Origin of the sequence: Nonomuraea angiospora (genome assembly GCF_014873145.1) — a bacterium.
GTDB classification, from domain to species: Bacteria; Actinomycetota; Actinomycetes; order Streptosporangiales; family Streptosporangiaceae; genus Nonomuraea; species Nonomuraea angiospora.
In genome coordinates, this window is the sequence record NZ_JADBEK010000001.1 from 509,642 (window position 1) to 564,669 (window position 55,028).

Annotated in this window: 60 protein-coding genes and 2 pseudogenes (2 of these 62 running past the window's edge); 28 read left to right on the top strand and 34 right to left on the bottom strand. The window is 67.3% G+C overall.

Annotated elements, in window-relative coordinates; genetic code table 11:
- The 4 genes from H4W80_RS02270 to H4W80_RS02280 all read right to left on the bottom strand — a co-directional run.
- Window positions 1–1,048: the 5' portion of a serine hydrolase domain-containing protein gene (locus tag H4W80_RS02270; protein WP_192783529.1), read on the bottom strand. Its footprint begins 92 nt before the window's first position; 1,048 of the gene's 1,140 nt are visible here — the first part of the coding sequence; the start codon lies at window positions 1,046–1,048; its stop codon lies beyond the left edge, outside the window.
- A 183-nt stretch (window positions 1,049–1,231) separates the two neighbouring features.
- Complete coding sequence (locus tag H4W80_RS02275; protein WP_318786667.1) at window positions 1,232–2,197, bottom strand: transposase; 966 nt, start codon at window positions 2,195–2,197, stop codon at window positions 1,232–1,234.
- Entirely contained in the window at window positions 2,178–2,507 is a 330-nt protein-coding gene (locus tag H4W80_RS60030; RefSeq protein WP_318786668.1) for a transposase, read from the bottom strand. Before H4W80_RS60030 ends, H4W80_RS02275 begins: the two co-directional genes overlap by 20 nt.
- A gap of 151 nt (window positions 2,508–2,658) precedes the next feature.
- On the bottom strand, window positions 2,659–3,516 hold the full coding sequence (locus tag H4W80_RS02280; RefSeq protein WP_225964403.1) for a LysR family transcriptional regulator: 858 nt from the start codon (window positions 3,514–3,516) through the stop codon (window positions 2,659–2,661).
- Window positions 3,517–3,595: 79 nt separating this feature from the next.
- On the opposite strand from H4W80_RS02280, the gene H4W80_RS02285 reads away from it, so the two are divergent.
- The 4 genes from H4W80_RS02285 to H4W80_RS60035 all read left to right on the top strand — a co-directional run bounded on the left by H4W80_RS02285 (window position 3,596) and on the right by H4W80_RS60035 (window position 5,410).
- Window positions 3,596–4,168, top strand: coding sequence for a cysteine dioxygenase family protein (locus tag H4W80_RS02285; protein WP_225963193.1), 573 nt, complete (start codon window positions 3,596–3,598; stop codon window positions 4,166–4,168).
- 142 nt (window positions 4,169–4,310) lie between these two features.
- Complete coding sequence (locus H4W80_RS02290; protein ID WP_465263732.1) at window positions 4,311–4,505, top strand: VOC family protein; 195 nt, start codon at window positions 4,311–4,313, stop codon at window positions 4,503–4,505.
- A 73-nt stretch (window positions 4,506–4,578) separates the two neighbouring features.
- Window positions 4,579–5,085: a pyridoxamine 5'-phosphate oxidase family protein gene (locus H4W80_RS02295; RefSeq protein ID WP_225963194.1), complete on the top strand. Its 507-nt coding sequence runs from the start codon at window positions 4,579–4,581 to the stop codon at window positions 5,083–5,085.
- A gap of 91 nt (window positions 5,086–5,176) precedes the next feature.
- On the top strand, window positions 5,177–5,410 hold the full coding sequence (locus H4W80_RS60035; protein ID WP_225963195.1) for a dihydrofolate reductase family protein: 234 nt from the start codon (window positions 5,177–5,179) through the stop codon (window positions 5,408–5,410).
- 146 nt (window positions 5,411–5,556) lie between these two features.
- Here the strand turns inward: H4W80_RS60035 and H4W80_RS02305 are convergent, their stop codons facing one another.
- Together H4W80_RS02305 and H4W80_RS60040 are read right to left on the bottom strand one after the other, a co-directional pair.
- Window positions 5,557–6,639: an IS110 family RNA-guided transposase gene (locus tag H4W80_RS02305; RefSeq protein WP_192783531.1), complete on the bottom strand. Its 1,083-nt coding sequence runs from the start codon at window positions 6,637–6,639 to the stop codon at window positions 5,557–5,559.
- A 479-nt stretch (window positions 6,640–7,118) separates the two neighbouring features.
- Window positions 7,119–7,415, bottom strand: coding sequence for a hypothetical protein (locus tag H4W80_RS60040; RefSeq protein WP_225963196.1), 297 nt, complete (start codon window positions 7,413–7,415; stop codon window positions 7,119–7,121).
- Window positions 7,416–7,519: 104 nt separating this feature from the next.
- On the opposite strand from H4W80_RS60040, the gene H4W80_RS60045 reads away from it, so the two are divergent.
- The 6 genes from H4W80_RS60045 to H4W80_RS02335 all read left to right on the top strand — a co-directional run bounded on the left by H4W80_RS60045 (window position 7,520) and on the right by H4W80_RS02335 (window position 11,096).
- Window positions 7,520–7,888, top strand: coding sequence for a transposase (locus H4W80_RS60045; RefSeq protein ID WP_225963197.1), 369 nt, complete (start codon window positions 7,520–7,522; stop codon window positions 7,886–7,888).
- Between the two features lie 143 nt (window positions 7,889–8,031).
- Entirely contained in the window at window positions 8,032–8,961 is a 930-nt protein-coding gene (locus tag H4W80_RS02315) for an alpha/beta hydrolase (RefSeq protein ID WP_192783532.1), read from the top strand.
- 34 nt (window positions 8,962–8,995) lie between these two features.
- Window positions 8,996–9,451: a GbsR/MarR family transcriptional regulator gene (locus tag H4W80_RS02320; protein ID WP_192783533.1), complete on the top strand. Its 456-nt coding sequence runs from the start codon at window positions 8,996–8,998 to the stop codon at window positions 9,449–9,451.
- A 10-nt stretch (window positions 9,452–9,461) separates the two neighbouring features.
- Window positions 9,462–10,274 carry a class I SAM-dependent methyltransferase gene (locus tag H4W80_RS02325; RefSeq protein ID WP_192783534.1) on the top strand — a complete coding sequence of 271 codons (813 nt, stop codon included), beginning with the start codon at window positions 9,462–9,464 and terminating at the stop codon, window positions 10,272–10,274.
- A 122-nt stretch (window positions 10,275–10,396) separates the two neighbouring features.
- Entirely contained in the window at window positions 10,397–10,669 is a 273-nt protein-coding gene (locus H4W80_RS02330; protein WP_192783535.1) for a hypothetical protein, read from the top strand.
- 88 nt (window positions 10,670–10,757) lie between these two features.
- Complete coding sequence (locus H4W80_RS02335) at window positions 10,758–11,096, top strand: TetR/AcrR family transcriptional regulator (protein ID WP_318787599.1); 339 nt, start codon at window positions 10,758–10,760, stop codon at window positions 11,094–11,096.
- Between the two features lie 13 nt (window positions 11,097–11,109).
- Here the strand turns inward: H4W80_RS02335 and H4W80_RS02340 are convergent, their stop codons facing one another.
- Genes H4W80_RS02340 through H4W80_RS02350 form a run of 3 tightly spaced genes read right to left on the bottom strand, consistent with a single transcriptional unit; the run spans window position 11,110 to window position 13,812 of the window.
- A complete protein-coding gene (locus H4W80_RS02340) occupies window positions 11,110–11,541 on the bottom strand; it encodes a RidA family protein (RefSeq protein ID WP_192783536.1) in 432 nt (143 codons plus the stop codon).
- A gap of 31 nt (window positions 11,542–11,572) precedes the next feature.
- Window positions 11,573–12,694 (bottom strand): M24 family metallopeptidase, encoded by a 1,122-nt coding sequence (locus H4W80_RS02345; protein ID WP_192783537.1) that lies wholly within the window; start codon window positions 12,692–12,694, stop codon window positions 11,573–11,575.
- Window positions 12,691–13,812, bottom strand: a complete 1,122-nt coding sequence (locus tag H4W80_RS02350) for an aminotransferase class V-fold PLP-dependent enzyme (protein ID WP_192783538.1) — start codon at window positions 13,810–13,812, stop codon at window positions 12,691–12,693. Before H4W80_RS02350 ends, H4W80_RS02345 begins: the two co-directional genes overlap by 4 nt.
- Before the next feature lie 225 nt (window positions 13,813–14,037).
- Between H4W80_RS02350 and H4W80_RS02355 the strand changes: the two genes are divergently transcribed.
- On the top strand, window positions 14,038–14,859 hold the full coding sequence (locus H4W80_RS02355) for an IclR family transcriptional regulator (RefSeq protein ID WP_192783539.1): 822 nt from the start codon (window positions 14,038–14,040) through the stop codon (window positions 14,857–14,859).
- Between the two features lie 4 nt (window positions 14,860–14,863).
- Here H4W80_RS02355 and H4W80_RS02360 read toward each other — a convergent pair whose 3' ends face one another.
- Genes H4W80_RS02360 through H4W80_RS64330 form a run of 4 tightly spaced genes read right to left on the bottom strand, consistent with a single transcriptional unit; the run spans window position 14,864 to window position 17,764 of the window.
- Entirely contained in the window at window positions 14,864–15,649 is a 786-nt protein-coding gene (locus H4W80_RS02360; protein WP_225963198.1) for an SDR family NAD(P)-dependent oxidoreductase, read from the bottom strand.
- Window positions 15,646–16,632, bottom strand: coding sequence for an alpha-ketoacid dehydrogenase subunit beta (locus H4W80_RS02365; protein WP_192783540.1), 987 nt, complete (start codon window positions 16,630–16,632; stop codon window positions 15,646–15,648). The genes H4W80_RS02360 and H4W80_RS02365 overlap by 4 nt, the downstream gene beginning before the upstream one ends.
- A complete protein-coding gene (locus H4W80_RS02370; RefSeq protein ID WP_192783541.1) occupies window positions 16,625–17,587 on the bottom strand; it encodes a thiamine pyrophosphate-dependent dehydrogenase E1 component subunit alpha in 963 nt (320 codons plus the stop codon). Before H4W80_RS02370 ends, H4W80_RS02365 begins: the two co-directional genes overlap by 8 nt.
- 39 nt (window positions 17,588–17,626) lie before the next feature.
- Entirely contained in the window at window positions 17,627–17,764 is a 138-nt protein-coding gene (locus tag H4W80_RS64330) for a pentapeptide repeat-containing protein (protein WP_420540601.1), read from the bottom strand.
- Between H4W80_RS64330 and H4W80_RS64335 the strand changes: the two are divergent.
- A pseudogene (locus H4W80_RS64335) lies at window positions 17,733–17,813 on the top strand (hypothetical protein); the annotation flags it as partial. The gene H4W80_RS64330 and the pseudogene H4W80_RS64335 overlap by 32 nt on opposite strands.
- Here the strand turns inward: H4W80_RS64335 and H4W80_RS63320 are convergent.
- A complete protein-coding gene (locus H4W80_RS63320; protein ID WP_192783543.1) occupies window positions 17,776–18,447 on the bottom strand; it encodes an ABC transporter ATP-binding protein in 672 nt (223 codons plus the stop codon). The pseudogene H4W80_RS64335 and the gene H4W80_RS63320 sit on opposite strands and share 38 nt — an antisense overlap.
- A 9-nt stretch (window positions 18,448–18,456) precedes the next feature.
- Here H4W80_RS63320 and H4W80_RS60065 point away from each other — a divergent pair, with 9 nt between their 5' ends.
- Together H4W80_RS60065 and H4W80_RS02390 are read left to right on the top strand one after the other, a co-directional pair.
- Entirely contained in the window at window positions 18,457–18,963 is a 507-nt protein-coding gene (locus tag H4W80_RS60065) for a hypothetical protein (RefSeq protein WP_225966521.1), read from the top strand.
- 209 nt (window positions 18,964–19,172) lie between these two features.
- On the top strand, window positions 19,173–21,011 hold the full coding sequence (locus tag H4W80_RS02390; protein WP_192783544.1) for a cellulose binding domain-containing protein: 1,839 nt from the start codon (window positions 19,173–19,175) through the stop codon (window positions 21,009–21,011).
- Between the two features lie 183 nt (window positions 21,012–21,194).
- Here H4W80_RS02390 and H4W80_RS02395 read toward each other — a convergent pair whose 3' ends face one another.
- Entirely contained in the window at window positions 21,195–21,680 is a 486-nt protein-coding gene (locus H4W80_RS02395; protein WP_192783545.1) for a hypothetical protein, read from the bottom strand.
- 797 nt (window positions 21,681–22,477) lie between these two features.
- Here H4W80_RS02395 and H4W80_RS02400 point away from each other — a divergent pair.
- Window positions 22,478–23,416 (top strand): hypothetical protein, encoded by a 939-nt coding sequence (locus tag H4W80_RS02400; protein WP_225963200.1) that lies wholly within the window; start codon window positions 22,478–22,480, stop codon window positions 23,414–23,416.
- 27 nt (window positions 23,417–23,443) lie between these two features.
- On the opposite strand, the gene H4W80_RS02405 is transcribed toward H4W80_RS02400, so the two are convergent.
- From H4W80_RS02405 to H4W80_RS02415, 3 genes are all read right to left on the bottom strand, one after another.
- Window positions 23,444–24,265, bottom strand: a complete 822-nt coding sequence (locus H4W80_RS02405) for an alpha/beta fold hydrolase (RefSeq protein ID WP_192783546.1) — start codon at window positions 24,263–24,265, stop codon at window positions 23,444–23,446.
- A 19-nt stretch (window positions 24,266–24,284) separates the two neighbouring features.
- The gene (locus tag H4W80_RS02410) at window positions 24,285–24,854 is read right to left on the bottom strand and encodes a DJ-1/PfpI family protein (RefSeq protein ID WP_185074998.1); all 570 of its coding nucleotides are present in this window, start codon (window positions 24,852–24,854) and stop codon (window positions 24,285–24,287) included.
- A gap of 87 nt (window positions 24,855–24,941) precedes the next feature.
- On the bottom strand, window positions 24,942–25,685 hold the full coding sequence (locus H4W80_RS02415) for a GntR family transcriptional regulator (RefSeq protein WP_192783547.1): 744 nt from the start codon (window positions 25,683–25,685) through the stop codon (window positions 24,942–24,944).
- Window positions 25,686–26,144: 459 nt separating this feature from the next.
- On the opposite strand from H4W80_RS02415, the gene H4W80_RS02420 reads away from it, so the two are divergent.
- The 8 genes from H4W80_RS02420 to H4W80_RS02455 all read left to right on the top strand — a co-directional run bounded on the left by H4W80_RS02420 (window position 26,145) and on the right by H4W80_RS02455 (window position 34,682).
- A complete protein-coding gene (locus tag H4W80_RS02420; protein ID WP_225963201.1) occupies window positions 26,145–27,491 on the top strand; it encodes an extracellular solute-binding protein in 1,347 nt (448 codons plus the stop codon).
- Entirely contained in the window at window positions 27,488–28,438 is a 951-nt protein-coding gene (locus tag H4W80_RS02425) for a carbohydrate ABC transporter permease (RefSeq protein WP_318786669.1), read from the top strand. Before H4W80_RS02420 ends, H4W80_RS02425 begins: the two co-directional genes overlap by 4 nt.
- Window positions 28,438–29,349 carry a carbohydrate ABC transporter permease gene (locus tag H4W80_RS02430; RefSeq protein WP_192783549.1) on the top strand — a complete coding sequence of 304 codons (912 nt, stop codon included), beginning with the start codon at window positions 28,438–28,440 and terminating at the stop codon, window positions 29,347–29,349. The genes H4W80_RS02425 and H4W80_RS02430 overlap by 1 nt, the downstream gene beginning before the upstream one ends.
- On the top strand, window positions 29,349–30,416 hold the full coding sequence (locus H4W80_RS02435; protein WP_192783550.1) for an ABC transporter ATP-binding protein: 1,068 nt from the start codon (window positions 29,349–29,351) through the stop codon (window positions 30,414–30,416). Before H4W80_RS02430 ends, H4W80_RS02435 begins: the two co-directional genes overlap by 1 nt.
- Window positions 30,416–31,492 carry an ABC transporter ATP-binding protein gene (locus tag H4W80_RS02440; RefSeq protein ID WP_192783551.1) on the top strand — a complete coding sequence of 359 codons (1,077 nt, stop codon included), beginning with the start codon at window positions 30,416–30,418 and terminating at the stop codon, window positions 31,490–31,492. Before H4W80_RS02435 ends, H4W80_RS02440 begins: the two co-directional genes overlap by 1 nt.
- 239 nt (window positions 31,493–31,731) lie before the next feature.
- Window positions 31,732–33,192 (top strand): NAD-dependent succinate-semialdehyde dehydrogenase, encoded by a 1,461-nt coding sequence (locus H4W80_RS02445; RefSeq protein WP_192793224.1) that lies wholly within the window; start codon window positions 31,732–31,734, stop codon window positions 33,190–33,192.
- Window positions 33,189–33,395 (top strand): hypothetical protein, encoded by a 207-nt coding sequence (locus tag H4W80_RS02450; protein WP_192783552.1) that lies wholly within the window; start codon window positions 33,189–33,191, stop codon window positions 33,393–33,395. Before H4W80_RS02445 ends, H4W80_RS02450 begins: the two co-directional genes overlap by 4 nt.
- A 51-nt stretch (window positions 33,396–33,446) precedes the next feature.
- The gene (locus tag H4W80_RS02455; protein ID WP_192783553.1) at window positions 33,447–34,682 is read left to right on the top strand and encodes an iron-containing alcohol dehydrogenase; all 1,236 of its coding nucleotides are present in this window, start codon (window positions 33,447–33,449) and stop codon (window positions 34,680–34,682) included.
- Between the two features lie 39 nt (window positions 34,683–34,721).
- Here H4W80_RS02455 and H4W80_RS02460 read toward each other — a convergent pair.
- Window positions 34,722–35,156, bottom strand: a pseudogene (locus tag H4W80_RS02460) (transposase); the annotation flags it as partial.
- A gap of 215 nt (window positions 35,157–35,371) precedes the next feature.
- Here H4W80_RS02460 and H4W80_RS60070 point away from each other — a divergent pair.
- Window positions 35,372–35,776, top strand: a complete 405-nt coding sequence (locus H4W80_RS60070; RefSeq protein ID WP_225966522.1) for a hypothetical protein — start codon at window positions 35,372–35,374, stop codon at window positions 35,774–35,776.
- Window positions 35,680–35,991: a hypothetical protein gene (locus H4W80_RS64340; protein WP_420540604.1), complete on the top strand. Its 312-nt coding sequence runs from the start codon at window positions 35,680–35,682 to the stop codon at window positions 35,989–35,991. Before H4W80_RS60070 ends, H4W80_RS64340 begins: the two co-directional genes overlap by 97 nt.
- A 165-nt stretch (window positions 35,992–36,156) precedes the next feature.
- Here the strand turns inward: H4W80_RS64340 and H4W80_RS02470 are convergent, their stop codons facing one another.
- The 3 genes from H4W80_RS02470 to H4W80_RS02480 all read right to left on the bottom strand — a co-directional run bounded on the left by H4W80_RS02470 (window position 36,157) and on the right by H4W80_RS02480 (window position 39,677).
- The gene (locus tag H4W80_RS02470; RefSeq protein WP_192783554.1) at window positions 36,157–37,056 is read right to left on the bottom strand and encodes a hypothetical protein; all 900 of its coding nucleotides are present in this window, start codon (window positions 37,054–37,056) and stop codon (window positions 36,157–36,159) included.
- Between the two features lie 343 nt (window positions 37,057–37,399).
- Entirely contained in the window at window positions 37,400–37,813 is a 414-nt protein-coding gene (locus H4W80_RS02475) for a hypothetical protein (RefSeq protein ID WP_192783555.1), read from the bottom strand.
- A 586-nt stretch (window positions 37,814–38,399) separates the two neighbouring features.
- On the bottom strand, window positions 38,400–39,677 hold the full coding sequence (locus H4W80_RS02480; protein ID WP_192783556.1) for an FAD-dependent monooxygenase: 1,278 nt from the start codon (window positions 39,675–39,677) through the stop codon (window positions 38,400–38,402).
- Between the two features lie 923 nt (window positions 39,678–40,600).
- Here H4W80_RS02480 and H4W80_RS02485 point away from each other — a divergent pair.
- Window positions 40,601–41,869, top strand: coding sequence for an IS110 family RNA-guided transposase (locus H4W80_RS02485; protein WP_192783557.1), 1,269 nt, complete (start codon window positions 40,601–40,603; stop codon window positions 41,867–41,869).
- Here H4W80_RS02485 and H4W80_RS64345 read toward each other — a convergent pair.
- The 3 genes from H4W80_RS64345 to H4W80_RS02495 form a co-directional block, all read right to left on the bottom strand.
- Window positions 41,847–42,068, bottom strand: coding sequence for a transposase family protein (locus tag H4W80_RS64345; protein WP_378526394.1), 222 nt, complete (start codon window positions 42,066–42,068; stop codon window positions 41,847–41,849). The genes H4W80_RS02485 and H4W80_RS64345 overlap by 23 nt on opposite strands.
- 250 nt (window positions 42,069–42,318) lie before the next feature.
- Window positions 42,319–43,569: a methylaspartate mutase gene (locus tag H4W80_RS02490; protein WP_192793225.1), complete on the bottom strand. Its 1,251-nt coding sequence runs from the start codon at window positions 43,567–43,569 to the stop codon at window positions 42,319–42,321.
- Between the two features lie 2 nt (window positions 43,570–43,571).
- Complete coding sequence (locus tag H4W80_RS02495) at window positions 43,572–45,359, bottom strand: cobalamin B12-binding domain-containing protein (RefSeq protein WP_192783558.1); 1,788 nt, start codon at window positions 45,357–45,359, stop codon at window positions 43,572–43,574.
- A 1,272-nt stretch (window positions 45,360–46,631) separates the two neighbouring features.
- Between H4W80_RS02495 and H4W80_RS62390 the strand changes: the two genes are divergently transcribed.
- Together H4W80_RS62390 and H4W80_RS60080 are read left to right on the top strand one after the other, a co-directional pair.
- Window positions 46,632–46,754: a hypothetical protein gene (locus H4W80_RS62390; RefSeq protein ID WP_264085957.1), complete on the top strand. Its 123-nt coding sequence runs from the start codon at window positions 46,632–46,634 to the stop codon at window positions 46,752–46,754.
- 124 nt (window positions 46,755–46,878) lie between these two features.
- Entirely contained in the window at window positions 46,879–47,079 is a 201-nt protein-coding gene (locus H4W80_RS60080) for a hypothetical protein (RefSeq protein ID WP_225963202.1), read from the top strand.
- Window positions 47,080–47,292: 213 nt separating this feature from the next.
- On the opposite strand, the gene H4W80_RS02505 is transcribed toward H4W80_RS60080, so the two are convergent.
- The 9 genes from H4W80_RS02505 to H4W80_RS02545 form a co-directional block, all read right to left on the bottom strand.
- On the bottom strand, window positions 47,293–47,487 hold the full coding sequence (locus H4W80_RS02505) for a hypothetical protein (RefSeq protein WP_192783559.1): 195 nt from the start codon (window positions 47,485–47,487) through the stop codon (window positions 47,293–47,295).
- A gap of 53 nt (window positions 47,488–47,540) precedes the next feature.
- Window positions 47,541–47,810: a hypothetical protein gene (locus H4W80_RS02510; protein WP_192783560.1), complete on the bottom strand. Its 270-nt coding sequence runs from the start codon at window positions 47,808–47,810 to the stop codon at window positions 47,541–47,543.
- Window positions 47,811–48,388: 578 nt separating this feature from the next.
- The gene (locus tag H4W80_RS02515; RefSeq protein ID WP_192783561.1) at window positions 48,389–49,063 is read right to left on the bottom strand and encodes a ribonuclease FAU-1 family protein; all 675 of its coding nucleotides are present in this window, start codon (window positions 49,061–49,063) and stop codon (window positions 48,389–48,391) included.
- 12 nt (window positions 49,064–49,075) lie between these two features.
- On the bottom strand, window positions 49,076–49,939 hold the full coding sequence (locus tag H4W80_RS02520) for a class I SAM-dependent methyltransferase (protein WP_192783562.1): 864 nt from the start codon (window positions 49,937–49,939) through the stop codon (window positions 49,076–49,078).
- Between the two features lie 19 nt (window positions 49,940–49,958).
- Window positions 49,959–51,212 (bottom strand): MFS transporter, encoded by a 1,254-nt coding sequence (locus H4W80_RS02525; RefSeq protein WP_192783563.1) that lies wholly within the window; start codon window positions 51,210–51,212, stop codon window positions 49,959–49,961.
- Window positions 51,209–51,850, bottom strand: a complete 642-nt coding sequence (locus tag H4W80_RS02530; protein ID WP_192783564.1) for an HAD family hydrolase — start codon at window positions 51,848–51,850, stop codon at window positions 51,209–51,211. Before H4W80_RS02530 ends, H4W80_RS02525 begins: the two co-directional genes overlap by 4 nt.
- A gap of 9 nt (window positions 51,851–51,859) precedes the next feature.
- On the bottom strand, window positions 51,860–52,927 hold the full coding sequence (locus tag H4W80_RS02535) for a UDP-N-acetylmuramate dehydrogenase (RefSeq protein ID WP_192783565.1): 1,068 nt from the start codon (window positions 52,925–52,927) through the stop codon (window positions 51,860–51,862).
- Window positions 52,924–53,943: a serine hydrolase domain-containing protein gene (locus H4W80_RS02540; protein WP_192783566.1), complete on the bottom strand. Its 1,020-nt coding sequence runs from the start codon at window positions 53,941–53,943 to the stop codon at window positions 52,924–52,926. Before H4W80_RS02540 ends, H4W80_RS02535 begins: the two co-directional genes overlap by 4 nt.
- Window positions 53,944–53,957: 14 nt before the next feature.
- Window positions 53,958–55,028 carry the 3' portion of a UDP-N-acetylglucosamine 1-carboxyvinyltransferase gene (locus H4W80_RS02545; RefSeq protein WP_192783567.1) on the bottom strand. 201 nt of this gene lie beyond the right edge of the window, so the window shows 1,071 of its 1,272 coding nt (coding positions 202–1,272); its start codon lies off the right edge, out of view; its stop codon occupies window positions 53,958–53,960.

The following is a 55,028-nucleotide window of genomic DNA, read 5'->3' on the forward strand; positions in this document are numbered from 1 at the left end:
AAACGGAGATCACAACACTGCGTTTCCCGTCAGCGGTGACACCCGTTCTGGTCATGAAGCCGAGGATGTCCCCCCCGTGCCCCAAATACGTGCCGCCACAAGGCAGTGGGCGTTGCACCAGGCCGAGTCCGTAGCGGGCACCTGGCCAGATTCGCTGCAACTCCCTGGCAACGGGGACGGTTTTGCGCATCTCGGCAAGCTCCACGGGCCGCAGGAGTTTGCCGCCGAGCAGGGCCGTGAAGAAGCGATCGAGGTCTGCTGTGGTGGAGATGAACCCGCCCGAGGCGTCCGCGTCGCGATGCCGGGTGGTGTCGACGAATCCCTCGCTGGTCTTGAACACGCTGTACCCACGCGCATGGGGCCGCGGCAGCTCGGCCGATCCCGCAGGCCAACGCGTATGCTTCAGGCCCAGCGGCTCGATGACGCGCCGCTTCACCTCCTCATGCCAGGGGCGGCTGGTCGCCTGCTTAACGATCAGGCCGAGAGCGGCGTACCCGGTATTGGAGTAAAGCCAGCCCTTGCCGGGTGCGAAGGCCGGCTTGTGGCGCATCGCCCTGGAGATGACCTGCTGCGGGGTGTAGGTGTCGTGCCAGTGGCGGCGGTATTGGTGGGAGGACGCGATGGCGGTCGGGTACGGGTAGTCATCGATGATCCCGCTGGTGTGCTGGAGCAGGTCGCGGACGGAGATCTTCCGCCCGTCGTTGCCGCGCCCTTTGATCAGCCCGGGTAGCCACCTGTCCACAGTGTCGTCGAGTGACAGCTTCCCCTCGCCGGCCAGTTGCAGCACCACGGTGGCGACGAAAGCCTTGTTGCTGGAGCCGATCCGGAAATATCCGTTCAGCGGCACCGGGCTCTTCGTCCGGAGATCGGCGACGCCAGCCATCGCGACCATGCTCCTGCCCTCGCCCGTGACACGCGCCTGCACCCCGGCGACTCCGCTGGCGACGATCCTCTCAACATCCCGCCGTAGGTCCGGCTGGCCGTATTGGGGTGCGACATTGATCGCGGTGATCAGCGCGGCGACCATTGCCAAATGTGTGACGAACATGATCTTTTCTTTCCGTCGGCATACGTGATCGGGCGCGTTCCACGATCGCGGCAGGCACGCATGTCGACATCGGCCATTCGACTGATCCGGGCTGGACGATCGGCCGATCAACTACGAGAAGTACTGCGATGGAGATCGTTTCGAGTCGGCCCGGGGTTCAGAGACACCTTCTTAGCTTGTTCTTTATCCTCCGGATTGTTGTAGTGCTGCGAGGGTGCGGCCGCGTTTGACGGTCTTGCCCACGTCGTAGCGGGGTGCGGGTCGGCGATTGGGGATCCCGGGTGGACGTCCTGGGCCGGGTCTGGAGGGTTTGGGTGCACCGGCCGGTTGGGTGAGTGCGGTGCGCAGGTTCCGAAACCCGCGCCGGACCCGGGCGGGCGTGAGTTGACCCCGCGAAGCCGGTGTCTCCCATGGGTGACGAAGGTCCTCGGTCAGACGGCGAGCCAGGCGCAGCTGGGTGTGAACGATGATGAGCAGCCACGTCCAGCGGTCGGCGGATTGGGCGGCGCGCAGCTCGGGCCGGGTCCAGCCGAGAGTCTGCTTCCAGAAGCGGTAGGTGTGCTCCAGGTCGAACCTGCGCAGGAACGCCTGCCAGCAGCGGTCCACGTCCGCGCTGGTGGCGCCGGTCTTGGAGGACCACAGCCAGACCGGTGGGGCGTCCCGGTCGCCGGGCAGGTGCTCGACCTTCAGCCGGATCAAGGTGCCCTCGATGAGGGGCAACTCGCCTTCGTGATCGAGCCAGGCCGCGCGATGCGTCAGCCGGGGATGCAGCCGGTCCCAGGCTGTGGTCTCGGCCTTGCCGTAGTGCGTGGTGTCCGTCGCGGTGGTCACCACCGGTTCGGGCCAGGTGGCGGGATCGGCCAGGGCGAACTCGCCGCCGTGCTTGGGCGGCCGGCCGCCCTTGGGGTGATAGCGGCGCGGTGGGGCGGGCAGGCGCAGCACTCGGTCGGAGCGGATGCGGCCGAGCAGTTCGACGGGCAGGTCGCGCAGGACGTAGGCCAGGCGGGTGATGTCGTAGCCGGCGTCGGCCACGATGAGCACGTCCGGATCCCCGCTGCGCCACTGGCCGGAGGCGATCAGCCGTTCGATGACGCCGCGCAGTTGGGCGGCGGTGACGGCGGTGGCGTCGTCAGCCGGTCCCAGTCGCACCACATCCAGCGGCGCCGTCCAGGACGTGCGGCCAGCGCGGTAACGGCAGCGAGGCCAGCACTTCACGGAGCTGTTGCACGTTGATCCGACCGTGGTTCAGGCTGCCGTACAAGGCACCGTGCCCGCGCCGGTACTCCGGCGACAAGGTCGGATTCACCGGCGAATGCACCGGCCCCCACTCGCACAACAGCGCGTCGGCCAGCTCGAACAACGCATCGGCCCGTGCCCTGAGGCAGGCGTAGACGTTGTTCCGGAACCGAGACAGCACTCTGGAGGACTCGACACCGGCGGCATCACTCAGCAGACTCACCCTCACGGCCTGGCGGCCTTCGAAGGTGATGGCGAAGGCGTTCAGGGCGGCTTTCCAGCGGGGCCGGTCGCCCTGGGGGTTGGGCCGCGGCCTTGAGGTAGGCGCGGATCGCGGAGGAAGAGTGCGGCCGGGGGGAGTTCGTCGTCATGCTCTATGTGGTCGTCCTGAGGATCTTGAGCAGGGCGGTGGTCGCGGGCGGGTCCGGCGGCTCGCCGTAGGTGACGGCGAAGATGTGCCGGGCGTTGCCCGGGATCTCGGTGGCGTGCACCCCCGGCGTGCGGTGCGCCTGGAGTGCGAGCCCAGGCAGGGTGGCGACCCCCATGCCGGCCGCCACGAGCGTCTGGACCACGACCATGTCGTCACTGCTGTACGCGATCCGCGGCGTGAAGCCCGCTTGCCGGCAGGCGGCGACCATCGTCGCGCGGCACCGCTCGCACCCGCCGACCCAGGCTGAGTCGCGGTGGTCTTCCAGACGCTGGCCTGGCTCGCGGCTGATCAGGTAGAGCGGGTCGTCCAGCAGGTGGGTCAGCCGGAAACCCTCCTCCTCGTCCGGGGTGTCGGCGTGCCGGAACACCAGGGCGAGGTCGACGTGCCCGGCGCGCAACATCCGCAGCCCCTCGACCGGGTGCACGTCGACCAGGTTCAGCTCGATGCCTGGGTACGACGCGGACAGTTCGGCCGCCGCCTTGGGGACGATCGTACTGAGGACCGTCTGGAAACCGGCGACCCGGACCCGCCCGGCCCGGAGCCCGACGTGGGCGGCCATCTCGGCGGAGGCCGCCTCCACCCGCCCGACGATCTCCCTGGCCCGTTGTGCCAAAACCTCGCCTTCGGGGGTGAGCCGGATGCCGCGGCCCACGCGCTGGATGAGCCGGGCCCCGATCGAGGACTCCAGCCGCCCGAGGTGGTGGCTGATCGAGGGCTGGGAGTAGTGCAGCTCCCTGGCCGCCTCGGTCACCGACCCGTGACGGGCGACGGCCTCGAGAACCCGCAGGTGCGTCAGGTTCATCACGTATCAAGTTTATCTATAGGACGCGGGCGTCTTTGGCATTAGACGTCATGACCGCCGAGGGGCCAGCATCGTTGCCATGACCGAGCAGATGACCGCCCCCGCCGACACTTCCCCCGCAGACACCACCTCCACCGACTCGCCGCCCAGGCCCGGCCTGGCCGAGCTGGTCGCACGCATCCGGTCGCGCGCCCGCCGGCAGGCGGACCCGCGCACCATCGCCGAACAGGTGGCCGAAGTCCTGGCAGAGACCGAACCGGACGTGGACCTCCTCACCGTGGCCGAACGGGCCGGCTCGCCCGACGGCTACACCCGGCACACCCTGCACACCGAGGCGGCGTTCTCGGTGTCCGCGGTGGTGTGGCGGCCGGGCCAGGTGACGGAGATCCACGACCACCTGGTGTGGTGCTCGTTCATGGTGCTCCAGGGCGCCGAGACCGAGACCCTCTACGACATCGACGGCGACCGCCTGGTCGAGATCGGCGAACGGCACCGGGCCGCCGGCTCGGTCAGCGGCGTCGCCCCGCCCGACGACATCCACCGGGTCCGCAACACCGGTGAGACGGTCGCGATCACGCTGCACGTGTACGGCGCGGACCTCAGCAACGGCACCAGCGTGCGCCGCACCTACGAACAGCGCCATGATCGCTGACGGAAAAACTCGGGACACGAGCCGTCGAGGATGTCCAGAACGCGGTTCCGGCTCCGTCCCAGGGATGCCGGCGGCCACGAACCGGCCGTGTGACGAAGGCGAATCAGCATGACGATTCAGCGGATGGACAACGTCCTCATCGTTGTCGACGACCTCGACGTCGTCATCGCGTTCTTCGTGGAGCTCGGCATGGAGCTGGAGGGCAAGGCGCCGGTCGAGGGGCGTTGGCGGCGCCGAGCTCGTCGGCACGCTGGAGCAGTACGAGAACAGCTACCGGCTCTGCTACGTCCGCGGCCCCGAGGGCATCGTCGTCGGGCTGGCCCAGCAACTCGGCTGATGGCCCCTCGCGGCTGACCAGGGCGATCGCCCGCAACCGCCCTCGATCGTCCCTAAAAAAGATCACGGAGGAAATGACTGTGGAACCGCACGAGGTCACCGAGGTTCTGAACCGGCCGATCAGCCAGGAGCTGCTGGCCCGTGACGTGATTCGCATGGCGTACGTCGCCAAGGACGGCACGCCCCGCAACATCCCGATCATCTTCGCCTGGAACGGCACGGAGATCGTCGTGTGCACGCCGAAGAACGCGCCGAAGCTCCAGTCTCTGCGCGAGAACCCGATGGTGGCCTTCACGATCGACACCGAGTCGCATCCGCCGAAGATCCTGCTCATCCGGGGACGGGCCGAGCTGGACTACGTCGACGACATCCCGCAGGAGTACCTGCAGTCGACCAGCACCTACGAGATGACACCCGAGCAGCGGGTCGTCTGGGAAGCGGAAGTGCGCTCCCTCTACATCGACGGCATGGTCCGCGTCGTGGTCACCCCGACCTGGGCGAAACTGATCGACTTCGAGACGACCCTGCCGAGCCCGGTCGAGGAACTCATCCGCCAGCGAGCCGAACGTCAGAGCGCCTGAGCGCCCGCACGAGAATCCACGCGCGGTTCCGTACTTCGTCTCCGCCGAGCCCTTCTCCAAAACCAACGACATAGCGTTCAAGAACCGCGTGATGGGGCTGATCGACGCGGTCGACACGCTGGTTCTCGGCGCGAACACCTACGCCCAGTCCACGGGTTGGGCAACCGCCGAGGACCAGGGCGAATACGGCGAGAAGCTCAACAACCTCACCAAGTTCGTCGCCTCCTCCCGACTGGAAAAGGCGCCCTGGGGCGACTTCCCCGCCGCGACCGTCACGCGCGCCCCGGCCGCCACCATCCGGGCGCGTTTTCGAGGATCGGCATGACCTGAAGCTGGTCGAGGCCACCTCGTTCGAAAACGGCGTGGTAGTTCTGCGCTACGAGATCAAGAAATAGGCGGAAGGTCCGCGCTTTCGAAGAATCGAACGCCGGCGATGCTGATCGTGGAGTTGGCCCGATGCTCCTATGGTTGTCAAGCGGCACTACGAAGATCGCTAGTTGGGTTGGTCTTGCTGGTGAGAGCTTTGAAGAGCTCGCGGGCGATGTAGCGCTTGAGGCAGCGTCGGATCTCGGCTTTGGACTTGCCATCGGCGGTGCGGCGGTCGACGTATGCGCGGGTTCGGGGGCACCAGGCCATGCGAGTCAGCGCGATCATGTGAAGGGCACGGTTGGCCTGGCGGTCGCCGCCTCGGGAAAGCCGATGTCGGGTGGTCTTGCCGCTGGAGGCGGGGATGGGTGCCACGCCGCACAGGGCCGCGAAGGCACTCTCGGAGGTGAGCCGGTCGGGATTGTCGCCGCAGGTGGTCAGAAGCTGGGCAGCGGTCTCGACCCCGACACCGTGAATGCTCAGCAGATCCGGCCGAGCCCTGGCGATCAAGGCCTTCAGCTGAAGGTGGAGACCATCGATCTCGGCGGTAAGGGCCTGATAGCGGCGCGCCAGGCTGCGCAGGGCTAGCTTGGCGCTCTGCTCGGGGGCAGCCAGATCGCCGGCTGGTCGCAGGCGGGCGCACGCGCGGGTCAATGGCTCAGCGCCCAGTCCGGGTAGGCGTTCGCGAAGGCTGGCGGGTGCGGTGACGAGCAGACCGCGCAACTCGTTGAGGCAGGCCGTGCGCGCCTTCACCGCACCGGAGCGCGCGAGGTGGATGACCCTGATGGATTCCACGATCCCGTCGCCGCTCTTGGGCCGCGCCGTGGCCCGTCCCGCCAGAACGGCGTCGGCGGCCGCATAGGCGTCCAGCGGGTCGGACTTGCCCACATTGCGGCGCTGTCGCCGATCTGGCCGGTTGACCTCGATGACGACGATGCCCCCGGCACGCAGGTGACGGGCTAGAGCGGCACCGTAGGAGCCGGTGCCCTCAACACCGACGGCATGAAGCCGGCCGAACGAGCGCATCCACTCCACTAACTGCTCATAGCCTGCGCTGGTGGCCGGAAACTGGGCATCAGCAATCCGGCCGCCGTTCATCATCACCACTGCGGCGTGGTGGGTGTTGGCGTGGGTGTCGACTCCGCCGACGATCCGTCGTTTCTTCGTCTTCTTTTCGCCTCGTGCCATCCTGGATCAGCCACCTTGATGAGAGTGCCTCGGGTGGCGCGCGCCGGGCCGGTGAGCGGACAGACCAGTGATGAGACTGATTGCGGCAGGCTCCTATTAAGTCACGGGCACTGGCCCGGCAACACGTCAGACAGGCGCCCTCAGTGAAGCCGACAGATCGGGCCAAGGACACTCGTTTCCGAAGTCAGGGTTTGGTCGGGTCAGAACCCCACGAGAGCACCTGCCCCTCTAGTCTCACTGGTTTGGTGGACGCCTGATCTCTGGGGAACCCTGGTCCCCGGAAGAAGGAGTCTGCTGTGCCGAACAACTATCCGCCGGAGTTTCGCCGGCAGATGGTGGAGCTGGTGCGCGCGGGAAGGACGCCGGAGGAGCTGTGTCCCTGCCGATAATGTCATCCGTGCAGGTCATCGGGCTTCCCTGACCGCGACCGACATGCGCCGGCTCTGGCGTTCGAAAGGGGCAGGGCAACGGCAGGATGATCACTTGTGTTTTTTCGCCTGGCCTACCTTGCCGTCACGAACGTCTTTGCCGCGCCGAGGTTGTTGCCGCTGGGCGATCGGGGCAAGGACGTCGAGATTCTTGCCTTGCGTCACCAGATCACCGTTCTTGAACGGCAGCTCGGCGCGGACACCAGGGTGAGGTTCGCTCCCGAGGACCGAGCCTTCCTCGCCGCGCTCCTGCCATCGCTGCCCCGCGAGGTCTTGTGCCGGCTGCGGCTCCTCGTTCGCCCGGACACCGTCCTGCGCTGGCGCCGCGATCTGCTCAAGCAGCGGCACGCCCGCACCTGTCGGCCGAAACGACCTGGGCGTCCGCCCACCGTGTGGTCCATCCACCTGCTCGTTCTGCGGTTGGTCCGGGAGAACCCCTCCGGGCGCGCTTCTTGATCCACGACCGGGACGGGAAGTTCCCGGCCCCGACGGAGGAGCTCCTCGCCGACGTCGGCATCCAAACCGTGCTCACCGGTATCCGGATGCCGCGGATGAACGCGGTCATGGAGCGATGGGTGCAGTCGTGCCGTCGAGAGCTCCTGGATCGATGCCTGCTCTGGAACGAGCGCCATCTGCGGCATGCCTTGCGCGAGTATGAGGAGTTCTACAACCGGCACCGGGCCCATCAAGCCCTGGACCAGGCGGCTCCACTCCGCGCCGTCCCCGATCCGATCACTGATCCAGCCGGAATCGTCGACCTGAAGGTACGCCGACGAGATCGGCTCGGCGGAGTACTCCACCAATACTCACATGCTGCTTGAGCTGGATGGATGAGGTTTTCGGCAGGCGCAGACCCGCCGAGTAGCGGCCGCCAGCACCCTTCTTGGCGTGGTGCTCAGGATTGACGACGCTAGTTGTTTCAGTCATTATTGAAATACCTAGTCATCTAGCCATGGAGTGAACCATGGAACACGTCACCTTCAACAGCCTCGGCACCCGCTGCGCGGGCGATCTGTACCTCCCCGAGACGAGCGAGCCCGTTCCCGGGTTGGTGCTCGGGCACAGTGGGGTGATGGTGAAGGAGGCGCTGGCCTTCTTCGCGCCGTACTTCGTCGAAGCCGGGTTCGCGGTGCTGGCCATCGACTACCGCACGGTCGGCTCCAGCGAGGGAGAGCCGCGCGGCCAGGACTACCCGGAGCGGCAGGTGGAGGACTTCCGCAGCGCCGTGTCCTATCTGCAGACCCGCCCCGAGATCCAGCCCGATCGCATCGGGGTGTGGGGCGTCAGCATCGGCGGCTCGGTGGCCGCCCAGGCCGCCGTGCTCGACCGGCGCATCAAGTGCGTGGTGGTGCAGAGCCCCAGCGTGTGGAACGGATGGCGCTACCTGGAGCGGCTCCAGGGCCGCGCCGCTGTCCACGCGCTCCGCGAGCGGCTCCAGCAGGACTGGCAGCAGCGTTACGAAGGCGGGCAGAGCGCCCGCGTGCCGCACCTGACGCTGGACCACGACACCGTGAAGGACACCCCGGACATGTCGACCCGCCTGTTTCCCACTTACCGCAACGAGAAGACCCTTGACTCGGCCGAGCACCTGCTCACCTTCGCGCCGGAAGACATCATCCACCGGCTCGCCCCGACGCCGCTGCTGATGATCGCCAACGGCGGCTGGGACCCGTACCACATGCTCGAGGAGGCGCAGAGCGCCTTCGACAAGGCGGGCGAGCCCAAGCGGCTCGTGGTGCTTCCCTACGACGTGCTTGGCCTCTACACCGGCCCAGGCCTGGAAGAGGCGATGGCGCTCGCGATCGACTGGTTCGACCTTCACCTCCGGGAGACCCGGCTCGCGGACGTCACCCCGACCCCCACCTACGAGTCGGTCGCCGCCATGACACAGTGAACCGGCGCACGATCAACCACGGAAGGACACGACGATGAGCACTGAGGAGCAGCGGGACCGCCTGCTTCGATGGGTGGAGCGGGTGGCCGCCTTCTGCGTCGAGGAGTGGGGGCTGCCGCCCATCACCGGACGCATCCTCGGATGGCTCATGATCTGCGATCCGGCCGAGCAGTCCGCCGGCCAGATCGCGGAGTCGATCCAGGCCAGCCGGGCCTCGCTCACCTCGAACATGCGGTTCCTCACGACCATCGGCCTGGTCAGGAAGGTGAGAAGGCCCGGTGACCGCACCGGGTACTACCGCATCGAGGACGACGCCTGGCAGAAGGTCATCCAGCGCAAGCTCGAAAGCCTGAGCGCGTTCGGCGAGATCGCCGACGAAGGGCTCGGCATCGCGGGCGGCGAGGGACACCGCGCCGAACGCATCAAGGCCGCCCACGACTCCCTGGCGTGGCTGCAGGACCTCGCAGCCCGCCATCCGCTACGCCACTAAGGAAGACTCCATGTCCCGTTGGCAACCCCGTCTCGGGCTGATCCAGGAAACGCTGCTACTCACCCTCTACGCCAGAGCTCTGGACGCCAGGCTGCCCAGCCCGATTCTGGGTGACACGCTCTCCGCCGACCTGGCCGACAGGATCGACTACGACTTCGGCAAGCTGAAGCTCAAGCCCAACCTCGTCCTCACCACGGCATTGCGCGCCAAGAAGCTGGACGACGTCGTCCGGGCCTTCACCGCCGCTCATCCCGGCTGCGTGGTGCTCGACCTGGGCTGCGGCCTGGACACCAGGATGCTTCGCTGCGACCTCCCGCCGGGCGTCGACTGGTACGACGTCGACTTCCCGGAAGTGGTGAAGCTGCGGTCCGAATGCCTGCCCGACGGCTCCCACCTGGTCGGAGCCGACCTCACCACCTCCGGCTGGCTGAAGGCCGTCCCCGGCGACCGGCCCGCGATGATCGTCGCCGAGGGGCTGCTCCCGTTCATGCCCGGGGACTCCTTCCAGCGGATGACCCGCGAACTGGCCGGCCGATTCCCTTCGGGTGAGCTCGCGCTCAACGGCTACACGCGATTCGCCGCCTGGGCCATGAAGTATCACCCGACCATCAAGGCGCTCGGCATCAAGGCCGCCCAGGGGTTCGACGATCCGCACGAGCCGGAGTCCTGGGGTGCCGGCCTCGAACTGGTCGAGGAGCAGATCCTCACCCACGCGCCGGAAGTGGCACAGTTCCCGCAACCGCTTCGCGCGCTGACGCGTCTCACCGCCCCCAGTACGGCCCTGTCGCGGCAAGGGGCGCGCATTCTCCGCTATCGGTTCTGACTCCGGGCCGATCCCCGTGTTCCCGCTGCCGACCTCGGGCAAGGGTCTGGACTCGGCCACGCGGGCTCTTCGCGGCACCACCGAGGCGCTGAGGAACCGCCGCCCGCCACGACCCCGGCTCGGTGGCGGGCCTGTGGAGCCTGAGCAAGGTGCTGTTCGGGTTCAACCAGGTCTTCCTGGCGATGGCGCTGCTCGGCTTCTCCGCCGCCGGTGCCGGCGCGGGTCTCATCCCCGCCTGGCACATGTGGCTCGGGTACGTGAGCGCCGCACTGCTGTTCGTCTCGTCCCTGGTCAGTCCCTACAACGCGGAAGGGGCCAACCGCCTCGGGCCGGTCGGCCTGATCGGATGGCTCGGCTGGATCGCGACCTACAGCGTCACCCTGCTGCTCCTGTAGATTCGGTACGAGGCATGAGTACAGAGGGGAGCCGGCGCCGCTACGACTCGCTGCGCCGTACGGCGCAGGCGATGGGACCCGGGCCGAGATCGCCCAGGCCGCACGCCGTCTCTTCGTCACTCAAGGGTGGACGGCGACGACCGTACGCGATGTGGCACGCGAGGCGGGCGTCTCCGTGCTGACGGTCTACTCGGTGTACGGCAACAAGGCGGCCTGCCCCGTGCCCTGGCCGATGCCGCCGGCTTGTCGGCCGACCCCGCGCGGCAACTCTCCGAACTGGAGGCGGCGGACGCGACGCCCCGGCGACATCTACGCGGGTCTGTGCAACATCGACGTCTACACCACCCTCACCACCGAACGCGGCTGGTCACCCGACCGGGTCGAGCAGTGGTGGGGCGACATACTGGCCCGCGAGCTCCTGAACTGACCTCCGCGGCCCCTCAAGGATCCCGGCGTGCCCCGGGCATGTCACGTACCGCGATGACGGCCTCGATCTCCACGGTGAGCTCCGGGGCGGCGAGTGCGGCGACGACGGCCAGGGAGTGCGCCGGGACGTCGCCGCCGGGATACCACTCGGCGAAAACATCGTCCCTGGCGGCGCGGAAGCCGGGCAGATGCTCGGTGCCCGATACGAAGGTCAGCAGTTTCACCACATCGTCCGGCGTCGCCCCGAACTCGTCGAGTACGGACCGCAGGTTGGCGAACACCTGCCGGGTCTGCGACAGGGCGTCCGGGCCCGCGAGCGAGCCGTCCCGCAGATTCCCCACCTGCCCTGAGACGAACACCAGCGTGGTGTTCGCGGGCACCGTGGCCACGTGGCTGTAGCTGCCGATGGGTGCCGGCACTCCGGCAGGGTTCCAGCGCTTGGGCATTTCACTCACCTCATTTGATCTGTGCTCAGGTTCATGCCCACACCGCGTCGGGGACGAGCTCGTGCGCTCCGTCCTCGGCGATGACGACCGGGCCGCCGATCATCGCCGACTCGCCGCCGGGTCGGCGGACCGCCACGTGGACGGCGACGACGGCGCCCGCGGCGATGGTGCGGTCCGTCTCGTGGAGCAGGCGCGGATGCTCGGGGGTGTCGCAGCCCAGGCCGTGGCCGAAGTCGTACTCCTTGAACTCGAGCAGCCCGTGCTCGTCGAGGACGGCGTCGCCCGCCGCGACCACCGCCGTGACGGCGCGGCCGGGACGCAGGGCGTCGATCAGTGCCGCGCGTGCCGCACGTACGGCGCCGACCGCCCGGAGGTCCACGGGGCGCGGCATGGCAGGCAGGAGGGTGGTGTTGACGTGCATGAACGCGCCGGAGGCATACAGACTGACCTCCAGGCCGACCTGCTGGTCCCGGCCGACCGTGACACCGGACGCCTCGGTGATGACAGCACCGTCGCCGATGCCGACCAGGCACAGGCAGCGCAGCGCTCCCGCGGCGCGGGCCGCCGCCTCGACTCGCGCGGCGATCTCGTAGTCCCGTTCGCCGACGACCGCCGTGTCTCCTGCGGCGCGCAGCGCCAGGTCTCCGATAGGGGCGGCGTGGGTGAGCAGCCGCAGCTCAGGCTCGGTCTTGCGCTCGCGGGTCTCCATCGCCCACGCCGCCAGGTCGACATGCCGGATCAGCCTGCTCGCCAGCCCGTCCAGGAGGGCGGGGGGCCGCTCGTCGATGACGAGGTCGCCGGCCAGCAGGCCGATCCGGTCGATCCCCTCGGGCACCAGGTCGAGCGGGGACGACATCGGCATGGTGTTCAGGCCGTACCGGCGGGCGCGCTCGACCTCGAAGGGGAACTCCACGCCCAGGGCGGGCGGGCCGTCCACGGGCAGCCACAGTGCGGCGCTGTTGGAGATGAAGCCCGGCGCGTAGCCGGTCAGCCAGGTGACGGCCGACCGTCTGGGGGAGTACACGAGCGCCCCCTGGACATCCAGCCGAAGGAGGTGCTCCCGCAGTTGGGTGCGTCTGGCGGTGCTCGCCACCACCGCGGTGTCGTCAATGGTTCCGGGGGTGAAGGCCGCTGTCATGAGGTCTTCTGTCATGGGGTCCTCGCACCTTCCAGCGCGTTCGCGGCTCGTTCGACGTCGGAGCTGTTGTTGAAATAGTGGAAACCCACCCGCAGCCGGTCACCGAGCAGGGTCGCGCGGACGCCGTCTCGTGCCAGGCGGACCCGGACCGCGTCCGGATCGGTGACGCGAACCACCGCGATATGGCTCTGGGAGCTGGGCAGGGGGATGCCGGCCTTCGTCTCGGCCACGTGAGCCCGGAAGTCGGCGGCCAGCTTTAGGCAATGGCGCTCGACCTGCTCGGCGTCGAGGTCGAGCAGGAGGTTCAGCGCGGGCAGCGCGCCGACCCAGGAAAGCCAGGCGGGCGAGGTGTCGCAGCGTGCCGCACTGTCGGCGCGGACGTACGGCCCGCCGAAGAACGCGTGGGGTGGCGCGGTGGACTTCCAGTTCGGTAGCAGGGGCACCAGTTCGTCGATGCGCTCGGGCGCCGTAACCAGCCAGGCGGCCCCCCGCGGGCACAACATCCACTTGTAGCCGTGCACGGCGAGGTAGTCCGGACGTACCCGCTCCATGTCGAGGTGGAGCGCGCCGAGCGACTGAGTCGCGTCGACGAACAGGCGGGCGCCCACGCCGTCGGTGGCCTGGCGCAGCGCCGGCAGGTCGGCGCGGTGGCCGTCGATCGACAGCACGTCGCTGATGGCGAGCAGGACGGTGCGCGTGTCGAGCGCGGCCACGAGGTCCTCGGTACGGGTGTGGCCGTCCCTGGGCGGCACCAGCACCACCTCGTGTCCCGCGGCCTCCAGTTGCAACCAGGGGAAGAGGTTGCTCCGGAACTCCTGGGCCGGCACCACGATCCGTCCGGGCGGCAACGACCCGGCGACGGTCGCGGCGGCCTCGGCGGTCGAGCCCATCACGGCGATCCGTTCCCCGGCCTGTCCCTCGGCGATGCCCAGCAACCGGGCCACAGCCGTCTTGCTCGCGACGGGGGCGTGATCCCATTCCCGCCAGTCGAGCTCGCCGTAGAGCCACGAGTCCAGGGCCGTCTGCAGCGCGTGCGCGACGCCGAGAGCGGCGGGCGGACTCGCCGGCGTGTCGAGCCAGACGTGGCGTTGCAAAGCGGGGAAGTGTGACCGGAACTGCTCGGAGCTGAGCATGTGATCCTTCCTCGGCAGATGTGTCGGTGGTCGGCAGCATGACCCCCGCCGAGCGCATCGGCTCAGGGAAACGCTCGCACTTTTCGCTATAGTCGAAAACTTGCTTCGGATAGTCCTGTGACCTGCCGATTCGCTGCATAGCGTACGGTCATGGGCGCCGACCGCGAGGACCCGTCGACAGGGGCCTCCTGACGCCCTCCGCGTCACCAGTCCTGGGAGCCCAGCATGACCCACACAGCCCCGCCCCGGCCCGCGATCGAGGACAACGAGGACGGCAGCCTGCAGACCTTGCTGCGCGGTCTGGACGTGTTGCAGGCCGTCGCCCACCTGGGCGGCCAGGCCACGGCCAAGAGCCTCAGCCGACAGCTCGACCTCAGCCTCGGCCGCTGCTACCACATCCTGCGCACGCTCAAGGCGGGCGGTTACATCGTGCGACTCCCCGGTGGGCGAGTCGACATCGGCCCGCACGGCGCCTCCCTCGGCCGGCAACTCGGTGCCAGGTTCGAGCCACTTCCCGAGTTGTTCGCCGTCCTGGCCAGGCTGCACGCCCGGACGCGGGAGACCTCCTACGTCAGTGGCTGGCATCACGGCGTCATCACCCTGTTGCAGTTCATCGCCGGTGAGCAGGCGCTCGGCGTGGGCGGCCTCGACGTCGGCTACACCGGCGACCTGCACGCCCGCGCCTCCTGCAAGGCGGTGCTGGCGCACCTGCCGCGCGGGCAGATCGACATCATGTTCCGCGGGGTCGAACTCCGGCGGTTGACCGCGCACACCCACAGCGACGTCGACAGCCTGACCGTCGAGCTCAGCAACATCCGCCGGCAGGGCTTCGCACTGGACCTGGAGGAGTTCAGCGAAGGAATCTGCTGCGCCTCCGCGGCCTATTTCGATCATGATGGTGCCCCGGCGGGCTCGTACACGGTGTCGGTGCCCGTCACGCGGTTCAGAACCACTCAACGTGAGCTGATCGCCGCGGTACAGGAGGCCGCCGCCATCGCGACGAACCTCCTGCGCGGTCATCACCCCGCCGTGCCCGGCCGCGACTGATCGGCTACCGCGCCGGCGTATGGTCGTGTAAGGCCACGCCCGGCTTCAGCCGGCGGAAACCGGCGCTTTCTCCGCCGTCCACCGCGATGGCCACGCCGTTGACGTAGCCGGCCCCGTCACTCAGCAGCCAGGCGACCACGTCGGCGACCTCTTCCGGCCGGCCGAGCCGCCCCGCGGGAATCTGCGCCGCGACGGCCGTGCGCAGGTCGTCGTCGGTCTGCACCCTCGCCATCATCCGGGTGGCGATCTGTCCGGGGCACACGGCATCGAAGCGGATCACCTCGCCGTGCTCCAGGGCGAGCGACCTGGTCAAAGCGATGATTCCGGCCTTGGTCGAGCTGTAGGCCGACAGGTCCTCGGCCCCGACGAGACCGGCCACGGAGGCCACGCTCACCACCGAGCCACGCCCGGCCGTGAGCCCGGCCAGGCAGGCATGCGTGAAGGAGAAGACGCTGTGCAGGTTGACGACGTCGAGCCGCCGCCAGGTCGTCTCGTCGCTGTCGGCGAACCGTACCCGGGCGGTCTGGCCGGCGTTGTTCACCAGAGCGTGGAGCCGTCCCCTGCCGATCTCCAGGGCTGTGCCGGCGACTCGATCGATGTCCTGGCGTACGCGCACGTCACAGGCGACGAACTCGGCACGCGGGATCTCCGCCGTCACTCTGACCCCGGCCTCGGCGTCCGTGTCGGCCACGACGACGGTGAACCCGTCATCGGAGAGCCGTCGCACGCACGCCAGCCCGATGCCGTTGGCGCCGCCGGTGACGACGGCCACCCGGGCGCCGCCGGTCATGCGGCGACCCCGGGCGCACACACCGACAGCAGTTGCCGGACCACCGCGTCACGGCTGGGAATCGCGGCCTGTTGCAACCCTGGAGCAGCGGGGATCCGCAGGTCATCGGTGGCGATCCGGAGCGGCGGCGCCGACAACGGCATGCCACGCTCCACCACCCGCGCGATGACCTCCGCACCGAAGCCGCCGGTCAGGTTCGCCTCGTGGACCACGGCCAGCCGGCCGGTACGCGAGACGCTCTCCGCGACGGTGTCGGTGTCGAAGGGGTTGAGCCAACGGGCGTCGATCACTTCGACGCTGACGCCGGAACCCTCCAGGACCTGGGCGGCCTCCAGCACGGTGTGCAGCATCGGCCCCCAGGTCACCACGGAGATGTCGGAGCCCGTACGGTGGATACGCGCGCCGCCGACGGGCGCCCGCGGCCTGTCCTGCTCGACGGTGCCCTTGACCGAGTGGTAGAGCGCCCGGCTCTCGATGACGACGACCGGGTCGTCGCACGCGATCGCGGTCAGCAGCAGGTCATAGGCGTCCTGCGGGGTGGCGGGCAGGCATACCCGCAGGCCGGGGATGTGCGCGAACAGGGCCTCGACGTTCTGTGAGTGCTGGGCGCAGGAGCCGGGTGTCGCGCCCTGCTGGGTGCGTACGGTCATCGGCGCCGTCAACCGGCCTCTGGAGACGTACCGGACGTTGGCCGCCTGGTTGATCAACTGGTCGAAGGCGACGAACGCGAAGTCCGCCCACATGATCTCCACGATGGGCCGCAGCCCCATAATGGCGGCGCCCACGGCCCCGCCGAGGATGGCGGACTCGGAGATCGGCGTGTCGAAGACGCGCTCGCCGAACTCCCTGCGCAGACGGCGGGTCACGCCGTGGACCCCGCCGGGGAGGGCGACGTCCTCGCCGAACAGCACGGTGCTCGAGTCCTCGACGAGGGCGCGGCGCAGCGCGGCGTTGACGGCCTGGGCATAGGTGATCTCATCCATAGACGTGCTCCTTCACAGCAGAGGGGTCGGCAGGCGGCGCGGCGAGGGCCGTGGCCGCCGCCGTCTCGATCTCGGCGCGAACCCGGGTCTCGATCCCGGTGAGCTCCGTGTCGCTGACACCCGCCGCGCGCAGGGCGGCCGTCAGGACGACGATCGGCTCGGTAGTCCGGGCGAGTTCCACCTCGTCGCGCGGCCGGTACACCTGGGCGTCGCCGATGTAGTGGCCGACCAGGCGCTGAGTGTGCGCCTCGATGAGGACAGGCCCTCGGCCGGACCGGCAGGTGTCCACGGCCTCGGCGACCGCCCGCCGGACGGCGTCGACATCGTTGCCGTCCACCCGGGTTCCCGGCATGCCGTACGCGGCGGACCGCGTGACCAGGTCGGCGTCCCTGACCATCGCGGCGATCGGCGTGAGTTCGGAGTACCGGTTGTTCTCCACGAGGAAGACGACCGACAGGTCGAAGGCGCTGGCCATGTTCATGGCCTCGTGGACGGCGCCCTGGTTCATCGCCCCATCGCCGAACACGGTCAGCGCGACCCGGCCGGAACCGTCGTACCTGGCGGCGAGCGCGGCGCCGACGGCGATGGGGCCGCCCGCTCCCACGATCGAGTTCTCGCCGTAGAAACCGTGGTCGGGATCCGACAGGTACGCCGAGCCGGCCCGCCCGCCGTTGGTGCCTGTCTCCCGGCCCAGCAGTTCGGCGAACAGCGCCGCCGGACCAGCGCCGCAGGCCAGTGCCCAGCCGTGGCCTCGGTAGGTGGCGAAGACGGCGTCACGGGTCAGGTCGAGTGCGGCGCAGGCCCCGACCGGTATGGCCTCCTGCCCGATGCACAGATGAACCGATCCGGCGATCTGCTCCTCGACCCGCAATCGGGTGACGGTCTCTTCGAAGCATCGGATCCGCCACAGGCCGGCCAGATCCGCCAGTGCGGTTTCGCTAGAGGAATGGGACAACTCGTCCGCCTTTCATGGGAGTCGTAGCGGCGCTGTCGATCACAATCGGCGCCGCAGGAACGAGGGACGTGGACCGCCTCGGCTCAAGCAGGCTCGGCTCAAGCAGGCTCGGCTCAAGCAGGCTCGGCTCAAGCAGGCTCGGCTCAAGCAGGCTCGGCTCAAGCAGGCTCGGCTCAAGCAGGCTCGGCTCAAGCAGGCTCGGCTCGAGCGGGCTCAGCGAGGGTGACGCCGGACGGCTCCGTCACCGGCGCGCCGTGCGCGGGGACGACCACGCCGTCCGCCACGCGCCACCACACGGTGAGCAGGTCGCCGGGCCTGGCAGTAGACTCGCCGCCGGCCGGTTCCCGGGCGCTTCCGGTCGTCCCGGCATCGGTCCGGAACGTCACCCTCCGCGAGGCGCCCTGGTAGACGATGCCGGTGACCGTGGCGGTCATCGCGTTCACGCCGTGCTCGACCGGCACGCCGTCCACCGACAGACGGGTCCGCTCGGGACGCACCACGTCGGCGCCGTCAGTCCCAACGAGCTCTGCGCCGTCGTCGTCGGTCCGCAACTCATGGCCTTCGCCGACGAGTGACAATCCCCCGTGCCATTGACCGATCGTCCCGGTGAACACGTTGGACTCTCCGAGAAACTCGGCGACGAACAGCGAGGACGGGCGTGCGTACAGCTCCTTCGGCGTGCCTGCCTGCGCGATCCTGCCGCGGTCGAAGACCGCGATCCGGTCGGACAGGGCGAGCGCTTCCTCCTGGTCGTGAGTGACGAACACGAAGATGATGCCGAGCTCGCGGTGTATGCGGGCGATCTCCCCCTGGAGTTGCTCACGCAGCTTCTTGTCCAACGCGCCCAGCGGCTCGTCCATGAGGAGAACGTGCGGCTCGAAGACGACCGCGCGGGCCAGCGCCACCCGCTGCGGTTGTCGCCGATGGGTGATCGGGACAAGGACGTCGAGATTCTCGCCCTTCGTCACCAGATCGCCGTTCTCGAACGGCAACTCGGCGTCGGCGCCCGGGCGCGGTTCGCGCCCGAGGATCGAGCGTTCCTCGCGGCCCTCCTGGCACCGCTACCCCGTGATGTCCTGCGTCGCCTGCGACTCCTCGTCCGGCCCGATACCGTCATCCCCGGGCGTCACGTCCTCGATGCGGGCCTGAATCCTCCACACGTCGCAGAAGGCCGACGAGCCGAGCCCGCTTTTTGGTTCAGGAGCTTTGGAAGCAGCGCGGCCAAGGGCAGGGAAGGGTTGAATTCGGCCCCATGGCTTTCTGGGAGCCTTGCCCTGAAACTTTCAATATGTTTCCAGGCTGAACGACGCGATACGTGCCAGCAAAACGGCATGGGAGCGCTGCCCGTCACGTCAGAGGAGCGAGCCGCGCCTTGACGGATCCGCATGCCTCGTATTTGCTCCGTCGCACCACCACCCATCGGCAGGAACGGGCGCGGAAAAGCGATGTGAAGGATGACACGGTTTTTCCGTCATGCCCTTCAACCACGCCAGTTCCGCACGGATGAGAGGACCGATCCAGCTCATGTTAACGCTAACCGACGCCCCGGCACCGTCCCTCCGGCGGTGCCACAGGCAGGTGAGTGATGATGCGGCGTAAATCCGTCCTCGCCGCTGTCATCGCGGCGGTGCTTCTCGCGGTGGCCACCGGTGGTACGGCGCTGAGCAGCAGTGAAACCACGTCACGCGCGGCGAGCGCCGCCGCCGCGACGGCAGGATGCGGCAAGACTCCAACACTCAGAAGTGGCACGCAGTCGATCCAGAGCGGCGGCCGGACTCGCTCCTTCATCCTGAGAATTCCCGACAACTACAACAACACCAACCCCTACCGGTTGATCTTCGGGTTCCACTGGAACGGCGGCACCGCCAACGACGTCGACTCGGGCGGCACCAGCGGATTCACCTGGTCTTACTACGGGCTCAGGCAACTGGCGAACAACACTGCGATCTTCGTCGCCCCCCAGGGGCTGAACAACGGCTGGGCCAATTCCGGCGGCGAAGACCTGACCTTCGTCGACGACATGATCAGGCTGATCGAAGCAGACCTGTGCGTCGACACCACGCAGCTGTTCGCCGGAGGCTTCAGCTACGGCGGCGGCATGAGTTACGCCCTGGCCTGCGCCCGGGCGACGGTCTTCCGCGCGGTGGCGGTCTACTCCGGCGCACAGCTCAGCGGATGCAGCGGCGGCACACAGCCCATCGCCTACATCGGGCTCCACGGCCTCAGGGACAACGTACTCAACATCTCGCTGGGCCGGTCGCTGCGCGACACGTTCGTCAGGAACAACGGGTGCACTCCCCAAAATCCGCCCGAGCCGGCACAGGGCAGCCTGACGCACGTCGTCACCGCCTACTCGGGATGCCGATCCGGATACCCGGTCGTGTGGGCGGCGTTCGACGGGGGTCACACCCCTGGTCCAGTGGACGGGTCCACCGCTGACGACGGCGCACGTACCTGGACCAAGGCAGTGGTGTGGAACTTCTTCAGTCAGTTCCAGAGCACGAACGACACCACTCCGCCGACCTCTCCGGGCACTCCCGCCGTCTCCAACGTGACCGCCACCAGCGCCACCCTGACCTGGACGGCATCCACCGACCAGGGCGGCTCCGGCCTGGCGGGTTACAACGTCTACCGGGAGCAGGGCGCCACCGACCCGCTGCTCGGCCAGTCCACCACCAACTCGATCACCCTGACCGGGCTGACCGCCGACACCGAATACCAGGTCTACGTACGAGCACGCGACGGCGCGGGCAACCTGTCGGCCAACTCCGCGTTCGTCACGTTCACCACGACCTCCACCGGCGGCGACACCACGCCACCCACCGCCCCGGGCGGGCTGGCGGCCTCCGGCACCACCGCCGGCGGCACCAATCTGTCCTGGGCCGCTTCCACTGACGACGTGGGGGTCGCCGGCTATGACATCCTGCGCGCACCCGGGGCCACCGGCGGCACCTTCGCCCAGGTCGGCACCTCGGCCACGACCTCGTACAGCGACACGGGCCTGACCCCGAGCACCACCTACCGTTACCAGGTCCGCGCGCGGGACGCCGCCGGCAACCTCTCGCCGGTGTCCAACACCGTCCAGGTCACCACCAGCGGCACCACCACCGGAGCCTGCTCGGCGACGCCGACCGTGCAGACCCAGTGGGGCACCGGCTATGTGGTCCAGCCGCTGACCATCACCAATACCAGTACCTCGACGATCACCAATTGGACGGTCACGTTCACGCTCCCGGCCGGGCACACGCTGACCGGCTCGTGGAACGCCACCGTCACCACCAGCGGGCAGACCGTCACGGCCAAGAGCGTGAGCCATAACGGCACGTTGGCCCCCGGAGCCAGCACCACCAGCTTCGGCTTCCAGGCCAGCCGCCCCGACGGCAACACGGCCCTGCCATCCGGATACACCTGCACCAGCGCGTAACCTCGCGACCGGATATCGGCCCAGCCCTCGGCGAACCTCTCGGTGGGGCTGGGCCGCACCCGTTCTTCCCAGCCGCGTCGCGACGTTCAGCGAACAGCGCGTCGACCTCGGAGCGGTATCCGTACCCGCATGCGAGAAGGCCACCCGCGGTGAAAGCGGACGGCCTTCTGGGAGGCAGGAGCCTCAGCTGTAGGAGTAGGACTGCGCGCTGCAGCCGGTGATGTAGGGCCCGGGGTAGACCTGCTGGGTGGAGCAGCCCCAGGTGGCGGTCAGGGTCGTGGCCGAGGAGGGAATGCTGATCGCCGGTCCGTTGGTCCAGCCGACCTGGTCATACTGGTGACCGCCGCTGCAGATGGCCGACACGCTCACCGAGGTGCTGCCGCCGGGCAGGCTGATCGTGAACGACCACGTGTGGTTCGCCGGGTTCGCGACCATCGAGCTGTACGGCATGGTCACGCCGTACGAAGGAGGCGCGGAGCCGGCCGAGACGTACGAGGCGTACCAGTCGCGGGTGTCGCCGGAGTAGTTGACGTTGAGGCAGTCCACCGTGGCGTTGAGCGTCAGGGTTGAGGCGGCGGCGGGATGCTGCATGGTCACGACCATCGCGGCGGTGGTGGCCAGCATCACGCCGACCGCCAGTGCCCGGCGGATCAGGTTGCCAGCGATCATGGGGTTCCCTTTCTTCGCGCCGTTGACTGTGGAGATTTCGCCAGAGTTGCCGGCCTCGCCGTCCGCCAGGGTCGCCGCCCTGATCGGGGTGAGGCGGACGCGCACGTCGGTGAGGCCGGTCGGGTGTCGGGGGCAGGTACGGGTGATGGCGATCGGCGTGGTGGCCACAATGGGAGAAGCCGGGCGCTCCGCCCGTCGAGGCCGGCGAATCCGTATCCCATGACGTGGTGGTCGCCGAGCACGCACGACACCATGGTGCTTTTATCGGCGTAAGCCACATTGTTCTGTGAAAAGATTTCCCATCTCTCCCTGCCGGTCGCAATCCAGAGCGCGCGGGCCGCGCGCCCGAGACGCCGCGGGACATGCCTTCTCGGGGGGAGGATCACACAATGGCCACGGACTGGACAGCCCCATATAAAGGACCGCTCTCCGAAACAAGCGGTTAATCGCGGTTTCCGTACGGCCCGTAAAAGGGCGACGATCTCGCCCCACGGATCAACAGGCTGGTCGCAGACCATGTGACGCCGTGCGATGTGGCGGTCGTACCCGCGTCATCACAGTCGTCCGCGCGGCGGTGTTAGTGAAACTTTCCACACGGGGACGCCTGGCGGCGAGCTGTCGAAGCTCGCCGTCCGAGAGATAGTGAACGCCGCGGGGATCGACCCGCACGGCGCGAACGGATCCGTCTGGCCCTGCGCCTGCCGATAATTTCATCCCTCCAGGTCACGGCCTTGCAGGGCTTCTCTTGTAGGCAGGCTTCGACTCCAGAGGGAGCCAGTGCGGCAGGATGACCGGTCGTGCTCCTTCGCCTGGCCTATCTTGCTGTCACGAACACCTTCGCAGTGCTGCGGTTGCTGCCGATGGGAGATCGGGACAAGGATGTGGAGATTCTCGCCCTGCGTCACCAGATCACTATCCTCGAACGGCGACTCGGCGACGGCGCTAGGGTGAGGTTTGCGCCCGAGGATCGAGCCTTCCTCGCCGCCCTCCTGGCACCGTTGCCCCGTGACGTCTTGCGTCGCGTGCGACTCCTCGTCCGGCCCGATACCGTCATGCGGTGGCACCGCGATCTGGTGAAACTGCGTCATGCTGGTGCCTGCGTGCCGGAACGGCGCGGGCGCCCGCGAACCGTCCGTTCCATCCGTGCCCTCGTCCTGTGCCTGGTCCGGGAGAATCCGTCTTGGGGCTACAGGAGGGTGCACGGAGAGCTCGCCACGCTCCGCATCACGGTTGCGGCGTCCACGATCTGGGAGATCCTCAAGAGGGAAGGCGTTGATCCGGCATCCGAGCGGGCGTCCACGACCTGGGCCGACTTTCTGCGCTCCCCAACTGACGCGCTGCCGGCCTGCGACTTCATCGAGACCGTCACCCTTGACGGGCGGCGTCAGTACATCCTGGCCGTCATCGAGCACGCCACCAGATGCGTCCGCGTCCTCGGCACCACGGCCCATCCGACCGCGAGTTGGGTCGCCCAGGCCGTCAGGAACCTGGTAGTGGATCTGGAGGACGCCGGTCGCCGTGCCCGCTACCTGATCCGTGACCGGGGCGGGAAGTTCCCGGCGCTCATGGACGAGATCCTCGCACATGTCGGCATCGAGACCGTTCTCACCGGTATCCGGATGCCGCGAATGAACGCGATCATGGAGCGGTGGGTGCGGTCGTGCCGCCGCGAGCTGCTTGACCGCTGCCTGCTCTGGAACGAACGCCACCTGCGGTATGGCCTGCGTGAGTACTGACTTGAACCCACGGCCCACGGATATGAGTCAGGGACCTCGTTCCCGGCCGAGGAAGCACGTCAGGAGTCGCCTGAAGTCGTGCGGGTGTTCGAGCGCCGGCACGTGCCCGCATCGGCCGAGCACGTGCAGACGGACATCGGCCAGGTGCTCGAGCAGGGGCAGGGCTGCCGTCCCGAGCGGGGTGACCCGGTCCTCGGCACCGTGGACGAGCAGCACGGGCGCGCGCACCCCTGCCAGCGTTCGCGCCGAGAGGGTGAGGTCGTCGGCCCAGCGTGCCCTGGGAGGAGGGAACAACGACGCGAATGCGGCCGCCCCCGCCCGCATCGCGGCCGCACGGGCGGCGACGGTCGACTCGGTCACGAGCGCCTGGTCGAGGACGAGGCGACTCAACATGTCTCGTGCCCCGGGCGGGTCGGCAGGGGCGGCCCAGATCGCGTCGAGCTCGGCGGACAGCGGCGCCCCGGGGGCGCCCATCGTCGAGACCGCCACGACATGGGTGACCTGCCTGGGACGCGCGGCCGCCAACGCCAGCGCCACGGCGCCGCCCATGGAGTGGCCCACCACGGCGTAGTGCTCGGCACCGAGAGCATCCATCAGGCCCGCGGCCTGCTCCGTCCACAGCCGGAGCCCGCCCCTGGAGCCGGCCGGGATCGGTGTACGGCCGAACCCCGCCTGGTCAGGAGCCACCAGGTGCCAGGACGCGCCCAGCGCCTGTGCCGTCGTTGCCCAGGCGCCGGATCCGGTCGTACCGGGTCCGGAGCCGTGCAGCATCAGCACCGCGGGCCCGGTGCCGCTCTCCAGGACGTGGACGGGGGAGCCGTCGACTGTGACGGTCCGAGATGCCGTCACCGGGACGGGCCAGGTGCGCTCATGCCGATGCGGAGTTGATGGACTTCGAGAAGACCTCCATCATCGCCCTGCCGAATTTCGGCATGTCCGGCCACCCCCTGCAGGAGACGAGGTTGCCGTCCACCACGTCGGGAGCGTCGATGACCGTCGCGCCCGCGTTCTCCATGTCACCGGTGATGGGCGGGAAGCACGCCGTCTTCCGGCCCTTCAGCAGCCCGTACACAGCCGGCACCTGCGCGCCGTGGCACACCAGCGCGATCGGGAGGTTGCGCGCGAAGAAGTGCTCGGTGATGCGCCTGACGTCGGCGTCAACCCGGATCCACTCGGGGGCACGTCCACCGGGGATGATGAGGGCGTCATAGCGCTCGACGTCGACCTCGGCCCAGGGCACGTCAACCGGCAACTTCCGGCCGTTCTTCTCCACGTAGGCGTCGGAGTTGGGGTCGAACTCGTGGATGACCAGCTGAACGTCACGCATCGTCCGTGACGAGACGTCAACGTCCCAGCCGCCCTCCTGTACGCGATAGTAGGGATACATGGTGTCGAGCTCCTCGGCGGCGTCGCCGGTCAGGAGCAGCGCTCTGGGCACCTGCTTCTCCTCGCATCTGGGGCGGGTGAGGCGGATCCAATCCGATCCGATCGGGTTGACTTAGCATTCCCCGGCCCGGTCCGCCCGTCAAGCCTCTACCACCATTCCGTCCGCGCCCTTGGCCTCGTCGAACAATCGCCGGAACCGCTCGCCGGACCGCAGGATGTGCCGGCGCATGGCGTAGGCCGCGGCGTCGGGGTCACGCGCGGCGATCGCGGTCAGGACTTCTTCGTGCTCGGCCATGGCCAGGTGAGTGACCTGGGTGTCGTGGAGAAGCCGGAACAGGTGCACGTGCGTGTGCAGGCGGGCGAGCGCTTCGCGGATGACCTGGTTCTCCGCGCTCAGGGCGACGAGATCGTGAAAAGCGGCGTCGCGCAGCCCGAAGGCGCCATAGGCCATGAGCCCGCCGCCCCCCTCCAGCTCCGCCATCTCCTCCAGCAGCCGCCGCAGACCGGCCACCTGCTGCAAGGATGCGCGTTCGGCGGATCTGCGCGCCGCCGCCGGCTCGAGGAGCAGGCGGACCTCGAGCATGTCCTCGAATCGGTGACGGGTGATCTGGGGGGGAATGCGATAGCCGGCGTGAGGCACACGCACGACCAGGCCCTCGGCCTCCATCCGGTTCAGAGCGTCTCGGATCGGCGTCTGCGAGACCCCCAGCTCTCGCGCCAGGGCGTCGATCGTGACGCGGGAGCCCGGCTCGATCCGCAGCGACATCATCTGTCCGAGCAGCGTGTCGTACACCTCGTCGGCAAGCCGGCCGCGAGATCTTCCCGGCGGGATTCCGCCCGTCATGGCCCCACGGCGCCGCGCGATCATCGCTTCGTCGTCCATCGTGACGTGAGGTCCTTTCTTGCGTCTTCGGGAACCTGCTGGCATCGGTCGCAGCATTGTGGGATGTTGACGCTCCCACTCGGATCGTATAGGAAAGGTGGCGGACGCCAGCCATCCTTCACCCATCGGGGAATCGCCCGCCATCGCTCCGCTTCGATCAGTTGGAGCTCTTATGAGCATGCTCGACGTCCTATTCGGTTCGCCATCGGGCCGCACCAGGACCGAAGGACTTCCCGACTGCTTGAAGCCCCATGAAGTCGCGGCGTACTCGTGACGCCGGTCTGCTGATCAGCCCCTGCGACAGCCGGCAACACGCCTGACCAACCCAGCAACTGCTCGGCGACGCACGCGGCAAGGCTCCAGAAATCCCCCCAGAAAGCAGGCAAGAAGATGCGGTATCCAAAGCGAACAGGACGATTGTCGGTTACCGGTCGAAAGGCGCGGCTGGCTACGGCGGCCATGTTAGTGGCCACGACCGTGGCGGCTTGCGGCGGTCAGGACGGCAGCGCCCCCAAGGCGCCGGCGACCATCCCGGAGCTCACCAAGGATCCGCTGACCCTCAGCTTCATCTGGTTCGACTGGCCCCCCGCCCACGCGCTGGAAGCCTTCGCGAACGCGGAGTACACCAAGGGGCGGCCGAACGTGACCATCAAGGTCAAGACCGTGCCGAACGCGAACTGGCACGACGCGATGTTCACCCAGTTCGCCGCACACAAGACCGACTTCGACATCCCGATCCTGGACTCGCAACACATCGGCGAGGCCGTGACGAACGGCAACATCCTCGACATCACCGACTTCGTCAAGAAGAACATCGACGTCAAGGCCTACAACCCGTACCTTCTGGCGGCCTACGGCCAGTTCCCCCAGGCGGAGACCGGGAAGCGCGACGAAAACGCCAGCCTGTACGGACTGCCGCTGCTCGGCGACACCTGGACGATGATCTACCGCAAGGACCTGATCGGCGACAAGCCACCGCAGACCTGGGATCAGATGATCTCGGTCGCCGAGAAGTGCCAGGCGGACAACCCTGGCGTCAGCGGGCTGGCCTTCCACCAGGCCAACGGCTCCGACGCCGCGGCCGTAACCTACAACACGGTCAACGGCGTCTACGGCGGCAACCTCTGGGACCCCAAGACGCGCAAGATCGACGGCGTCCTCAACGACGCTGCGGGCCAGGAGGCGATGGACGTCCTGGTCAACAAGATGAAGCCGCTGACCGCCAAGGGCTCCGGCAACTGGTTCATCGACGAGGTGAACGCGGCGGTCGCCCAGGGCAAGGCCTGCATCGCGTTCAACTGGATCGCCGCGAGCGGCGGCCTGCTCGACCCGAAGCAGTCGACGCTCGGCACCACGCGGGAGCAGATTCTCGACAAGCTGGGCTTCGCCACCCTGCCGAGCCAGAAGACGAACCTGGTGCCTCTCGGCGGTATGGGGATGCACGTGTCGGCCTACGCGCCCGAGGCGAACCAGGCGGAGGCCCTGAACTTCATGAAGTGGTTCGAGCAGGGTGATATCCAGAAGAAGTGGGCCGCGGCTGGTGGCGTGCCATCGCGTACGGACGCCCTGGAGTCGCCCGAGTTCCTCAACGCCCAGCCGTTCAACCAGGTGTACACCGACTCGGTTCCGCGGATGCGGGATATGTGGAACGTGCCCGAGTACGCACGCCTCGTCGACATCGAGAACACCAACGTGAACGCGGCTCTCAACGGCGCGAAGGCGCCGAAGGACGCGCTCGACGACATCGCCAAGCAGCAGCAGGGCGTGCTCAACGCCAGCAGTGGCAAGGGCGGCGGCGGACTGTGAGTGACTCCGCCCCTCTGACGACCGACCACCCCGGGCAGGCGGCGTCCGCGACGCCGCCCGCACCGGGCCGGTCCCGCCGCTTGAGCGACCGCGGGCTCGCCGTGGCCTTCACCTCTCCCGCGCTGCTGCTGTTGCTCGCCATGTCGGTGTTCCCGTTGCTGTGGGCGTTGTACCTGTCCTTCACCGACTACTCGGCCACTCGCGGGGGGCCCGCCCAGTTCCTCTGGTTCGAGAACTACACCGCCATCCTGACTTCGCCGCAGGTCCACCAGAGGGCCCTGACGACGTTGATCTACGTGGTCGGCGCGGTCGCCCTGCAGACCGTGCTCGGTTTCGCCATCGCCTACCTGATCTCACGGCGCACGCACGGACGAGGACTGCTGACCACCCTGTTTCTGGTTCCGATGATGCTGTCGCCGGTCGTGGTCGGGCTGTTCTGGCGATTCATGCTCGACGCGCAATTCGGCGTGATCAACAGCATGCTCGGCTCGCTCGGCCTGGGGCAGGTGGAGTGGCTCACCCGGCAGCGAACGGCACTGATCTCCCTCATCCTGGTCGACACCTGGCAATGGACGCCGTTCATCATGCTCATCGCACTCGCGGGCCTCACCGCGGTGCCCAAGTACTTGTACGAGGCCGCCTCGATCGATCGGGCGTCCGAGTGGTTCCAGTTCCGCACCATCACTCTTCCGCTGGTGTGGCCGCTGCTTCTCATCGCCGTGTTGTTCAGGGCCATCGAGGCCTTCCGGCTGTTCGACCTCGTCTACATCCTCACCAGCGGAGGCCCGGGGGTCTCCACCGAGACGTTGTCGTTCCACGTCTACAAGGTCGCGTTCCTGGGCTTCAACACCGGAACCGCCTCGGCGTACGGGATCCTCATGGTCCTCATCGTCATCGTCCTCACGCAGCTCTACCTGCGCTACTTGAACAAGCTCAAGGAGGACTGATGGCCCTCTCCGTCGACGAGGCCGTGTCCACAGGTCCTGCCCGGGATCACACGCCCCCCTCGCGCCGCTTCGGCGGCCGGGGCCGCGCCGTGCTGGAGGTCGCGCTGCTGACCGTGCTGGCCATCGTGATGCTCTTCCCGGTGCTGTGGATGATCGAGACGTCCATCAAGGAGAACCGGGACGTCTACGCCATCCCGGCCAAGTTCTTCGACTTCAAGGTCACCATGGAGCATTTCAAGGACGTGTTCGTCGCCTCCGGCGGCGGTCGTTCGACCTTGTCCGCCTCGTTCCTCAACTCCGTCCTGGTCGCCGGGGTCTCCACGGCGCTGGCCACCGTGCTGGGGGTCCCGGCGGCCTGGGCCTACTCGCGCTTCGCCGTGAAGGCCAAGAAGGACCAGCTGTTCTTCATCCTGTCCACCCGCTTCATGCCGCCCGTGGTGGTCGTGATTCCGATCTTCCTCATGTACCGCCAAGTCGGGCTCATCGACACCAAGCTCGGCCTGATCCTCATCTACACCGCCTTCAACGTCCCGTTCACGATCTGGATGATGAAGGGGTTCGTCGACGAGGTGCCCGCGGAGTACGAGGACGCCGCCATGCTCGACGGCTACACCCGCTTGCAGGCGTTCTGGCGATTCACCCTTCCCCTGCTCCTGCCCGGCATCGCCGCGACGGCGGTCTTCGCACTCATCTTCTCGTGGAACGAGTTCGTGTTCGCCATCTTCCTCACCTCCAGCGACGACGTGCGGACGGCCCCGCCCGCCATCGCCGGCCTCATCGGCGGAACCACAGTGGACTGGGGTCTCGTGGCCGCCGCCTCCGTGGTGTTCGCCCTGCCGGTGCTCGTCTTCGCCTACCTGGTGCGCAAGCACCTCGTCGCCGGTGTGACGCTCGGGGCGGTGCGACGCTGATGGCGGGCATCGAGGTGAGCGCCCTGCACAAGCGCTACCCGGACGGGACGGTCGCAGTCGATCACGTGGACCTGTCCATCCGCGACGGCGAGCTGTTCGTGATGCTCGGCCCTTCGGGTTGCGGCAAGACGACCACGCTGCGGGCCATAGCCGGCCTGGAAAGGCAGACGACGGGCAACATCCGCATCGGCGACACGCTGGTCAACGACCTGCCGCCCGCCGACCGCGACATCGCCATGGTGTTCCAGTTCTACGCTCTCTACCCGCATCTGAGAACCCGCGACAACCTGGCGTTCCCGCTGCGGGCCGAGGGACTGCCCAAGGCGGAGGTGCGCAAGCGGGTCGACGAGGCCGCCGGGCTGATGCGGCTCGGTCCGCTCCTGGACAGGCGACCGCACCGGCTGTCCGGCGGGGAGCAGCAGCGCGTCGCGCTCGCCCGCGCCCTGGTGCGACGACCGCGCGCATTCCTCATGGACGAACCCCTCACCAATCTGGACGCGGAGCTGAGGGCGGACATGCGCACGGAGATCAAGCACCTGCAGGGGGGACTGGGGACGACGATGGTCTACGTCACTCACGACCAGGTCGAGGCGATGTCGCTCGGTCACAGAATCGCCATCCTCAACAAGGGCCGCGTCGAGCAGATCGGCACGCCGCTGGAAGTCTACGACCGTCCGGCGAGTCTTTTCTGCGCCGCGTTCATCGGCTCCCCGCCGATGAACCTGATCGAGGTGGAGGTGGCCGACGGGAAGCTGCGCAGTCAGGGCGGGCTGGCCCTCACGCCACCGCCGGGCCTGCCGCGCGACCGTCGCCTGCTCGCGGGCGTCCGGCCGGAGGCGCTGGAAGTCACGGAACCAGGGGCGGAACGTTCGGTCCCGGCCCGCGTGGTCTCGGCGGAGTGGCTGGGCGACGAGATCATCTACGTGGTCGACCACGACGGACAGCGCGACGTACGGGTTCGGATGCCACCGACTGTCCGTTTCACCGTTGACGCACCGGTCGGGCTGCGGCACACCGGCGGCCCCCCGCCGGTCTACGACGTGAGCACGGAAGAGCTGGTGGCCTGATGGGAACCGTGGCAGTGCGCGGGCTGTGCAAGTCCTTCGGCAAAGTCCCGGCCCTGGACGGGGTGACGCTGGACATACCGGACGGCTCGTTCTTCGTCGTGCTCGGACCCTCCGGGGCAGGCAAGACAACGACCCTGCGAGCGATCGCCGGCCTTGAGAAGCTTGACGCCGGGTCGGTGCACCTGGACGGGAGGGACGCGACCGGTGACAGCCCGGCCGCACGCGACCTGGCCATGGTCTTCCAGAACTACGCCCTCTACCCGCGACACACGGCGTACGAGAACATCACTTCGCCGCTGCGGGCACGCCGCTGTTCCTCGAGCGAGATCGCCGCTGCCGTCGAGCGGATGTCGAGCCTGCTGCACATCGAACGTCTGCTGCAGCGTCGTCCCGCGCAGTTGTCGGGTGGTGAGATGCAGCGGGTCGCCCTGGCCCGGGCGCTGGTCCGTCACCCGCGCGCGTTCCTCATGGACGAGCCGCTGACGAACCTCGACCTCAAGCTCCGCGTCGAGATGCGCACCGAGCTCACCCGCATCCACCGGAGCCTCGGAGCGACCTTCATCTACGTGACCAACGACCAGGTCGAGGCCTTGTCCATGGCCGACCAGGTCGCGGTCCTCAAGGAGGGAAAGGTGCAACAGGTCGGAACGCCGGCCGAGGTGTACGAGCGTCCAGCCAACCAGTGGGTCGCGGGATTCGTCGGGAGCCCGCCGATCAGCCTGCTCGCCTGCCACGCCCAGGGAGATCGTCTGGTCGGCGCGGAAGGCTGGACGCTGCCGCGGCCCCGCTGGACCATGGCTGAGGACGGTCGTCCGCTGCTGCTGGGCCTGCGCGCGGAGGACCTGTCCGTCGAGCAGCGTGGGGACGCGTCGTTGCCGGGTGAGCTCTACGGCCTTGAGCCGCTCGGTGACCGGACGGTGGTCGACGTCCGGGTGGGGACGGAGATCCTCAAGGTCAAGGCACGAACCACCGTCACCGGTACGCCGGGCGAGCGGCTGCTTGTCACGGTCGACCTGGACCGTGCGCACCTGTTCGATGCGGGCACCGGGCTGGCGCTGTCCGAGGCCGGGAGGTAATCGCGCAGGGCGGCGAGGTCAATATGCGCCGGCACATGGCAATCGAGCCTCGGCGGACCGTCACCGGTGAGCACGGCCTGACGACGCTGAAGCAGCCATGGCCCGAGAAGGCGCTCGGTGGCGCGAGGCGTCGCCCTGCGGCCAGGGCCAAGAGGTCGCGTGACCCGTTCGTCAACGCGCGTGGCGCGATCGCTGAGGTCACGCCGGACATCACCGAGAACATCACAGGAGGCGACGCAATGAGTGACCCGATGAACGTCCTGGCCCCCGAGCACCGGCGGCTCCGGATCGGCGACGCCTGGCGCGACGCTGCCGGCGGAGCCACCTTTGCCGTCGAGGACCCGGCCACCGGCAAGACCATCGCCGAGGTGGCGGACGCCGACGTCGTTGACGGGCTCGCCGCTCTGGACGCGGCGAGCAAGGCAATGGCGGAGTGGGCGGCGACCCCACCGCGAAAACGGTCGGAGTTGCTGACCGCGACGTACCGGGTACTGACCGAGCGATCCGAGGAGGTCGCCCGGCTGATAACGCTCGAGATGGGCAAGCCGCTCGCGGAGGCTCGCGGAGAGGTGGCCTACGGCGCCGAGTTCTTCCGCTGGTTCGCCGAGGAGGCGGTGCGCGTCGAGGGGCGCTACAACACCGCTCCCGCTGGTGGATATCGCATCCTCACCGTGCCGAGGCCGGTCGGACCGTGCGTCTTCGTGACACCATGGAACTTTCCGCTGGCCATGGGCGCCCGCAAGATCGCTCCTGCGCTGGCGGCGGGCTGTACGACGATCACCAAGCCGGCGGCCCAGACGCCACTCACCATGCTGTTCCTGGCCCGCATCATGGAGGAGGCCGGCGTTCCTCCGGGCGTCGTCAACGTCGTGACGACCAAGCGTGCCGGCGAGGTGGTCTCGGCACTGCTGGCCGACCGTCGGACCCGCAAGCTTTCGTTCACCGGGTCGACCGAGGTCGGGCGCGTGCTGCTCCGGCAGGCGGCGGACAACGTGCTGCGCGCCTCCATGGAACTGGGCGGCAACGCGGCCTTGATCGTGTGTGCCGACGCGGACCTGGACGTCGCGCTCGACGGTGCCATGGTGGCCAAGATGCGCAACCTCGGGGAGTCCTGCATCGCGGCCAACCGAATCTACGTCGAGGAGCCGGTGCGCGAGGAGTTCACGGCACGCTTCGCCAAGCGGATGGGCGCGCTCTCGGTGGGCCATGGTCTGGACGACGGCGTGGACGTCGGGGCGCTGATCGACGAGGCCTCGGTCACCAAGATCGACGAGCTCGTCGCCGACGCGGTCGATCGCGGAGCCCGTGTCCTGGTGGGCGGCGAGCGCCCGGATGGGCCGGGCCACTTCTACCCGCCCACGGTCCTCGTCGACGTGCCCGACGACGCGCGGATGCTGGAGGCGGAAATCTTCGGCCCGGTGGCCCCGATCATCTCGTTCACGTCCGACGATGAGGTGATCGCGAAGGCCAACGACACCGAGCACGGCCTGGCCGGATACGTCTTCACCCGTGACCTCCAGCGGGCGCTCCGGTTCGCCGAGGGGCTGGAGACGGGGATGCTCGGCATCAACCGTGGTCTGATCTCGGACCCGTCAGCTCCGTTCGGAGGGGTGAAGCAGTCCGGGATCGGCAAGGAGGGGTCGCACGAGGGCATCCTCGAGTATCTCGACGTCACCTACGCGGCGATCGACCTACCGTGACCGGCCTGCTGCTCCGGGCGCCCGCCGGGGATCACCGCGCCCTGCGCGCACATGACCTGACCGGTCTCCACCGGTGGAGCGGGACCCTGACCATGGCCGGCACGGACCCGCCGGCACCCCGGGACGCCGCCGACTCCGCCGGCGTGCGCGCCCGCGCCACCCGGCAGCCCACCTTGCCGACGCCGTCCCGGTCTCGCAGGTGACCCGGACGTCCGCCCGGCAAATCACCGCCGACGTTCCAGAGAGGCACTGACATGCTTGAGACCGTCCGCGGACCACGCCAGCTGATAGTGGGCGAAGGGGTCGCGCAGAACATCCCACGAGTGGTGGCCGAGTGCGGCTCGCGAGTCCTCATCGTGACCGACCGGGTCCTGCTGGGGCAGCCGGGCGTGGCCGAGATCGTGGCCGCCGTACGGGAGAAGGTCGAAGTCGTCGGGGTGTTCGCCGACGCGACTCCGGACGTGCCACTCACCGATGTCGCCCTGGCCGTCTCGGCCGCCGCAGAGGTGGACGCCGACGTCATCCTCGCCATCGGAGGCGGCACGGTGATCGACCTCGCCAAAATCGTCGGCGTCATCCGGTGCCACGGCGGGACGCCGCGCGACTTCTACGGGGAGTCGAAGGTGCCGGGGCCGACGACGCCTCTCGTCGCGGTGCCGACGACATCAGGCACCGGCTCCGAGCTCACGCCCGTCTCGGTGCTGACCGACCCGGACCGCGAGCTTAAGGTCGGGGTCTCCAGCGTCCACATCGTGCCCGACTTCGCCATCGTCGACCCCGAGCTCACCTACACCTGCCCTGCGACCGTCACTGCCCACTCCGGCATCGACGCGTTCTGTCACGCGGTGGAGAGCTACACCGCGCGACCCCGGGCCCACGGACCGCGCGACCCGGTGGAACAGGTCTTCCTCGGCCGCAACCCGATCACCGACCACTACGCGCTCCTGGCCGCGGAGCGGATCGCCCGCAGCTTGCCCCATGTCGTCAGGGACGGAGGCGACAAGGACGCGCGCGCGGACATGTCCTATGGGTCCATGCTGGCCGGGCTCGCGTTTTCCCACGCAGGCAACGCGGCTCCGCACGCGCTCCAGTATCCCATCGGCGCGGCCACCCACACACCGCACGGCCTGGGCGTCGGGCTGCTGCTGCCCTACGCGCTGGACGCGGCCAGGGACGCTATCGGCGACCGGTTGGCCATCCTCGCCCGGGTGTGCGGGCTCGACGTGACCGACGCCTCGGATGCCGAGGCCGCGGATACGTTCCTCACCTGGCTCGACGGGCTCCTTGCCGACATCGGCATCCCTGCTACCTTGGCGGACATCGGCGTGACACGCGCCGACCTCCCACGCTTCGCGGAGATGGCCAGCGGCGTCACCCGCTTGATCCAGAACCATCCAGGCCCGACCGACACCGCCAGCCTGACCGCTATCCTCGAAGCGGCCTGGCTCGGGGACCGGACCCGACTTTTCCTGACTCCGAAGCAGAGATAGTGGCTCTGGCCCGTAATCGATGGTGGCGGTAAGTGACTGTCACGGCAGCAGGATGCGGTGGCGTAACAGATCGAACCCGGCGCGGCCGTGCATCTGGCGCATGATCCTCTTCGTGCGGGTGTTGACGCCTTCGGTGCGGCCATTGTGGTACGGGAGGGTGAGGGCGGCGTTTACGGCGGCGCGGTCAAGCTCGATGCCGTTGGCGAAGCCGTGCAGGTGAGGCAGGTCGGCGACGCGGATGGTGGTGATCCAGGTGGTGAGCTCTTGCACCAGCCGGGTGTCGCTATCACGGAGTCGGCCGGGGTGAGTGAGCAGCAGACGTGTCAGGCGGCGCGGGGTGGTGACGGGCCGTTCTCCTTCGGCTCGACCTTGAGTGATATAGCGGTAGAGCAGGTTGAGACTGCCGGTGCAGCCGAGCTCCTTGCTCTCCCGGAACAGCTGCTGAACGGGCACGGCGGGGTCGGTGGCGCGTCGCTCGTCGATGGCCTGCGACCACACGGTGTGCCACCCCGTCATGCCGAAAAGGACATCGCTCCTGTCCACGGAAGGTCGCCTGTTCCGGCACACGACGATCAGGCCAAGGACCACCACTTCGAGCCTTCGGTACAGGCGGGGGACGTTCTCACCCGACTGCCAGGCGCTGATGGTTAGGAGAGACCTCCCACACTTCCCCGGGATGGCGCAGGCTGTTGGCCCCCAGGGCCCAGCCCTGCGACGAGCTGGCCCGCGCCGCCGGGCTGGGCTGCGATGACGGCATTGTCGTGGACGCCCGCTCCCTAGCCTCCGACAACCGCACCATCGCCATAGGTGACTGCGCGAACCTGCCCGACCCGTCCCCGTGGTCGGGCGACGCTTCACGGTTGCGGCTGGAGAGCGTCGACAACGCCGTCGAGCAGGCCACCTCGGCCGCCGCCACGCTGGTCGGCCTGGATCGCCCTACCGGGGCGTCCCCTGGTTCTGGTCCGACCAAGGAAGGCTCAAGCTGCAGATCGCCGGGCTGGCCCGCCCGGACGACGAGGCCGTCCTGCGCCCCGGTCGGCGCCCGGGGCAGCACACGGCGCTGCGCTGCCGAGCTGGTGGGCCGGTCGGTGTAGGGGTTGGCGAAGTGGACCCAGTTCGTGATGCCCTTGCCGGGCGGGTGCTGGTCCGGGGACGTGCCCGCCTCTCTGACCTGCTGGTTCCACGTCCGTGTGGCCTGAGGCGCTGGACGGCCGCGGCCTGGTTCTCGTCGGGTGAAGGCGGCGCGGAGGCGCGGGGCCGGGTGGGCGTCCTCCTTCGAGTGGCGGAAGAGCTGGGCTGGGCCGGGTGACAGGGACCGGTGACCAGGTACAGGTCCCGCTGCCGGGCTCGGCGCCCTCCGCGCTGCCTTCTCATCTGGTAAAAGACCTGGGTGAAGAGCCGAGTTAAGGCATCGGGGCCAGCGAATTTTGTGCAGTCTTTGCTGGGTGCTCGCCGCTGGCGCCCGACGTGATCGCTACAGGTCGCGGGATAGTTCGCCGCGCTGGAGTGCCTGGTAGAGGGCGTTTTCAGCGCGTTGGCGTCGCCTGAGCGCAGTGCAGTAGAGCAGGCCGCGGCGGCGGCAGTAGGAGCTGAGCGGGATGCCCTCCAGCCGGGTGGAGGCGCTGAGCTCGGCCTCCTCATTGGTGAGGATCTGTTGGGCAACGGCCTTGTTGAGGAGCAGGTCAGGGTGGCCGGCCGGGTAGGCGAGCGTCTGCTGACCGCTGTCGGCCCGGTCGGTGAGATCTGGGTCGGCCAGCAGAGTGGGCTGGTCGGTGACGTGGGTGCGGACGACGGCGATGTGGGTCGGCCGCGACAGTCGCAGCACCGGGTGCGACCAGGCCAGGTTCACCCGGCAGATGGCTTCCATGTAGGCCGTCAGGACCTCGGCCTCCAGGTCCTCGCGATCGAGCCGCTCGGCCGGGATCTTGCTGGCGAGGGTGCTGATGAGGCGGCGGAGCATCGGGATCGCCAGGGCGACGGCGGCGACCATCCATGCTCCTCGATGGGTGCGGGCCTGGTCGATGAGGTGTCGCCACACATGGTCGCGGGTGGTGCGTGAGCAGGACGGATGCAGCAGCATCTCTCGCAGCTCGTTCAGCGGGATGGGCCGTGCCGGAAGCCCGTGCCCGAGCTGCGCGCCGTCGACCGACAGCGGGGCAGGGCCGCGCATGAGGAGGGTGAAGGCGTGTTCGGCCACGTCCAGCGGCAGGGAGCCGTCCTGGCGGCGTGGGCTGTCGCCGAGGCGGTCGGGCGCCTGGCTGGGTTGGGCGTTGTCCGCTTCGAGGGCGACAGTGGACAACGGTTCGACCGGGTCGGTGATGGTCGTGCTCGTGATGGCCGCATCGGCGGAGAGGCGGATCAAGGGGTGGGACATAGCGACGCTCCCGATAAGGCGTGTTCGTTTCGGACGTCGCTAGGTCGCCATAGCGCCCGGGCAGGAAGCGGGCAGGAAATGATCAGACATCGGACACGGCAAAGATCACACCATGCTTGGATCATGCGTCGGAAACGATGATGACCTGCGGAAACGTTGGCCTGCTGGACCGATGTCCGTCGGATGGCAGGGAGACGAGATCCATGACACTGCGCACGGAAAGCTGCCGTGAGCTGCGGTAACGGGATGAAGCTGAAAGTGTCAGGTCAAGCTTGTGTCAACGCGGTGGACGAGGCCTGGACCGTTGGATCGCCGCCGCCGAGATGGGTCTGCGGCGGGTTACTCAGAGGTCCGCGCCGGGGCCGGGCGGACGGGTGGGGAGGGGGATGGGCGCGCTGGTGCGGAGCATGCGGGCCTCGGCTTGCGCTCGGGCAAGGACGGCCGAGACAGCATCGGCTGAACGGCGAGCCGCCAGTTCCCGGACCTCTTGGGGCGGGTCGCGCTCATCGATGACGATGACCGTCCCGTCGTCGGCGACATGGGTACGAACCCGCCAGCCGAGCTGACCTCCCGCCGCCCTCGCGGCCCGTCGGACCTCGGCCACATCACCCAACTCGGCCATTGCGTCGCGGGCGAGAATGAGCTGGCCGTAGAAGCCGCGATACTCCGGCTTGAGGCAGGCGACCATCATCGCCTTGACCTGGTCGACGAGCTTGGCGAAGCGGCGTTCGGCCAGTTCGTCCTTCCGGTTCGGCATGCAGATCGCCTCCCGGCTGACACGTCGTGGTGTGCTGTCTTCTCAGGGTAGGTCGCACCAGGCAACGGTGCTTGGTTGTTCTGCCGCAGCGAAGGTTGAGCGATTCTCATCGAAGTTTGAGTGATCGTGGCTCGGCTGCTGCTCCCTCATCTACCTTCTGGCGTTGCTTTCGGCGTTCTCGGTAGGCCCATACTCGGCACGCGTCCAAGCACCAGAGCTGAGGCAGACCGCCGGCGAAACCCCGGCCGCCCTTGGCCCAGCGGAACCCCGCACAGGCGGCACATGATCGAACCGGGTCCTCCAGCCGTCGCCTAACCAGGTCCGCAGTTGCCGCCCGCCATCGAAGAGGTCCAGGTCAAAGGCGCTGAGCGCGGGATCGCCCTACGCACGTGCCGGTTCCTCACCGTCTCTCCTGGAACTCAACTGTCCGTTCTCATCCATCGTGTAGGCAGCCATGTCGGCGAGCTGGGCACCGTCAACTGCCTTGAGACAAGACGGGCGAGCAAACGCGCACTCGCGGCATGAGCGGAGGTCGTCCGGCGGTGTCCAACCGAAGCGTGGTCCCTCTCGACACGTTAGGTGAAACCTACGACTTGGCCGACGAGATCATCGGTAGTCCGGCCGACGCCCCGGAGTCCGGCACCCCTGCGTAGTCGGGCAGCTCGACGCCGTTGATCGCACGCTCGACCAGTTCGGTGAACCATTCGCTGGCGAAATCGGGGCGCGGCTCGGCGTCCGGCCCGGGGACCTGGAGGCTGTGTACGTGCAACCGGCCGATCTCCTGGTTGGCCTCCACGAACGAGCGCATCCGAGCCTCGTAGCCGGCGAACCCGGCCTCCGGGTCCCACCCGGCGGCGGCCAGCTCTCCGGCCAGCAGGTAGGCGCCGACCAGGGCCAGCCCGGTGCCCGCCCCGGACATCGGCGACGCGCTGAACGCCGCGTCCCCGAGCAGCCCCACCCGTCCGCTCGACCAGCGGTCCATCACCACCTGAGCGACCTGGTCCAGATAGAAGTCCGGGGTGTCGTCCACGTGCGCGAGGATGCGCTGGGTCAACCAGCCGAAACCGTCCATCCGCTCGCGCAGCAGGCGCTTCTGCGCCGCGACGTCGCGGTAGTCGACGTCGAAGTCGGCCGCGGGGAAGGAGAACATGGCCATCGCCCGGGTGGTGTCCGGGATGGGCCGCAGGCCGGCGGACCGTCCGGCCTCCTGATAGTCGATCATCCAGCGGTCCACTCCGAACTCGTTGGGCACGCTGTAGAAGGCCAGCACGAGCCCGAGATGGCGGATGAAGTGCTCGCGCGGCCCGAAGACCATCGCTCGCAACTGCGAGTGCAGCCCGTCGGCCCCGATCACCAGGTCGAAGCGCCGCCGGTCGCCGCCGGCGAAGACCACGTCAACCCCGTCCGCGTCCTGGCTGAGCTCGGCGATCCGGTCACCGAAGACGTACTCGACACCGTCCCGGGTGTCGTCGTAGAGCACCTGGGACAGGTCCCCGCGCAGGATCTCGATATCCGCGATGAACCCGTCGCCACCGTTGTCCTCGGCACGGAAGGTCTCCAGCACTTGCCCGTCCGCGTCCACGGTGTGCGCGCCGGCGGTGTCGGTGCACGCCGCGCGCACCGCCGCGTCCAGCCCCATGCGCCCGATGACCTCCTTGGCGACCCCTCGCGCGTCCACCGCCTGCCCGCCGGGACGCAGCTGGGGAGCCCGCTCCACCACGGTCACCTCGGCCCCCCGCCGGCGCAGCCAGTGGGCCAGCGCGGGTCCCGCGATGCTCGCCCCCGCCACCAACACCCTGGGACCGTTCACCCGCTGCTCGCCAGTCCGGATGGTGTGCTCCTGCTTGGAGTCGTCGACGCTCATCACTGCCTCCATGTGCTTCCTCCCGTGCTGGACGTTCCCAGCACAGGCCCACCGCTGTCGGTGTGTCCAGCCGTATCGACCACGGAGCCGCACAAAACTCATCGGCACGACCGAAATCGCGTCCGCGCTCCCGCAAACACCCTGAACTTGGCATGTGCGTGCGACGGGCATGGTCATGATCGCCCCGGCCTCGGCAGACATTGATGACGCTCACATCAGCCCAGACTGGTGCAAACCAGGCGAACCAGGCCGCCAGCTAGGCCGCCTCCTGGGAATTCGCCAGATCTGCGCGCAACACAGTGAGACGCTGAAAAGACCAGTGAGAACGGACATCAAGCCCCAGCAGCCACTCAACCTTCGGTGAGACACCGTAGTCGTGATCAACCTTCGATGACAATGCTCAGTCTTCGCTGCGACAGAACATCGGTCACCGTGATGAGCCCGGTGACGGAGGTTGCTCGGAACGTGCACGAAAAGGCTGTGACCTGCGAAAACAAGCTTCGTTGGCGAAGTGTCGGAGGAAGGAGGTGGGGGAGTGTGATCTGGCGAGCGCCTGCCCGGCACGGTCGCCGACAGCCTGCGGACCATCCGCCAGGAGCGTCGGGGGGACGGGCGCCTGGAGTCGAGTCGGGCCTTGCCGAACCTTTACGTGATGGGTTCTCTCAACTTGGGTCTTGCGGCAGGTATTTGGATTAGTCCTCGATCTCCCTGCGGGAGAGCCCGTTCCGGGCTGAAAATCGGGGGTGGTTGCTCGCCGACGTCGTTTGCTTCTTGGTCCGGGTTGAGGCCGTGGATTAGTCGGACGCCGAGAGTCGCGCTATGGGCCCTTCGCTGTGCTTCAAGCACGCGGATCAGCTTCGTCTTTCCCTTGCGGCTCTTGCGGGCAGCTCGTGCAGGGTGGTTGGAGGCGGTGGGACGCCGTGATGCTGGAGGAGACGCAAGACACCGAGGAGATCATCGAGCGGATCGCAGCGCTGGACGTCGGGAAGGCCGAGCTGGTCTGCTGCGTCCGGCTGCCGAGCGAGGATCGGCCGGGCAAGCGGCTGCAGGAGGTCTCAACGCACACGACCATGACGCGTTCGGTCTTATCGCCGGCCGATCGGCTGCGCTGTCTGGGCGTGACCCGGGTGGTGATGGAGGCGACCAGCGATTATTGGAAGCCGATCTTCTACGTCCTGGAAGCGGCCGGCTTTGAGACCTGGCTGGTCAACGCCCGCGACGTCAAGCATCTGCCCGGGCGTCCCAAGACCGATCGGCTGGATGCGATCTGGTTGTGCAAGGTCGCCGAACGGCAGATGATCCGCCCGAGCTTCGTCCCCCCGCCGCGGATCCGAGAGATGCGGCATCTGGCTCGCTACCGCTGCGACCTGGTGGCGATGCGCACAGCGGAGAAGAACCGGACGGAGAAGCTGCTGGAGGACGCACAGATCAAGTCGTCGGTGGTGGCCTCCGACACCTTCGGCGTGTCCGGCCGCGCCATGATGGCCGCGCTGATCGCCGGAGAGCGCAATCCCACCGTGCTCGCCCAGATGGCACGCGCCAGCATGCGCACCAAGATCAGCGCGCTAGAGGAGGCCTTCACCGGCCGCTTCACCGACCACCACGCGTTCCTGCTCGCCAAGATGCTGGCCCGCGTAGATCAGCTCAACCGGGATATCGCCGAGGTCGATGCCAAGATCGAGGAGCTGGTTGCCCCTTTCGCGGTGGCGGTGGAGCGGCTGGATGAGATTCCCGGCATCGGCCGCACCGCCGCCTCGTTGATCCTTGCCGAGATCGGTCTGGACATGACTCGCTTCCCGACCGCCGGCCATCTGGCCTCCTGGGCACGTTTCGCCCCCACGATGAAGGAATCGGCCGGCAAGAAGAAGGGTCGTAACGCCACCGGCCACGGCAATCCCTACCTCGCTCGTGTCCTGGGCGAAGCCGCCGTCTCGGCCGGCAAGACCAACACTTTCCTCGGCGAACGCTACCGGCGCATCGCCCGACGCCGCGGTAAGAAGAGGGCCATCGTGGCCGTCGGCCGGTCGATTCTCACCATTGTCTGGCACCTGCTATCCGACCCCGACGCCCACTTCATCGACCTGGGCGCGGACTTCTACGACACCCGGATCGGTCCCGAACGCAAGAAGCGCACCCACATCCGCCAACTCGAAGCCCTCGGTCACCGGGTCATCCTCGAACCAGCCGCCTGACCGGCTGATCTGATCGCCAACCCTGCCGTGCCACCTTGCGCCAGGGTACAGTGCCGCCTGCTCGGTTACTGTCCGACTTTCGGATCAGCAGGTGGATCAAGGTTCCCTGGCCCCCGATGGCGGCATCGCACAGCCGCCGTTCGTATCGGCTGTGCACTCTCTCCGACACCCCACCGCACGCGGGACATGCCGAGTCCACAGGAAGATCACGGAATGTGTGCCAGACCCAGAATTCGGCCGTCGTTGACAGACATTACGGGCAAACCGCGGAGCCGCTTACACGGCACAGCCCAGTGGAGAATCGAGGTTGGCCACCCAAAAGACGTGATCACACTTATCTAGTCGGCATGGGGATAGGGTGGCACAATTTCCGGCTGCGGCGTCCGTGGTGTGTGGAATCCGGCGCCTGGCATTGCCCGCCCACGCGAGCTCATTGGTGTGGTCTCGGCTCAGTTCGCGATAGGGTCCTCGTCGTATCGGCGACGTATGAAGCCGAGCATCTCCTGCAATTCGGTGGCGCCGATCCGCCGTCCGTGGGCTTGTGTCGACGTCACCGGCATCCGGCCGGCATAGGCCCACGTGAGAAGGCCATCATGGGATATTTCCGTACGAGCGTGATTGGCATTGTCGGGATGGAGGCAGAAAGGGATGTCGAGGATCCCTGACTTGAAGGCTCTCAAGATGGCCGAGGGGACGGTGGGAGCTAGCCCCAGGACTGCTTCCAGCATCGCCTCAGCTTCGCTGAGTATCTCCTTCTCCAACACCTCGGAAAGCCCGTCATCCAGCGTCGGGTATGACCCCGGTGGCTGTTCGCCGGCAAGTTTGAGGGCGGCTATATTGTCACTGACGAGAGGTATTCTGAAAGCTTCAGAAACGGTCTTCACAACGAGCCGATCGGCTCCTGCCTGGCGCGCCAGGCGGGCGCTGTCGATAATTAGCCGACGAGCTCCCTCGGCGCTTTGTGGAAAAACGCCCATGTAGGTGTAGATCACGAAGTGGATATCCATCTCTGGGAGGAATGCCGTCGTGAGCCGGCGAAGCGCACGGATGGCCGCGATGTCCTGGCAGGGATTGATCTGCTGTGCGTAGCTCAAAGAAAGGCTGCGGATCCCATAAGAGGTTGCGAACAGTCCTTCGAGAATGTTCAGAGCCACCAGCAGCGACGGTGGGCACAACTGACCGAGCATGCAGCCGGCGAATGATTCGAGATGCACCTCCGTCGGGCACGAGGCGAGCAGTTCACTCGCTCGCGCCCATTCCGCGACCGCCGTGTTCAGCGGAGTCCGGCCATAAGGGAAGCAGTAGGAGATGGGGCCGCCCTCCGTCGCGTGGATGCCGGCCTCGAGCATCGACGCGAAGATGTCGACAGGAGTTGGAGAGCCATGCCGCAATTGCACGGGGAAATCCGGACGCAACGATGCCAGCAGGCTGGAGGTCCGGACAGGGCCATGTGCAAGAAGCGGATACCCGTTGAGCGACCGGCCGTTGCGCACCGCATCGTGCGCCGCCTCGTACTGCCCGGTCCGCGTATAGCTGTCGAGCGTGATCGTCCCGACCGTATACGGCAGCGCCGCGACGGCCTGCAGCCCCGCCCGCATCTTGTCGACGTCGGAAAAGCCCATACGCGGCTGCACGACGAGGTGACCGGACCCTCTGGCATCGCGAACCGTTCGCGAGAAGAGATTACGGACGTCGGTCATGGTCACTCTCGCGTGGTGAGGGCGTGGTGGTGAGCGTTCTCGAAGCGGCGGAGGAACTCGTCTAACAGGTTGATGGAGTCCGGGGTGTCGAAAACCGCGTCGTAACCAACACGCAGCAGCTCCTGTGTCTGGTCGGGGGGGAGAGGCCCGGCCACGCCCAACTTTCCGCCTATGACCACTTGGAGGCCGGCAAGTCCAGGGACCCGGCGAATGGCGCGAATGCAGGAAGGTGCCTCTATGACACCGTGACCGTTGACGGTGCTTAGGACGAGCAAGCTCGCATGCTCGGCCGAGCAGCTTTCGATGATCTCCTCCACAGGAGTGCAGGGTCCCAAGTTCGTCACCCGGTGACCGCGTTCCTCGAGCAAGAGTTGGAGATACATCAAATTCCAGGTGTGCGCGTCGGACGAAATCGTCGCGACGACAGTGCTCAGAGCGCGACTGACCACGGCGTCCGGCAGTGACCTCGCCGTTCCTGTTTCCACGTTGGTTTGCTCCTTCAAGACCACGGCGACACGGCGCGCTCGAATCACCGCAGGGGAACGAATGGCCCGCCATCGTCCGGGGTTCAGGCCCCATAAGGAGATGGGCGCCCGGCGCGGTGACGCAAGGTGCCTCAGAACACCGCGGAGTTCATCGCCGCGAACAGCTGCTCGGCCTGTTCGGAGAGCTGGGTCGCTTCGGGTAGGTTGCGCGCGCTGCCACGCAGTGCGCGATGTCTCCCACGTATGGCTCGAGGGCGGTCGTGAGAATGGGGCTCTTCTGCTTCTCTTGGTCGCAGACCAGGTCGGCTTCCCGCACTGCTGAAAGGGTCTCCGCGAACTAGGGAACCTTCCAGGTCGTCCTCTCCAGGATGATCCGATCGTGCTCGTACCGGCTGCCAATGATCTTCTTGCGGTGATCTCATAGATATATCTCGAGCCGCTGGTGCGTCCGTTGCACTCGGTGAGAAGGAATTGTCCTTCGGGAGTCACGATCGCGTCGGAGCTGAAATAGTCTCGATGTCCCATGGAATGGACCATCCGCGCCAGGCTGTAGCCGCACTCCACCATGCGTTCGGTGAGTTCAGGCGATTGGAACGGAAGATGCATGATTTCACCGACGCAATGAGGCGCGTATAACATTTCCCCGGCCCCGCGCAGCTCGGGCTCGTCCTCCCCGATGAAGAACTCGGCGAACACGGAGGCCCTGTCGGGATGATGTTCCTCGACCACGATCCGGATCTTGCCCTTCGCCGTGAGAGCGCCCCACCGATTGGCAATATATTCGCGCACGTGGTCTTCGTCCGTGACGACAACCATCTCCCTCGCCTTACGGGGATATATCCCCTGATACGGGCTCAGCAGGTGGTTGCCGCTGCCAGACGCAAGATATTCCTGCTTCAGTATGAGCGGCACCCCGTCAGCGATCAGTCGCAACGCGGAGCCGGTGGTGGACTGGAGGTTCGTGTGAACCGAATCTCGGGCGATGGGCATGCCGACGGTGGCGGCAAGGGCGCGGAACACGGCCTCGCTGTTGGTGAGCAACTCTCCCTCTCGGTGGAAGAATTCGTGCCCCGCCAGCCGATCTTCGATCCCCAGCAATTCCGCCAGCGCCACCACGGACGGATCGGGCCAGAGCACGACGATCTCCTCGATGCCGTCGCCCACGACCGCCGCGCGTATTTCTTCGTGGAGGTCGCCGTCCTCGGCGAACCAGAACAGGCGTTGCCTGCGATTATGCACAAGCGTCTTGCCGTGATTTCCGATGATGTCCTCATTGAGAATGCTGGCAACGAGCAGTCTGGCCAAAGGGTCCTCCTGTTTCCGGCGCCGGCGATGGGGTGGTCGGTCACTTTGGCGAAGACAGTCCAGGCGGATATCCGCGACGCATGTGCTCGCTGAGCAGGACTCGGCTTCGCCGCTCCGGCGCTTGCCGAAGGTCCTGCCGCTCACAGGTCGTGGGCGTGCGAGTTTAGACAGCCTATAGACTCTCGCCTGTCGTGAACCAGCCGTTCAACGAGTAGCGCTGCCCGCGGGGACGGCAGTTACCTCGTGGCGCCGCGCGGCGGGGAACGCGACAAGAAGTCCTGCCTCGCCCTGCATTTCGATCTGCCGGTCCAGGAATCTCAGGACACCACCGTCATAGTCGTCGTGCGCGTTGGGAAGACCACCGCGCGGAGACCCGGCGAAGACGTATCTTGTCCGGCAGGTCCGGCTCGGGGCCGGTGTCTTCGTGCGGGCCGAAGAAGTGGCTTTCGTCGTACCATCGGAAGTGCGGCGGCTGATACTCGGTCAAAGGGTGGCCGAAGTGGCTGACCGGGTGCGGCACAAGGGTGTCGAGGCGGCTGTTCACCTCGCTCTTCGTCTCGGCGGAGACGTCAGCTCGCTTCGTCTTCCGAGGTTGCACATCGGTTGTTGGGCCTCCTTGGCCGCCACGATTCACAGCCGCCGCCTTAACGGTGCGCGGTCCACTTCGTCGCGCAACCAGACGCACAGCTCAGGCTCCAGGACGTTCTTGTCGATGAAGAGCTCTTGGTTGTCTACCGCGTGATGTGCCTTACGCGGCATCGCTCCTTCTGGCGACATCGACATCGCCGCGTGCCCCCATGACTTTTTGGGGCATGCGGTTTATCGTGCGTGCCGAGCACTCTTCTTGAGAAGGTGTTCGCAGCAATCCGATGTGGAGGTGGAGTGAGACGTCGGCGTGTCGCCGACTGCGTTCTCGCCGCCGTTTTGACTTGGGTCTGGAGGTGATCTGGGTAAACTGCAAAGTGTGTTCGGTCCGTTGGATGGCGTCGGCCTCGACTTTCTTACCCGAGATCGCGAAACAACCCAAGGCATTGCGACCGTGGCTTCTGCGCTGCTTGAAGACATCGTCCCCCGGCTTGACGCTGATTCTGACCTGAGACTGGATACACGGGGTGGAATTGGGTGTGACGGCCGTGGAATGAGGTAGGGTGCCCTCGGAGGTGGGAGGACGGGAGTTCTCTACGCTTCCAACCGTCGCAGTCAAAGGACACCTCTGAAGCGCGATTCTCCCACACCGCGGGCAAGACTCACGCGATCTTCGACGATGAGCATGTGATCTCCTATGGCGGGCCGGCTCCGGCGCTGCTGCTGGCCGAGCGGGCGGGCCTGGATCGCCTGGTCGGCGAGTACGTGGCCCTGACCGCCGCAGAGGGCGGAACCTGTCAAACCTGGTGAGACGTCAGGCTACTTGCGTGCTTTGTAGCGTGGTGCCGGTTTCGGGTGTCGCGGGTGGCTGGTTGATCCACATCTTGGCAGGCAGCAGCGGCGGGTGGGGTCGCCGGCCGCGGAACCGTTCCGGATGCGTCTGGAAGGCCGCGTGGAGGGTGGCGATCCGGCGGGCCTGGATGTGCACGGCAGTGCCGTCATGCACCGAGGCGGGCGTGTGCATCGCAATCCCGGAATGACAATGCTCGTGATTGTCGTAGTGGAAGAACTGGCCGCAGAAACGTTGGCGTCTTCGATGGAGCCGAACCGGCCGGGAATGCCGGACAATATTTGAGGGTTTTGAACTGCGCTTCGGAGTAGGGGCTGTCGTTGGACACGTGCGGGCGGGAATACGATGGGTCGATGCCGAGGAACGCGAGCAGGCTTGTGACGGTATTGGAGGTCATCGGCGTACCGCGGTCGGCGTGGATGGAGCGGGGCGCGACCGCGTGATTGGCGGCGATGGCATTTTGAATGATTCTTTGGCCAGGATGCCGTTCTCGGTGGGTCAGAGCTCCCAGTGGACGACTTCACGGGAGAAGATGTCGATGATGACGTACAGCAGGTAGTAGACGCCCCGCACTGGGCCTTTCAGTTTGTGATGGCTGGCCCAGGACCACACGAGGTTGGGGCGGTCGGCCTCCAGTTCGGGTTTGCTGCTCGGCGGGCGGGCGGTGCACCGTGGCCTGGGATTCCCGAACACCGCGCACGTTTTCACCGTGCCGACCGAATTTTCCAGGGCCGGGAAATACTCGTTCAGGACCTGGTTGAGTTCGTGTCGGAGTCCGCGCTGCTTGAGATGTCCTGAAGCAGCGCGAATGCTTTTCCCGCGATGTCCGGCGCGGTTTTGGTCTTGCCCAGCTCACCGGCCAGTTTCTCGTTGCGGGACTCGAGCTTCGCGGTGTCGGCCTTGAGCTTCTTGTTCTCGGCGCGCAGCCGGGCCAGTTCCTCCGACTCGGCGCTCCTTCCCGGCCGGCCGGTCGAAACCGGGAGCGTTCCGCTCTCGGCCTGCTTTCTCCAGTGCACGATATGGGAGTGATACAGCCATTCCCTGCGGAGCAACGCGCCCCGCTCTGGGCTGCCTTCCGGCAGAGCGTCGAAGGCGGGCGGGGATCCGCTCCTCGTACGCCTTGGTGAACGTCCGCCGCTTGGGCCGGGCTCGCTGCTCATCGGTCACCCGACCATCCTGCCCTGTCAAGGCGCTCTGGTCGGCGAGGGGTCATCGTCACTGTCTCGATCGTCCTGTCTCGCCCTGCTTCACGTCAAAAGGACTCATTTGTCCCATGTATCGCAGCAGTCTGACAGAGAGGGGTCGGGTTGTGGCCGGGAGACTTGACGGCGCAAGACAGCCACCTCATGACGCAGCACCAAGATTTCCACCCTCTTGGAGGTGTCACCCGCGCGAGAAGCGTCAGCCAGCCGAACAACCGGATCATCAGCATATACAGCAGGCGTAGGAACATGAGTGCCGAGATAGAGGGCCAGGTCAGCTTCCATGGACCAGTTTCGGCACCGTACAGGCGCCTGCCTCGATGATTTCCCTTCCGCGGGTCAGGATACTCGCGATCGTTTGGCGGCATCCCCGTATCTGACGCGTATCGAGGTCAGAGGCTTGCGGTGTAGTGATGAGGGAGGTCCCACAAGGACGGGAGGCTGGGCGTCTGCCAGAAGGGGTCGGGTTTGTAGTCGATCCATCGGCCGTCGAAGGGCGGAAGGCCCTGGGAGGCCATGCGTGTGAGTTCCTGAGCGTGTAGTCGGATCTGCTGCTCTTGCACCGCGCTGAACATGCCTTGCTCGACTACGGCGCGCAGTTCGTCCTCATCCTTCCACGTGGATGACAGATCGGGAGAGATGAGAACGTCCAGGATTCGGTCGGCGGTGTCGATCCCGTAGACGGGGCTGGGGCCGGGTGTCTCCCATCGGATCTGTGGCGCCTCGAGGTTTCCGTACCAGTGGGAGAATTGCCCATCTTCGGTGAAGAACCAGGAGATCGACCATTCCCGATCGGTTGGCACGAAACGGATCGCGCCGGGCCCGCGCCAGGTGCCGAGTCGTCGGACTGTAGGCACTGTGAAGCGTTCTTCAATGGAGATATCCCGTAGGTCGCCACCCTGCTGCGGACAGGAGCGGATCATGGGAGAGCCGGGCGGGATCCACAGCACGAGTCCGTCGGGCGAATCCTCGATGAGGATTCCCGCATTAACGAAACGCGCCCTTCCGCTCCTTCCGTAGCGGTACAGAACGGTGGAGCCTGGTTTCCAGCTGCCTGTCGTAGCCATCCCTCTTCCTGGCTAACCCTGTCCCTTGCGCACCAGATAGCCTATGCCCCACGGCCGGATGACGAGTTCCATGGCGGCGTACCTGTCGAGGGGATCCACCACGGACGACGCGATCAACTGGGCCAGGGCGGGTTCCAGTTCGACGGCTTCCAGCGTCGGTACGGCGGTTATGGTAAAGCCGGTGCCGCGCAGCAGTTCGGCGGCGTCCCGGATCGAGTAATGGTCGGCGATGGGATTGACGTAGCGATCCATGTATCGGGCCTTCCGCTCGTCGTCCCGGGTCCAGGCCGGGTCGTCGCCGGCCCAGTCCAGGAGATCCCGTTCTTCCGCGGCGTACAGGCTCGAGTAGGCGGGGCGTACGGTCTCCAGTATGGCGAGCAGGTCCTCCACGGGACGGTTCTCGGCGCCGAATATGGCAAGGAGTTCGCGGATCTGGGCGATCTCGACGCGACCGTGCCGCGAATAGAGCCAGATGTATCCGGCCATATCCTGGCTCGTCGCCGCATAGATGTTTCTGAGGGCTGCCGCGGGATCGTTCATGTGGTGCAGGACGCCCTGGCAGAAGATGAAATCGAAGACGTCGCCCCCGCCGGGCACCTCGGTCTCGAGATCGAGCACTTCGAAAGTGACGTTCGGCAGGCCACCGTGCCTCTGCCGGGCCAGCTCGATGGAGGCGGTCGAGCGGTCGACGGCGAGCACCGACGCCTCGGGGAAGTGCATCGCCAGTTGGCAGGTCATGGCGCCGGTGCCGCAGCCGGCGTCGAGGATGCGGTGCGGTGAAAGCGACTCGAAGAAGTGCCGGAGTTCCTTCTCGTAGAGGCCACCGTGATTGCCGTGCATCGGATAGGGATTGTCAATGTAGAAAGAATTGGTCATTTCCCGCTCCCTTGGTTCATCACGTCTGGGCGCGCGACTTGCGGACCCATCGGAAGATCTGAAGGCCGGCAAAGAGGAAGAGCACGAGTTGTGAGCTGAGGGCCAAGGCGAAGGCCGCATTGACCGGGAGACCGTTCCGCTGGCCGAGGTCCAGCAGCCACCCGATGGAAAGGATCGTGAGTAGGGCGGCGACATAACCGCCGAGGTTCGCCATGGCGGCCGCGGTCGCCACCCGTGTGGCGTCGTTGGAGGTGCGGGCGACGTCCACGCCGAGCATGGTCGCGGGGCCGCACAGACCGAGCACCAGGACCAGGGCCACGACCGCGGCGCTGGGAGCTCGGCCGGGCCAGAGCAGAAGCACCACCCACATGAGGCACACCAGCGTGATCACGAGTCCGCTCAATCGGATCCGCAGCTCGGGACGTCGTGATGCGAGCAGGCCGAACAGCGGTCCCGTGATCATGTTGGTCAGGATCAGCACGGTGAGCAGCCGGCTCGCGGAGTCGGCGCCCAGTCCCTGAGCCCGGGTCAAATACGGATATCCCCACAATGTCGAGAAGGAGACGAAGGAGAAGGCGGACGCGATGACCATCCACATCCCCAAGCGGGTGCCGGGTACGAGCCACACGCTCCGCAGATCGCGGAAGAGCCCGGGCAGGACCGACGGGGATCGAGGGGCGGGAGGATCACTCGTCACCGTGAGGAGTACCACGACGCCGAGACAGATCGTCGCCACGCCCGTGCTGAGAAAAGTAGGGGTCCAGCCTATCGTCGTCAGTGCGAGCGACAAGGGGATCGTGCTGATCAGGCTGCCCGCCATCCCGATCACTGACATCAGCTGGACCTGCAGAGCCACCCGGTTCGAGGCGTTCCACGCGGTGATGAGGCGAAGGCCTCCCATGAACGTGAGCGCGTCTCCCACGCCGAGAATCCCCCTGGCGAGCAAGGCCAGCGGGTAGGCAGTGGCGAGCGAGAACCCGATCTGGCCGCCACCGATGAGCACCATGGCCACCAAGAGCGTTCTCCGGGGCCCGAGCCGGTCGGCGGCCAGTCCTGCCGGCAACTGCAGGATGGCGTAGGCGAGCAATTGGTAGACCGCCAGCAACGACAGGGCACCGGGACCGATCTGGAACCTCTGCTCGGCCAGGTCCACGGCCACGGTAAGGCTGGTGCGGTGGAACATCGCAGTGGCGTAGATCAGCGAGGCCAGGCCCCACATGATCCAGCCGCGCCTGGCGGACTGGGGCGAGGTCCTGAGGGCGGGTGTCGTCATGTAACAGGACCGCGGGATAGTTCACGATAGGGACGTATGTCCACCGCCACCATGCCCGCGCGCCGCGCCGCCTCAAAGCCGAGATCGGTGTCTTCCAGCACGACACAGGTGTGGGGCGGAGCAGCGAGTCGGTCAGCCGCGGCAAGGAAGAGATCGGGCGCCGGTTTGCCGCGCGCGACATGCTCCCGGGTGATCACCACGTTGAACAACCCGGCCAGCCCGCCGCCGGTCAGCAGCGCGCTTGCCACCGGCTGGCTGCTCCCGGTGGCCACGGCCGCGGGTAAGCGCGGCTCCAGTCCGTGCGCCCATCGCGCCAGCGCCGCTACCGGCTCGATCACGGGTGCCAGCGCAGCCTGCTCGATGACCGCCCGCTCGCCGAGCTCCTTGAACCGCTCGGGGGACATGCCCCTCGGCAGCCGCCCGTGGTCCGCGAGTAACCGGACCCAGTCGGTGAACGCGGTCCCCTGAGGGGGACGAGGGACCCCCGTCAGATCGATGTCGTGGGTTGCGAGGATCATGCCGAGGGCCGCGCGGTTGACCGACCTGGTGTCGACCAGGGTGCCGTCGAGGTCGAAAATCAGACCACCGATTTGGTCGAGGGACAGCGGGAGCGTGATCGGCGTAGCGGTGCTCTCCATGCATTCTCCTTATGTGTCCATGACGCCGATGAAGCGAGGCTCCGGCATCAGCGTCACGCCGAAGAGCTCGCGGACTTGCTCGACGATGGTCCTGGCGGCGAAGGCGATGTCCGCGGCTGTCGTGCCGTCGTCCGCGACGAGGGCGAGCGTGTGCTTACGGGAGATGCGGGCCGAACGGAAACGTTGGCCGCGCTGGAACCCGGCCTTCTCCATCAGCCATCCCGCACTGGTGCGGACGTGACCGTCGCTCCCGGACAGCGCAGGAGGCTCGTGGCCGGTCAACGCGATCACTCGCCGTTTCACTTCTGCCCAGGCCCCTGCCGAGAGGAGGGGGTTGAGGAAGAAGGAGCCCGCGGACCTGCTTTCGGGATCTGCCGGGTCCACCACCATCCCTTTGCGGCGCCGGATCGCCAGGATGGCCGGCACGAGCTCCGAGATCGGCACCCGCGCGCCGAGGCCGGTCCCCAGCTCGACGGCCACCTGATCGTAGGTGATCGGTTCGCTCACGAAGCCGCGGCTCAGCCGGAAGGACACCGACATCACGGTGTGGCGATCCGGGTTCTCCTTGAACAGGCTCGACCGGTACCCGAAGCGGCACTCGGCCGGGGTGAGCTGCCGGCGTCCCCGCCTGGCCCAGTCCCAGACCTCGACCCTGGTGATGGTCTGCGCAACCTCCTGGCCGTACGCTCCCACGTTCTGGATGGGGAGCGCGCCCACGGTGCCGGGGATGCCCGCGAGGCACTCCAGGCCGGAAAACCCTTCGGCCACCACGAAGTCGATCAGGCGGGCGAACGGCTCGCCGGCCGCGACGGTGACTTCGGCCGTGGAGTCGTCGATGACGGAGACCACCAGCCCTCGGGTCCTCATGAGCAGCACCGCATGCGGGTAGCCTTGATCGGAGACGACGACGTTGCTGCCTTCGCCCAGGGTCAGCGGGGGAGGGCCGGGGCTGGTCATGGCGTGGTCGATGAGGTCGTCCGGTGTACGGATCTCCAACAGCCTGTCGCACGGACCGCCGACACCGAAGGTGGTGAGTGGTCCTAAGGGCACGCCGGCGGTGGTGGACTGTCCACTCATCGTTCCGCCAGCCCCTTGATGTTTTGTCGCAGCGCCGCCAGGCCCCGCCGGTCTCTCGAGTTGTACACCGCGTTGGACAGCACCGTGACATACGCCGCCTTCTCCTTGAAGACGAATATGCTGCTTCCTGTGAAGCCGTGGTGGTACATGGTGCGGCCGTCGTCCGACAGCAGCCAGGCCAGGCCGCGATGTTCGTCGCCGCCGGCATGGACCTGGATGCTCTGCTCGACGTAGCGGGCGAAGCCCGTGTCCGTCCAGTCGTCGGTGAGCACCCGTCGGCAGAACGCGGCCAGGTCGCGTGCCGTGGTGAAGACTCCGGCATGGCCTGCGACCCCTCCCATCTGCGCGGCGTTCTCGTCGTGAACGACACCCCAGACAGGACGGGTGCCCGGGAGCCTGGTTTCTGTCGGGGCGACGGCGGGTGAGGCGGCGAGGGGACCGAAGCTCGTGTCGTTCATCGACCAGGGCTGCCAGACCCGCTCGGACATCAGCTGATCGAGCGGGCGCTTGTACAGCCTCTCGAGGAGCAGTCCGAGCAGCACGAAGCCTCTGTTGACGTACCGGTAGGAGGCGCCGGGCGGCGTGTCCAGCGGTTCGGAAAGAATCAGCTCCACGAGGTCGCGCCCCGAGCCGACGTAACGGTCGAACCGGGTCGCCGCCATGAGGCCGCTGGTGTGCGAAAGGATCTGCCGAGTGGTCACGACCGATCCCGGCAGGGACTCTTCGCCGAAATACTCGCCGACAGGCGTGTCGAGGTCGAGGTCGTTGGCGGCGACGGCCTGGCCGACTCCGACCCAGGTCGCGACGATTTTCGTGAGCGAGGCGATATCGAACAGCACGGTCTCGTGCGGAGGAAGGTCGACCAAGCCTGGTGCGATCACCCCGTGTGTCAGCACTCGCGTTCGCTCGACTGTGCCCACGATGGCGACGGCACCGGGTGCGCCACCACTCGCGACCAATTCGTCAAGCCACGAAGAGACGGACTCCGCCGCCAGGTCCAGCCACTTTCCTGTCATGTGTTCAATCTCCGCTAGAGGTCAGAAAAAGAGATGTCTGCCCCGAGATTCGCCAGCTTCGGGACGAGAGAACTATATCCGCGATTCAGGTGAAAGACGCCGGATATGTGGGAGGTCCCTGCAGCGGTCAGAGCGGCCAGTAATAATGCCGTGACGCAGCGGATGTCCACTCCGGTCGCGCGGGTCCCCGCTAGTACGCGTGGGCCGCGCACGGTCAGCGTATTGCCATTCTCGCGAATATCGGCGCCGAATTCACGAAGGCCGGCGACATGGGTGGCGCGTTTCGGGTAGACAGCCTCCGTGATGGTGCTCTGCCCGTCCGCCAGCGTGAGCAACGCCGTCATCTGAGGCTGCAGGTCGGTGGGGAATCCCGGGTGCGGGGCGGTGGCGAAGTCGGTGGCCCTGAGGTCATGCCTCCGGGCGACGGCAACCCCTCCGGGAATGTCCGACATCTCGATGCCGACGGCATTGACGGCATCGTGGAAGGCCGACGGAAAATCCGCGAGCCGGGCGCCTTCCAGCGTGGTCCGGCCGTCGGTGGCGGCCGTGGCCATCACCAGCGTGCCGGCCTCCAGCCGATCAACGGGCACCGTGTAGTCCGCGGCGCGCAGGCCGTCCACGCCCTGGATCTCAATGCGTCCATCGTGCTGGACGGTGATGTCGGCCCCGGCCCTGTTGAGGAATTCGATCGTGTGCATCACCTCGGGCTCGATACTCGCGTCCGTCAGCACAGACCTTCCGCTCGCTGTCACCGCGAGGAAGAGAGCGGTCACGGTGGCCCCCAGACTGGGCCCGAAGGCGGTGTCCAACGATGCGGAGAACGCCTGGGGCCGCCCCGCGGCCAGCGTGGCCTCCACCCGGCCGGCGTGAAGCGTGATGTCGGCGCCGGCCGCGGCCATCACCGCCAGGTGCCGATCGATGGGGCGGTCGCAGAACGCGTCACCTCCCGGCAGCGGGAAAGTCGCCTGCCCGGCGCGGACGAGCACGGCCGCGCCGAAGCACGCGGTCGGGCGGATCCGGCCGCCCAGCTCGGCCGGGATCATTGCGCTGATCTTCCCTGCGGCTTTCGTCTTCAACCTCTGGTC

Excerpts from the sequence above, each read along its gene's own strand:
- H4W80_RS02480 (WP_192783556.1), bottom strand. The coding sequence starts at position 39,677 with ATGAGCGTCGACGACTCCAAGCAGGAGCACACCATCCGGACTGGCGAG.
- H4W80_RS02430 (WP_192783549.1), top strand. The coding sequence starts at position 28,438 with ATGGCCCTCTCCGTCGACGAGGCCGTGTCCACAGGTCCTGCCCGGGAT.
- H4W80_RS02420 (WP_225963201.1), top strand. The coding sequence starts at position 26,145 with ATGTTAGTGGCCACGACCGTGGCGGCTTGCGGCGGTCAGGACGGCAGC.
- H4W80_RS60080 (WP_225963202.1), top strand. The coding sequence starts at position 46,879 with ATGCGTCTGGAAGGCCGCGTGGAGGGTGGCGATCCGGCGGGCCTGGAT.
- H4W80_RS02490 (WP_192793225.1), bottom strand. The coding sequence starts at position 43,569 with ATGACCGACGTCCGTAATCTCTTCTCGCGAACGGTTCGCGATGCCAGA.
- H4W80_RS02320 (WP_192783533.1), top strand. The coding sequence starts at position 8,996 with ATGAGCACTGAGGAGCAGCGGGACCGCCTGCTTCGATGGGTGGAGCGG.
- H4W80_RS02340 (WP_192783536.1), bottom strand. The coding sequence starts at position 11,541 with ATGCCCAAGCGCTGGAACCCTGCCGGAGTGCCGGCACCCATCGGCAGC.
- H4W80_RS02440 (WP_192783551.1), top strand. The coding sequence starts at position 30,416 with ATGGGAACCGTGGCAGTGCGCGGGCTGTGCAAGTCCTTCGGCAAAGTC.
- H4W80_RS02445 (WP_192793224.1), top strand. The coding sequence starts at position 31,732 with ATGAGTGACCCGATGAACGTCCTGGCCCCCGAGCACCGGCGGCTCCGG.
- H4W80_RS02525 (WP_192783563.1), bottom strand. The coding sequence starts at position 51,212 with ATGACGACACCCGCCCTCAGGACCTCGCCCCAGTCCGCCAGGCGCGGC.
- H4W80_RS02415 (WP_192783547.1), bottom strand. The coding sequence starts at position 25,685 with ATGGACGACGAAGCGATGATCGCGCGGCGCCGTGGGGCCATGACGGGC.
- H4W80_RS02350 (WP_192783538.1), bottom strand. The coding sequence starts at position 13,812 with ATGCTCAGCTCCGAGCAGTTCCGGTCACACTTCCCCGCTTTGCAACGC.
- H4W80_RS02515 (WP_192783561.1), bottom strand. The coding sequence starts at position 49,063 with ATGGCTACGACAGGCAGCTGGAAACCAGGCTCCACCGTTCTGTACCGC.
- H4W80_RS02435 (WP_192783550.1), top strand. The coding sequence starts at position 29,349 with ATGGCGGGCATCGAGGTGAGCGCCCTGCACAAGCGCTACCCGGACGGG.
- H4W80_RS02285 (WP_225963193.1), top strand. The coding sequence starts at position 3,596 with ATGACCGAGCAGATGACCGCCCCCGCCGACACTTCCCCCGCAGACACC.
- H4W80_RS02365 (WP_192783540.1), bottom strand. The coding sequence starts at position 16,632 with ATGGATGAGATCACCTATGCCCAGGCCGTCAACGCCGCGCTGCGCCGC.
- H4W80_RS02295 (WP_225963194.1), top strand. The coding sequence starts at position 4,579 with ATGACTGTGGAACCGCACGAGGTCACCGAGGTTCTGAACCGGCCGATC.
- H4W80_RS02305 (WP_192783531.1), bottom strand. The coding sequence starts at position 6,639 with ATGGCACGAGGCGAAAAGAAGACGAAGAAACGACGGATCGTCGGCGGA.
- H4W80_RS02355 (WP_192783539.1), top strand. The coding sequence starts at position 14,038 with ATGACCCACACAGCCCCGCCCCGGCCCGCGATCGAGGACAACGAGGAC.
- H4W80_RS02470 (WP_192783554.1), bottom strand. The coding sequence starts at position 37,056 with ATGTCCCACCCCTTGATCCGCCTCTCCGCCGATGCGGCCATCACGAGC.
- H4W80_RS02315 (WP_192783532.1), top strand. The coding sequence starts at position 8,032 with ATGGAACACGTCACCTTCAACAGCCTCGGCACCCGCTGCGCGGGCGAT.
- H4W80_RS02455 (WP_192783553.1), top strand. The coding sequence starts at position 33,447 with ATGCTTGAGACCGTCCGCGGACCACGCCAGCTGATAGTGGGCGAAGGG.
- H4W80_RS02485 (WP_192783557.1), top strand. The coding sequence starts at position 40,601 with ATGCTGGAGGAGACGCAAGACACCGAGGAGATCATCGAGCGGATCGCA.
- H4W80_RS60035 (WP_225963195.1), top strand. The coding sequence starts at position 5,177 with ATGGGGCTGATCGACGCGGTCGACACGCTGGTTCTCGGCGCGAACACC.
- H4W80_RS02530 (WP_192783564.1), bottom strand. The coding sequence starts at position 51,850 with ATGGAGAGCACCGCTACGCCGATCACGCTCCCGCTGTCCCTCGACCAA.
- H4W80_RS02325 (WP_192783534.1), top strand. The coding sequence starts at position 9,462 with ATGTCCCGTTGGCAACCCCGTCTCGGGCTGATCCAGGAAACGCTGCTA.
- H4W80_RS02475 (WP_192783555.1), bottom strand. The coding sequence starts at position 37,813 with ATGCCGAACCGGAAGGACGAACTGGCCGAACGCCGCTTCGCCAAGCTC.
- H4W80_RS02360 (WP_225963198.1), bottom strand. The coding sequence starts at position 15,649 with ATGACCGGCGGCGCCCGGGTGGCCGTCGTCACCGGCGGCGCCAACGGC.
- H4W80_RS02280 (WP_225964403.1), bottom strand. The coding sequence starts at position 3,516 with ATGAACCTGACGCACCTGCGGGTTCTCGAGGCCGTCGCCCGTCACGGG.
- H4W80_RS02520 (WP_192783562.1), bottom strand. The coding sequence starts at position 49,939 with ATGACCAATTCTTTCTACATTGACAATCCCTATCCGATGCACGGCAAT.
- H4W80_RS02540 (WP_192783566.1), bottom strand. The coding sequence starts at position 53,943 with ATGACAGGAAAGTGGCTGGACCTGGCGGCGGAGTCCGTCTCTTCGTGG.
- H4W80_RS02390 (WP_192783544.1), top strand. The coding sequence starts at position 19,173 with ATGATGCGGCGTAAATCCGTCCTCGCCGCTGTCATCGCGGCGGTGCTT.
- H4W80_RS02345 (WP_192783537.1), bottom strand. The coding sequence starts at position 12,694 with ATGACAGAAGACCTCATGACAGCGGCCTTCACCCCCGGAACCATTGAC.
- H4W80_RS02395 (WP_192783545.1), bottom strand. The coding sequence starts at position 21,680 with ATGATCGCTGGCAACCTGATCCGCCGGGCACTGGCGGTCGGCGTGATG.
- H4W80_RS02535 (WP_192783565.1), bottom strand. The coding sequence starts at position 52,927 with ATGAGTGGACAGTCCACCACCGCCGGCGTGCCCTTAGGACCACTCACC.
- H4W80_RS63320 (WP_192783543.1), bottom strand. The coding sequence starts at position 18,447 with ATGGACGAGCCGCTGGGCGCGTTGGACAAGAAGCTGCGTGAGCAACTC.